Annotated in this window: 6 protein-coding genes and 1 pseudogene (2 of these 7 cut by a window edge); all 7 read right to left on the reverse strand. The window is 71.4% G+C overall.

From position 1 onward, the window contains the following. Positions 1–6,838, reverse strand: a pseudogene (locus Phou_RS51010) (condensation domain-containing protein); it reaches 3,197 nt to the left of the window's first position. Further along, positions 6,778–11,532, reverse strand: a complete 4,755-nt coding sequence (locus Phou_RS51015) for a non-ribosomal peptide synthetase (protein WP_218578923.1) — start codon at positions 11,530–11,532, stop codon at positions 6,778–6,780. The pseudogene Phou_RS51010 and the gene Phou_RS51015 overlap by 61 nt, the downstream one beginning before the upstream one ends. After that, positions 11,511–25,370 carry a non-ribosomal peptide synthetase gene (locus Phou_RS09745; RefSeq protein WP_173055478.1) on the reverse strand — a complete coding sequence of 4,620 codons (13,860 nt, stop codon included), beginning with the start codon at positions 25,368–25,370 and terminating at the stop codon, positions 11,511–11,513. Before Phou_RS09745 ends, Phou_RS51015 begins: the two co-directional genes overlap by 22 nt. Continuing rightward, positions 25,370–33,748 (reverse strand): non-ribosomal peptide synthetase, encoded by an 8,379-nt coding sequence (locus Phou_RS09750; protein WP_218578925.1) that lies wholly within the window; start codon positions 33,746–33,748, stop codon positions 25,370–25,372. Before Phou_RS09750 ends, Phou_RS09745 begins: the two co-directional genes overlap by 1 nt. Beyond that, the gene (locus Phou_RS09755; protein WP_173055480.1) at positions 33,664–45,162 is read right to left on the reverse strand and encodes a non-ribosomal peptide synthetase; all 11,499 of its coding nucleotides are present in this window, start codon (positions 45,160–45,162) and stop codon (positions 33,664–33,666) included. Before Phou_RS09755 ends, Phou_RS09750 begins: the two co-directional genes overlap by 85 nt. After that, the gene (locus Phou_RS09760) at positions 45,144–49,187 is read right to left on the reverse strand and encodes a non-ribosomal peptide synthetase (RefSeq protein WP_173055489.1); all 4,044 of its coding nucleotides are present in this window, start codon (positions 49,185–49,187) and stop codon (positions 45,144–45,146) included. Before Phou_RS09760 ends, Phou_RS09755 begins: the two co-directional genes overlap by 19 nt. Continuing rightward, a protein-coding gene (locus Phou_RS54380) for a non-ribosomal peptide synthetase (RefSeq protein WP_173055491.1) crosses the window boundary here: on the reverse strand, positions 49,184–57,671 show its 3' portion. 2,531 nt of this gene lie beyond the right edge of the window; the window shows 8,488 of its 11,019 coding nt (coding positions 2,532–11,019); its start codon lies off the right edge, out of view — the gene reads right to left on this strand; it ends in the stop codon at positions 49,184–49,186. The genes Phou_RS09760 and Phou_RS54380 overlap by 4 nt, the downstream gene beginning before the upstream one ends.

Raw genomic sequence — 57,671 nt, forward strand, 5'->3', positions numbered from 1 at the left:
ACTCGCTCCGGTCGCTGCCCGGCGCGCAGCACCGGCCGGACCCTGCCGGTCTCGGCCTCGGTCAGCCTGGCGGCAAGACCCGCGACCGTCGGGGTCTCGAACAGCACCCGCAGCGGCAGTTCGACGTCGAGCACTGCCCGGATCCGGGAGACGAGCCGCACCGCGAGCAGTGAGTGGCCGCCCAGCGCGAAGAAGCTGTCGTCCACGCCCACCGTGTCGATACCGAGCACCTGTGCGAACGCCGCACACAGCAGCTCTTCCCGCACAGTTGCCGGTCCACGACCGGCACCAGCGGTGTACTCCGGTGCGGGCAGTGCCTTGCGGTCCAGCTTGCCGTTGACGGTCAGCGGCAACTCAGCCAGGGCCACGATCGCAGCCGGCACCATGTACTCCGGCAGCCGCTGCCCGACGAACCCCTTCAACTCCTGCTCGTCAACGCCGCTGCCGACGACATAGGCGACCAGGCGCTTGTCACCGGGCACGTCTTCCCGAGCGATGACGGCGGCCTGGGCCACCCCGGGATGCGTGAGCAGGACGGCTTCGATCTCGCCGGGCTCGATCCGGAACCCGCGGACCTTGACCTGCTCATCCGCCCGGCCCAGGAACACCAGCTGGCCGTCTGGCGTCCACTTGACCCGGTCACCGGTGCGGTACATCCGCTCACCCGCGGCACCGAACGGGCACGCCACGAACCGCTGCCCCGACAGGCCCGCCCGGCCGACATAGCCGCGGGCCACACCCGCACCAGCCACGTACAGCTCACCCGGCACCCCAACCGGCACCGGCGACAGCGCGTCGTCCAGCACATACAGGCGGCCGTTGGCGATCGGCGCACCGATCAACGGGGCATCACCAACGTTGAGCGGCCGGGACATGGAGGCGCAGACCGACACCTCGGTCGGGCCGTAGGCGTTGACGAACCGCCTACCCTGCGCCCACCGGTCCACCAACGCCTGATCCAGCGCTTCACCGGCCGAGACCAGGCTGGTCACGGACGCGAGGTCGTCATCGGCTAGGACGCCTAGGACTGCCGGCGGCAGTGTCACGTGTGAGACGGCGAACTGCGTCAGCACGGTGGCCAGCTCCGAACGCAGCCGCTCGGCCGGGACCATCACCAGCACGGCGCCGGAGCACAGGGCCATCAACAGCTCAGAGACCGCCGCGTCGAAACCAACCGACGCGAACTGCAACACACGCGAGGTCGAGTCGACCTGGAAGTGGGCGATCTGCGCCACCGCCAAGTTGATCGCACCGCGGTGCGGGACGGCGACGCCCTTCGGCGTGCCGGTCGAACCGGACGTGTAGATCACGTAGGCCAGACCTGCCGGGTCCAACATGACGGCCGGGGCGGTCGACGGCTGCGCAGCGATCCGCTGATCGTCCAGGCGCAACACCGGCACGTCATCAGCCGGCACGTCACCGTCGGTCAGGAGCAGACGTGCACTGCTGTCGGCCAGCATGAACGCAACTCGGTCGGCGGGCAGCGACAGGTCCACTGGCAGGTAGGCGGCACCGGCCTTCCACACCGCCAACACCGCAACCACCAGGTCGACGCTGTGATCCAGCGCGACCGCCACCACCGACTCAGACGTGACACCCGACTCGACCAAGCGGTGGGCGAGCTGGTTGGCCCGACCATCCAACTGCCCATACGTCAGCTCGACACCACCGTCACCGACCACCGCGACCGCATCCGGAGCCGCCGCCACACGACCGGCGAACAACTCCAACACCGTCCCGGCCGGCACCGGCGAAGCCGTCTCATTCCAGCCGAACAGCAGCCGCTCACGCTCGGCGGGCTCCAGCACCTGCACGGTGTGAAGGCGGGCTTCCGGCGCGGCGGACACGATGTCGAGGAGCCTCGCCAGCCAGCCGGCGAACCGCTGGGCGGTGGCCGGCTCGAACAGGTCCGCCGCCACCACGACCGAGCCGCGCAGGCCGGCCGGGCGTCCCTGCTCGTCGAACACCTCGCCGATCGCGAAGTCCACATCGAACTTCGCCGCCGTCACGCCACCGTCCACGAAGGACTCGCTGGCGGTGGCGTCCACGACGCGCCGCTCGACGTTCTGCAGGGTGAGGCCGACCTGGAAGAGCGGGTGCCGCGACAGCGACCGGACCGGGGCAAGCTCCTCCACCAGCCGCTCGAACGGCACGTCCTGATGCGCGAACGCACCCAGACTCGCCTCACGCACCCGCGCCAACACCTGCCGGAACTCCGGATCACCCGACAGATCCGTCCGGATCACCAACGTATTGACGAAGAAACCAACCAAATCATCAAGAGCCTCATCGGTACGACCCGCAATCGCCGAACCGATCGAAATGTCATCACCGGCGCCGAGGCGGGACAGCAGCACCGCGATGGCGGCCTGCATCACCATGAACGGTGTCACGCCTTCGGCGCGGGCCAGTTCGGCCAGCCGCTCGTGCACGCCGGCCGGCACGTCCATCGGCGCGATGTACCCGCGGTGTGTGGCGACAGGCGGCCGCGGCCGGTCGAGCGGCAGCGCCAGCTCCTCCGGCGCTCCGGCCAGGGCCTGCCGCCAGAAGCCGACCTGCTTCGACAGCAGGCTCTCCGCGTCGGTCTCGTCGCCGAGCAGGTCACGCTGCCACAGCGCGTAGTCCGCGTACTGCACCGGCAACGGCTCCCACACCGGAGCGGCGCCGTTACGCCGAGCCGCGTACGCCTCCGAGACGTCCCGCCGCAGCGGCCCCATCGACCAGCCGTCGCTCGCGATGTGGTGCACGACAAGCATCAGCAGGTGGTCGTCGGGCCCGAGCGCGAAGAGCCAGCCCCGCACCGGTACCTCGACCGACAGGTCGAAGGCGTGCTCGCTCGCGCGTGCCACGGCGGCGTCGAGGTCGGCGGGCTCGACGCGTTCGACCTGCAGCTGCCAGTCGAGCTCGTCAAGCTCCAGGATCCGCTGGTACGGCTCGCCCTCCCGCGAGGGGAAGACGGTGCGCAGCGACTCGTGGCGGCCGATCACGTCGCGGAGTGCCGCGTCGAGGGCCGTGGTGTTCATCGCACCGCTGAGGCGGACGAGGATCGGGATGTTGTAGGTCGCGCTGGGGCCTTCGAGCTGGGCGAGGAACCACAGCCGCCGTTGCGCGAACGACAGCGGTACGAGCTCCGGCCGCTCTCCCGCCCGCAGCGCCGGACGCGCCTGGTCGGTGTCGGAGGCGGTCAGCAGCGCCGCCAGTCCGGCCGGAGTGGGCGTCTCGAAGAGGGTACGGATCTCGATCTCGACGCCGAGCACCGCCCGGATGCGGGAGGTGAGCCGCACGGCGAGCAGCGAGTGTCCACCGAGGTCGAAGAAGCTGTCGTCGACGCCGACCGAGTCGAGGTCGAGCACCTGCGCGAACGCGGCGCACAGCAGCTCCTCCTGCAGCGTCCCCGCGCGGCGCCCGCTGCCCGCGGTGGGCGCGTAGTCGGGGGCGGGTAGTGCCTTGCGGTCGAGCTTTCCGTTTGCGGTCAACGGAAGCTGCGGCAGGATGACGACCGCGGCCGGCCCCATGTACTCCGGCAGCCGCTGCCCGACAAACGCCTTCACATCGGCGTCGGTGAAGCCCGGCTCCTCCACATCCTCCGGCACCACATAAGCCACCAGCCGCCTGTCCCCGGCGGTGTCCTCCCGGGCGATCACCGCAGCCTGGACCACACCCGGCTGGGTACGCAACACCGACTCGATCTCACCCGGCTCGATCCGGTAACCCCGGACCTTGACCTGCTCATCGGCCCGGCCCAGGAACACGACGTTTCCGTCGCCGGTCCACTTGGCCCGGTCACCGGTCCGGTACATCCGCTCACCACTACCGAACGGACACGCCACAAACCGCGAACCCGTCAGCCCGGCCTGACGCACATAGCCACGGGCCACACCGGCACCGGCGACGTACAGCTCACCGGGCACACCGACCGGGACGGGAGCGAGGTTGTCGTCGAGGACGTACAGGCGGGTGTTACCGATCGGCGAACCGATCGGGGCCACCGCCCCGTCCAGCGCCTCGACGGTCAGCTGCGTGGTGGCGACACCGATCGTGGTCTCGGTCGGGCCGTAGTGGTTGAACACCTTCCGACCATCCGCCGCGGCAACCAGCTCCCGCAGCCAGCCGACCTGGGCCGCTTCACCACCCAACACCAGCGACCGGGCCGGCAGCACCCCTTCCATCCCGGCGCCGGCGGACAGCGCGGCCAGATGCGACGGCACCGCCTTGACAAAGTCGATCCGCTGGTCACTGAGGTAGCTCGCGACCGCCGCCGGATCCACCACGGCGTCCTCGTCGAGGATGTGCAGCTGCCCACCCGTGGCGAGGCTGATGAACACGACCGTGTTGCCGAGGTCGGTCACCTGTGCTTGCAGCAGGGCGTAGCGGCTCGCTTCGCCGGTCCACTCCAGACGGTCGGACACGCTCGACACGTAGTTGGTCAGCGAGCCGTGCGTGACCGCGACACCCTTCGGCGTCCCGGTCGAACCGGACGTGTAGATGACGTAGGCGAGGTTGCCCGCATTCGGCATCACGCCCACCGGGGTGTCCGGGCTCGCGTTGATCATCATCTCCACCAGCGGAGAGTCGATCGCCACCAACCGCACCCGACCCGCCGGCAGATCACCGATCACATCCTCGGTGCCCAGCAACATCGTCGCCTTGCTGTCCGACAACATGAACGCGATCCGGTCCACCGGCAACGTGGCATCCACCGGCAAATAGGCGGCGCCGGCCTTCCACACCGCCAAGATCGCCGTGATCATCTCCACGCCACGCGGCATGGACAAGCCGACCACCGACTCCGCGCCCACACCCTGCTGGCGCAGGTAATGACCGAGCCGGTTCGCCGCCGCGTCCAACTCGCGGTAGGTCAGCTCCGTACCGTCGGCGACCACCGCCACCGCATCCGGGCACGCCGCCACCCGCCGCTCGAACAGCGCCGTCACGGACTCGTCCGGCACCGCCACCACGGTGTCGTTCCAACCCGTCAGGACGTTGGCCCGCTCCACCTCACCCAGCACATCGATCGCGTGTACCCGCGTGTCGACGGAGGTGGTTACCACATCCAGGACGCGGCCGAACCAGCCGGCAAACCGCTCGGCCACCGGGGCCTCGAAGAGGTCCGCGGCGAGGGTGACCACGCCGTGCAGGCCGGATGGGACACCCTCGGGGTCGAACGACTCGTGGACCGAAACCCACACGTCGAACTTCGCCGGGGCCACTGCCTCGCTTTCGAGTGCGGCACCACCGCCGCCGGTGCGGACCTCCGCGAGCTCCACGGCCGCCTCGCCGGCGTTCTGCATGGTGAGCACGACCTGGACCAGCGGGTGACGGGCCAGCGACCGCGCCGGCGCAAGCTCCTCCACGAGCCGCTCGAACGGCACATCCGCATGCGCGAACGCCCCGAGGCTCGCCTCCCGCACCCGGCGCAACACCTGCCGGAACTCCGGGTCACCCGACAGGTCCGTGCGGATCACCAGCGTGTTGAGGAAGAACCCGACCAGGTTGTCCAACGCCTCATCGGTACGGCCGGCGATCGGCGAACCGATCGGGATGTCGGTACCGGCGCCGAGGCGTGAGAGCAGCACCGCCAGGGACGCTTGCAACGCCATGTACGGCGTGACGCCCTCCACCCGCGCCATCTCCACCAGCCGCTGGTGCACCTCGGCCGATACCCGCCACGGCACCGTGTGCCCCGGTGGCTGGCCACCTGCGGGCGCACCCGGTCGTGCGGCAGCGCCAGCTCCTCCGGCAGCCCGGCCAGCGCCTGCCGCCAGTAGCCGATCTGCTCGGCGAGCAGGCTGCTCGGGTCGCCTTCTTCGCCGAGCAGCTCCCGCTGCCACGCGGTGTAGTCGGCGTACTGCACGGGCAGCGGCTCCCACTCCGGGGCTTCACCGTTGCGCCGCGCCGCGTACGCCGTGGAGAGGTCGCGGCTCAGCGGACCCATCGACCAGCCGTCACCCGCGATGTGGTGCACCACGAAGACCAGTACCCGCTGCGGTTCCTCGCCCGGCTGGTCGGCCTCCGGCTGCAGCAGCCACGCCCGGACCGGGATCTGCACCGACAGGTCGAACGCGTACTCCGTCGCCTGCGCCACCACACCGGGGAGGCCGCCGGCGCCGACCCGCACGACCTCCAGGTGCCAGTCCAGCTCCGCCGGGTCCAGGATCCGCTGGTACGGCTCGCCTTCCACCGACGGGAAGACGGTACGCAGCGGCTCGTGCCGGGCGATTACGTCCCGCATGGCCGCGTCCAGTGCCGCCGGGTCCACCTCACCGGCCAGCCGCAGCACGGTCGGGATGTTGTACGTCGCGCTCGGCCCTTCGAGCTGGGCCAGGAACCACAGCCGCCGCTGGGCGAACGACAGCGGCACCCGCTCCGGCCGCTGCCCGGCCCGCAGCACCGGCCGGACCCTGCCGGTCTCGGCCTCGGTCAGCCTGGCGGCAAGACCCGCGACCGTCGGGGTCTCGAACAGCACCCGCAACGGCAGCTCCACATCGAGCACCGCCCGGATCCGCGAGACAAGCCGCACCGCCAGCAGCGAGTGCCCACCCAACGCGAAGAAGCTGTCGTCCACGCCCACCGAGTCGATCCCCAACACCTGCGCGAACGCCGCACACAAAAGCTCTTCCCGCACAGTCGCCGGTCCACGCCCGACACCAGCCGTGAACTCCGGCGCCGGCAACGCCTTGCGGTCCAGCTTCCCGTTGACCGTCAGCGGCAACTCAGCCAGGGCCACGATCGCCGCCGGCACCATGTACTCCGGCAGCCGCTGCCCGACGAACCCCTTCAACACCTGCTCGTCGACACCGCCCACAACATAGGCGACCAGCCGCTTGTCACCGGGCACGTCTTCCCGAGCGATGACAGCAGCCTGAGCGACCCCGGGTGCGTGAGCAGGACGGCCTCGATCTCGCCCGGCTCGATCCGGAAGCCGCGGACCTTGACCTGCTCATCCGCCCGACCCAGGAACACCAGCTGGCCGTCTGGCGTCCACTTGACCCGGTCACCGGTGCGGTACATCCGCTCACCCGCGGCACCGAACGGGCACGCCACGAACCGCTGTGCCGACAGACCAGCCCGGCCGACGTAGCCGCGGGCCACACCGGCACCGGCGACGTACAGCTCACCTGGCACCCCGACCGGGACCGGGGACAGCGCGTCGTCGAGCACGTAGAGGCGGCCGTTGGCGATTGGGGCACCGATCAACGGGGCATCACCAACGTTGAGCGGCCGGGACATGGAGGCGCAGACCGACACCTCGGTCGGGCCGTAGGCGTTGATGAACCGTCTACCGGACGCCCACCGGTCCACCAGCGCCTGATCCAGCGCTTCACCGGCCGAGACCAGGGTGGTCACGGACGCGAGGTCGTCATCGGCTAGGACGCCTAGGACTGCCGGCGGCAGTGTCACGTGTGAGACGGCGAACTGCGTCAGCACGGAGGCCAGCTCCGAACGCAGCCGCTCGGCCGGGACCATCACCAGCACGGCGCCGGAGCACAACGCCATCAACAGCTCCGAGACCGCCGCATCGAAACCAACCGACGCGAACTGCAACACACGCGAGGTCGACTCGACCTGGAAGTGAGCAATCTGCGCCACCGCCAAGTTGATCGCACCGCGGTGCGGGACGGCGACACCCTTCGGCGTGCCCGTCGAACCGGACGTGTAGATCACATACGCCAGACCAGCCGGGTTCAGCGTTACGGCCGGGGCGGTCGACGGCTGCGCGGCGATCCGCTGATCGTCCAGGCGCAACACCGGCACGTCATCAGCCGGCACGTCACCGTCGGTCAGGAGCAGACGTGCACTGCTGTCGGCCAGCATGAACGCAACTCGGTCGGCGGGCAGCGACAGGTCCACCGGCAGATAGGCGGCACCGGCTTTCCACACCGCCAACACCGCAACCACCAGGTCGACGCTGTGATCCAGCGCGACCGCCACCACCGACTCTGCAGTGACACCCGACTCGACCAAGCGGTGGCCGAGCTGGTTGGCCCGACCATCCAACTGCGCATACGTCAGCTCGACACCGCCGTCACCAACAACCGCGACCGCATCCGGAGCCACCGCCACCCGACCGGCGAACAACTCCAACACCGACCCAGCCGGCACCGGCGAACCCGTCTCATTCCAGCCGACCAGCAGCCGCTCACGCTCAGCGGCCTCGACGAGCTGCACCGCCTGCAGCCGGGCCGCGGGGTTGGTCAGCACCAGCTCGAGCACCCGCACGAGCCAGCCCGCGAACCGCCGCGCGGTGGCCGGCTCGAACAGGTCCGCCGCCACCACGACCGAGCCGCGCAGGCCGGCCGGGCGCCCCTCGCTGTCGAACACCTCTCCCACGGTGAAGTCCACATCGAACTTCGCCGCGGCCGCGCCACCATCCATGAGGGACTGCGACGTGGCGGGGTCCACGACACGCTGCTCGACGTTCTGCAGGGTGAGGCCGACCTGGAAGAGCGGGTGCCGCGACAGCGACCGGACCGGGGCAAGCTCCTCCACCAGCCGCTCGAACGGCACGTCCTGATGCGCGAACGCACCCAGACTCGCCTCACGCACCCGACCCAACACCTGCCGGAACTCCGGATCACCCGACAGATCCGTCCGGATCACCAACGTATTGACGAAGAAACCAACCAAATCATCAAGAGCCTCGTCAGTACGACCCGCAATCGCCGAACCGATCGAAATGTCATCACCGGCGCCGAGGCGGGAAAGCAGCACCGCCACCGCGGCCTGCAACACCATGAACGGTGTCGCACCCTCGGCGCGGGCCAGCCCCACCAGCCGCTCGTGCAGCTCGGCCGGCACATCGAGCGACGCGAGGTGGCCACGGTGGGTCGCCACCGCCGGTCGCGGCCGGTCGAGCGGCAGCGCCAGCTCCTCCGGCGCGCCCGCGAGCGCCTCCCGCCAGAAGCCGACCTGGCCGGCGAGCAGGCTCCCCGGGTCGGCCTCGTCGCCGAGCAGGTCACGCTGCCACAGCGCGTAGTCCGCGTACTGCACCGGCAACGGCTCCCACACCGGAGCGGCGCCGTTACGCCGAGCCGCGTACGCCTCCGACACATCGCGGCGCAGCGGACCCATCGACCAGCCGTCACCGGCGATGTGGTGCACCACAAGTACCAGGACGTGGTCATCCGGCGCCAGCGCGAACAGCCAGCCGCGCACCGGCGCTTCGGTCGCCAGGTCGAACGCGTACGCCTCGGCGCCCGCAACGGCGGCGGGCAGCTCGTCGGCGGTGACGGACGTGGCCTGCAGGCTCCACTCCAGCTCCGCCGGGTCGAGGATCCGCTGGTACGGCTCGCCGTCCACCGACGGGAACACGGTGCGCAGCGACTCGTGCCGCGCGATCACGTCGCGCAGCGCGGCGTCGAGGGCGGCGACGTTCAGGTTGCCGTCGAGGCGGACCATCATCGGGATGTTGTAGGTGGGGCTGGGTCCTTCGAGCTGGGCGAGGAACCACAGCCGCCGCTGGGCGTACGACAGCGGTACCCGCTCGGGACGCGCACCGGCCCGCAGCACCGGGCGCGGCTCGTCGCCCTCGGGCCCGGCGAGCCGGGCGGCGAGGCTCGCCACGGTCGGCGCCTCGAACAGCACCCGCAGCGGCACGTCGACGTCCAGCACCGCCCGGATCCGGGAGCTGAGCCGGACGGCCAGCAGCGAGTGTCCACCCAGGTCGAAGAAGCTGTCGTCGACGCCGACCGACTCCAGGCCGAGCACCTGGGCGAACGCCGCACAGAGGATCTCTTCCCGCGCGGTGGCGGGTCGCCGGCCGGTGCCGGCGTTGGCGGCGTAGTCGGGGGCGGGTAGTGCCTTGCGGTCCAGCTTCCCGTTCACCGTCAACGGGATCTTGTCCAGCGTCACCACCGCCGACGGGACCATGTACTCCGGCAGCCGCTGACCGGCGAACGCCTTCAACTCCGACTCACCCACACCACCCACGATGTAGGCGACCAGCCGCTTGTCCCCCGGGCTGTCTTCCCGAGCAACCACAGCCGCCTGAGCAACCTGCGGATGGGTCAGCAGCACCGCGGCGATCTCACCCGGCTCGATCCGGAACCCGCGAACCTTGACCTGCTCATCCGCCCGACCCAGAAACACCAACCGCCCATCCGGCGACCACCTCGCCAGATCACCCGACCGGTACATCCGCCCACCCGCACCCGCGAACGGGCAGGCCACAAACCGCGACGCCGTCAAACCAGCCCGACCCACATAACCCCGAGCCACACCATGACCAGCCACATAAATCTCACCCGGCACCCCAACCGGCACCGGCGTCAGCGACTCATCCAGCAGGAACACCGACCAACCAGGAATACCCCGACCGACCACACTGCCCCGATCCGCAGGCGTCACATCCCACGCCGTCGTGTGCACCGTGGTCTCGGTAATCCCGTACATGTTCACCAGACGCGGCCCACCACTACCGGCCCGCTCCCACCAGCCAGCCAACCGCACCGGGTCCAGCGCCTCACCACCGAACACCATCAGCCGCAGCGAACCCGGCCCGAAGCCGTCCACCGCCAACAGCTGGTACAGAGCCGACGGGGTTTGGCTCAACACCGTCACCCGCTCCCGAACGAGTAGTTCCACAAACTCCCGCGGTGACCGCGACACCGCATGGGAGACGACGACCACACGAGCGCCGTGCGCCAGGGCGCCCCACAACTCCCACACGGAGAAGTCGAACGCGAACGAGTGGAAACACGTCCACACATCATCCGCACCCAGCTCAAACAACTCATCCGTCGAAGCAAACAAACCCACCAGGCTGCGGTGACTAACCCCCACACCCTTCGGCCGACCCGTCGAACCCGACGTGTAGATCACATACGCCAACTGATCCGGCAACCCGACCGCGGGCAGACTCGTGGCGTCCAACACAGACAGCTCCGCTGTCACCGACGGGTCGTCCAGCACGACCAGCGGCAACCCCGCCGAAGCCACCACCGGCACATGCACCGACGTCGTGACAATCCCGGCCGCCGCCGCATCACCCAGCACGAACGCGACACGGTCGGCAGGCGTCGCGGGGTCGATCGGCAGATACGCGGCACCAGACTTCAACACCGCCAACAACGCCACCACCAGATCCGCGCCACGATCCATCACCACCGCAACACGCGACTCCACACCAACCCCGACACCCCGAAGGAGACGAGCCAAACGGTTCGCCCGCGCATCCAACTCGCCATACGACAGCCGCACGTCCTCGAAGACCACCGCCACCGCATCCGGAGCCGCCTCCACACGCTCAGCGAACAACTCCACGAACGTCACATCCGGAACCACCACCGAAACGTCATTCCAACCACGCACCACCCGATCCCGCTCACCAACCTCCAGCACACCCACCGCATGCAGGCGGGTGTCGGGAGCGGCGGTCACCGCGTCGAGGGTCGTGGTGAACCAGCGCGCGAACCGTTCCGCCGTGGTCGCCTCGAACAGGTCGGCCGCGGCGACCAGCGAGCCGCGCAGGCCGGCGGGGTTGCCCTCGGCGTCGAACAGCTCGCCGACCATCACGTCCAGGTCGCACCGCACCGCGGTCGTGACCGGGTCGGGGCGAGCCGGATCGATCCGGTGTCCGAGGGCTGTGCCTCGGCGCGGTCGATGTTCTGCAGGGTCAGGACGACCTGGAAGAGCGGGTGCCGCGCGAGGGAGCGGGCGGGTGCCAGCTCCTCGACGAGGCGTTCGAAGGGCACGTCCTGGTGCGCGAACGCGCCCAGGCTCGCCTCACGCACCCGACCCAACACCTGACGGAAGCCGGGATCACCCGACAGGTCCGTCCGCACCACCAACGTGTTGACAAAAAACCCAACAAGATCATCCAAAGCCTCATCGGTACGACCGGCAACCGCCGCACCAATCGGCACATCCACACCCGCACCAACCCGCGACAGCGTCACCGCCAAAGCCGCCTGCAACACCATGAACGGCGTCACGCCCTCGGCCCGCGCCACGTCCGCCAGGCGCTGGTGCACGGCGGCGGGCACCTGGAACTGCACCCGGTGGCCGCGGTAGGTGGCCACGGCCGGGCGGGGCGTGTCGTGCGGGAGCGGCAGCTCGTCGGGGATGCCGGCGAGCGCTTGGCGCCAGTAGCCCACCTGCGCGGCGAGCAGGCTGTCCGGGTCACTCTCGTCACCGAGCAGCTCACGCTGCCACAGCGCGTAGTCCGCGTACTGCACGGGCAGCGGCTCCCAGTCGGGTGCCTTGCCGGCGGCGCGGGCCGTGTACGCGGCGGAGAGGTCGCGGCTCAGCGGGCCGTCCGACCAGCCGTCCGTCGCGACGTGGTGCACGACGAGCACCAGCACGTGCTCGTTGTCGCCGGTCTGGAAGAGGCTGGCCCGGATCGGCACGTCCACCGCCAGGTCGAACGCGTGCCGTGTCGCCGCGCCGATGGCCTCGTCGAGCTCGCCCGCGCCGATCCGTACGACCTGAAGCCGCCAGTCCAGCTCGGCGGGGTCGAGGATCCGCTGGTACGGCTCGCCGTCCACGGACGGGAAGACGGTGCGCAGCGGCTCGTGGCGGGCGATGACGTCCCGCAGCGCCGCGTCGAGCGCCGTCGTGTCGAGGTTGCCGGCAAACCGCAGTACCGTCGGAAGGTTGTAGTTGGCACTGGGGCCTTCGAGCTGGGCCAGGAACCAGAGCCGGCGCTGGGCGAACGACAGCGGTACCCGCTCGGGCCGGTCCGCCGCGCGCAGCACCGGCCGCGCGCGGTCGGTGCCGTCACCGGCCAGCCGGGCGGCGAGGCCGGCGACGGTGGGTGCCTCGAAGAGCACCCGCAGCGGCACCTCCGTCCCGAGCACCGCCCGGATCCGGGAGATCAGCCGCATCGCCAGCAGCGAGTGCCCGCCGAGCGCGAAGAAGCTGTCGTCGACGCCGACCGTGTCGATGCCCAGCACCTGGGCGAACGCGGCGCACAGCAGCTCTTCCCGCACGGTGGCGGGTGCCCGGCCGGCGCCCGCGGTGTACTCCGGCGCGGGCAGCGCCCTGCGGTCCAGCTTGCCGTTCGCCGTCAGCGGCAGCTTGGGGAGCCGCACGATCGCGGACGGCACCATGTACTGCGGCAGCCGGTGACCGGCGAAGAGCTTCAGCTCCTGCTCGCCGGTGCCTTCGGCGGCTACGACGTACGCGACGAGCCGCTTGTCACCCGGGGTGTCCTCCCGCACGATCACGGCCGCCTGCGTGACGTCGCGGTGCCCGACCAGGACCGCTTCGACCTCACCGGGCTCGATCCGGAACCCGCGGATCTTGACCTGCTCGTCCACCCGGCCCAGGAACGACAGCTGCCCGTCGGCGGTCCACTTGACCAGGTCGCCGGTGCGGTACATCCGCTCGCCGGGTGAGCCGAAGGGGCATGCCACGAAGCGCTGCCCGGTCAGTGCCGCCCGGCCCACGTAGCCGCGGGACACGCCCGTGCCGGCCACGTACAGCTCGCCCGGCACACCGATCGGCACCGGGGACAGGGTGTCGTCCAGGACGAAGACGCGCGTGTTCCGCAACGGGCGCCCCACGAGCGGGGCGGTTCCGTCGATCCGCGCGGTGAGTGTGTCCACAGTGCACTCGGTGGGTCCGTAGAGGTTGAACCCGATCGTGTCCGCCGCGGTGGCCAGCTCCCGCCACAGCGGCTCCTCGATCGCCTCGCCGCCGATCACGATCAGGCGGGGGCGATGCCGCAGGTCGGTCAACAGGCCCTCGGGGAACAGCTGCTGCGCGTACGACGGCGTCACGTTCATGAAGTCGATCTGGTTTTCGACCACGTAGTCGGCGAACGCGCGCGGGTCCAACCGGACCGCGTCGTCAAGCACGTGCACCTCGTGGCCGTCGCCGAGCAGCAGCAGCGCTTCCAGCGACGTGTCGAACGAGAGCGAGGCGCTGAACGCCGCCCGCATGCGCGAACCCGCCGCCGCGGCCACGTACTCGCCGCGGTGGTGCAGGAACATGTTCAGCACGCCCTGGTGCTCCACCAGCACGCCCTTGGGCGCGCCGGTCGAGCCCGACGTGTAGAGCACGTATGCCGGGCACCGCCCGGTGAGCGGGGCCGCACGCTCCACATCGGACACGTCGGCCGGCGACTCGGTCGCCAGCATCGCCGCCGTCCGCGCCGTGTCGAGCAGCAGGCACTCGGTACCGCCGATGCTGTCCACCGCGGCGTGAACGTTGGCGCTCTCGGCCGTGGTCAGCACCATCACCGGAGCGGCGTCGCCCAGCAGGAACTCGATCCGGCCCTGCGGCAGCGCGGGGTCGACCGGCAGGTACGCGCCGCCGGCCTTCCACACGGCCAGCAGCGCGACCACCATGTCGGCCGAGCGCGGCAGCGCGAGCGCCACCACCGACTCCGGACCGACCCCACGACCGATGAGGTACCTGGCGAGCCGGTTCGCCGCCGCGTTGACCTCGGTGTAGGTGCCGCGGTAGGTGTTGCCGAACGCCAGGGCGGTCGCGCCGGGGGAACGCCGTACCTGCTCCTCGAACAGCACCGGGAACGTGGTGTCCGGCAGCGCGACCGACGTGTCGTTCCACATGTGCAGGAGGCGGACCCGGGTGGCGATGTCGAGCACGTCGAGCTTGGACAGCTTGACGTCGCTTCCGCGGTCGAGGCTGGCGCTCAGCGCCGCGACGACGCTTTCCACGGCGGTGCTCAGCAGCTGGCCGACCGCGTACGGGTCGACCGTCTTCGTCACCTCGATGCTGAGGCTCATCCCCGCGTCGCCAAGGTCGTTGACGGCGACGTTGAGGGGGTAGTTGGTCCGTTCCCGGGTCAGGGCCTTCCGCGCGTCCGGCTCGCCGTCGATCGGGCGTGCCGCGGCGCCGGTGATGTGGCGGTAGTTGAACAGCGACGTGAACAGCGGCGCGTTGTCGGCGATCCCGCTCGCCTGCTGCGCCACGACCAGCGGTGCGTGCTCGTGCTCCAGCAGTGCGGCGAGCTGCTCGCGCATCGCGTCGACGGCGGCGCGCACGCTGATCCCGCGGGTACGCATCCGCACCGGCAGCGTGTTGATGAAGGGGCCGAGCACCCGGTCGGCGCCGGCGCCGGCGTTCATCCGGCCGAACAGCACCGTGCCGAAGACCACGTCGTCCCGGCCGGACACGGTGGCCAGGACGCGTGCCCACGCCACGTGCATCAGCGTCGCCGGGGTCACGGCGAGGCGCCGCGCCACGGTACGCAGCGCGGTCACCAGCTCGGCGTCCAGCGGCACCATGCCGGACACCGCGTCGGCGCCGTCGCCGTGCACGTCGAGCAGCCCGAACGGCGCGGTCGGCTCGGTCACGTCGCCGAGCAGCTCGGTGAAGAAGCGGGTGTGCTCCTCGCGCGGGATCGCCCGGGCCTGCGCCACGAAGTTGCGGAACGGTAGCGCGGGCGCGAGGGCGGCTGTGTCGCCGGTCAGCACGGCACGCAGTTCCTTCAGCAGCTCGTCCATGCCGACGTGGTCCTGCACGAGGTGGTGCATGCGCAGCAGCCCGAGCCAGCGCCCGTCGCCGGTGGACGTCACGTGCAGGTCCATCAGCGGAGCCCGACCCAGGTCGAGCCGGGTACCGACCTCGGTCAGCAGCACCTCGGCGAGGTCCTTGCCGGCGACCCGGTCCAGCGCGTGCTCGACGACGGGGAGCGTGGCCCGCCGCCACACCACCTGTACCGGCTCGGCCAGCCCGTCCCACACCACCGAGGTCCGGTAGATGTCGTGCCGGTCCACGACCTGCTGCAGGGCACCCGCGAACTCGTCCAGCCGCTCCCGCGAGCTGAACTCCACAAGCCGCAGCAGCACGTAGGCGTCGTCGGACCCGCCGGCGAGTACGTGGTGGAAGAGCAGGCCTTCCTGCAGTGGTGCGAGCGGGTACACGTCGGCGACGTTCGCGGCGCCACCGTCCACTGTGGCGACGATCCGCTGTACCTCGGCGTCGGTCAGCTCGACAAGGGGGAGCATCGCGGCGGTGATTTCCCGCGCGCCGTCCGGGACCAGGTTGGGCGGCACGGACGCCGCCGCTCCCGTCGAGGCCGCTACCGCCAGACCGGCCGGCGTCGGCGCTTCGAACAGCGCCCGCACCGACACCCGGAAGCCCTTCGCGCGCAGGCGCTCCACAAGGGACACCGCGAGCAGGGAGTGGCCGCCGAGGGCGAAGAAGCTGTCGTCGACACCCACCGCGTCGACGCCCAGCACCTGCGCGAACGCGGCACACAACAACTCTTCCTGCACCGTCGCCGGCGCCCGACCCGCACCACCGGCGAACTCCGGTGCCGGCAGCGCCCCACGGTCCAGCTTCCCGTTCACCGTCAGCGGGATCTCGTCCAACGTGACCACCGCGGCCGGGACCATGTACTCCGGCAGCCGCGAACTCGCGAACGCCTTCAACTCCCGCTCGTCGACACCGTCACCCACCACATAGGCGACCAGCCGCTCCTCACGCACGATCACCGCCGCCTGAGCGACACTGCCGTGCCCGAGCAGGACAGCCTCAACCTCACCCGGCTCGATCCGGAAACCACGAATCTTGACCTGCTCATCCGCCCGGCCGACGAACACCAACTGCCCATCAGCCGCCCACTTGACCAGATCACCGGTCCGGTACATCCGCCCACCACTGCCGAACGGGCACGCCACAAACCGCTCCGCACTCAACCCCGGCCGGCCAACGTAGCCACGGGCCAGGCCAGCACCAGCCACATACAGCTCACCCGGCACACCCACCGGCACCGGCGACAAGCCGCCATCCAGCACGAACAGGCGGGTGTTCGCGATCGGCCGGCCAAACGGCACCACACCAGCCAGATCCGGGTCGACCTGCTCCGCCGCGACCATCACCGTCGCCTCGGTCGGACCGTAGGTGTTCACGAGCCGGCGGCCGGCGGCCCACGCCCGGGCCAACGGCTCACTGATCGCCTCGGCACCCACCAACACCGTCCCCAGCTCCGGGAACTGCGCCGGGTCCAACACCCCCAGCAGGGACGGCACCACACTGGCCGCCTGGATGGGCAGCTCCCGCAACAAGCCCGGCTCAGAACGCTGCCGATCCGACGCCACCACCAACGTCGCGCCACTGCACAACGCCACCGCAACGTCCAACACCGAGGCGTCGAAGCTGAACGACGCGAACTGCAACACACCCACACCAGGGGCGGCACCCATCACCGGGCCGAAGACGGAGACAAGGTTCGACAACGAACCATGCGCCACCGCAACACCCTTGGGCCGACCCGTCGAACCCGACGTGTAAATCACGTACGCCAAGCTGGCCCGATCAATCGCCACCGCCGGCGCGAGGTCCGGGCCGGCGGCCGGCAGATCGAGGTCATCGGCGGTCAGGACCAGGTGGGCGCCGCTGTCGGCGGTGATGAAGGCGATCCGGTCGGCGGGCAACTGCGGGTCGATCGGCACATAGGCCGCCCCCGCCTTCCACACGCCGACGATCGCCGCGACCATCTCCACGCCGCGCGGCAGGCGGAGCCCGACCACTGACTCCGCGCCCACACCCTGCCGCCGCAGAGACCAGGCCAACCGGTTCGCGCGGGCGTCCAGCTCCGCGTAGGTCAGCTCCACACCATCGGCCACCACCGCGACCGCATCCGGCGAGGACGCCACGCGCTGCGCGAACAGCTCCACCACCGAGACATCCGGTACCGGCATCGCGGTGTCATTCCAGGTACGCACCACAAGGTCGCGGGAGTCCGTGTCCAGCACGTCGATCGCGTGCAGCCGCGTCGCCGCGGACCCTGTCGCCACCGCGAGGACCCGCGCGAGCCAGCCGGCGAACCGCTGTGCGGCCGGCTCGTCGAACAGGTCGGCGGCGACCGTCACGGAGCCGCGCAGCCCGGCCGGGCGGCCCTGCTCGTCGAACACCTCGCCGACGAGCACATCCAGGTCCCACTTCGCCACGACGGCCGAAGCCGGGCCGCCGGTGGCGACGTCGGCGCCGGCCAGCTCCAGCGCGCCGCCGCGGGTGAGGTTCTGGAGGGTGAGCATCACCTGGAAGAGCGGGTGGCGGGACAGTGACCGGGTCGGTGCGAGCTCCTCCACCAGGCGCTCGAACGGCACGTCCTGGTGCGCCAGCGCGCCCAGGCTCGCCTCGCGGACGCGGCCCAGCACCTGCCGGAACTCGGGGTCGCCGGACAGGTCGGTGCGGATCACGAGCGTGTTGACGAAGAAGCCGACGAGGTCGTCCATGGCTTCGTCGGTACGGCCCGCGATGGCCGAGCCGATCGGGATGTCGGTACCGGCACCGAGCCGGGACAGCAGCACCGCGAGCGCGGCCTGCAGCACCATGAACGGCGTGACGCCCTCGGCCTGCGCCAGCTCCACGAGGCGCTGGTGAACGTCGGCCGGCACGTGCAGCGGCGCCCGGTGACCGGCGTGCCCGGCCACGGCTGGGCGCGGCCGATCCGTGGGCAGCGCCAGCTCCTCCGGCGCGCCGGCGAGCGCCTGCCGCCAGTAGCCGATCTGTGTCGAGAGCAGGCTGCGCCGGTCGTTTTCGGCGCCGAGCAGCTCCCGCTGCCACAGCGCGAAGTCGGCGTACTGGACGGGCAGCGGCTCCCATGCCGGCGCCTGGCCTTGGACGCGCGCGGCGTACGCGGCGGACAGATCCCGGGTGAACGGGGCCATCGACCAGCCGTCGCTGGCGATGTGGTGCACGACCACGACGAGCACGTGGCCGTCCGGGGTATCGAACAGCCAGGCCCGGATCGGCACCTCGACCGCCAGGTCGAACGCGTACCGGGTCGCCCGCTCCACGCTCTCGCGCAGCTCCGCGGCCGGGACGCTCGCGACCGAAAGGCCCCAGTCCAGCTCGGCCGGGTCGAGGATCCGCTGGTACGGCTCGCCGTCGGCGACGGCGAAGACGGTACGCAGTGTCTCGTGCCGGCCGATCACGTCGCGCAGTGCCGCGTCCAGGGCAGCGGCGTCGACGTCGCCGGCCATCCGCACGACGGTCGGCAGGTTGTACGTGGCGCTCGGCCCTTCGAGCTGCGCCAGGAACCACAGCCGCCGCTGGGCGAACGACAGCGGTACCCGCGTGGGCCGCTCGCCGGCGCGCAGGACCGGACGCCGCCGGTCCGCCTGCTCCCCCGCGGCGATCCGGGCCGCGAGGCCGGCGACCGTCGGCGTCTCGAAGAGCACCCGCAGTGGCAGCTCGACATCGAGCACCGCCCGTACGCGGGAGATCAGCCGCACGGCGAGCAGCGAGTGCCCGCCGAGTGCGAAGAAGTTGTCGTCCACACCGACCGACTCCAGCCCCAGCACCTGCGCGAACGCGGCACACAGCTGCTCTTCCCGGTCGGTGGCGGGTGCCCGGCCGGCGCCGGCGGTGTACTCCGGTGCGGGCAGCGCCTTGCGGTCCAGCTTCCCGTTCACCGTCAGCGGCAGGTCGGGCAGTGTCACGACGGCCGAGGGCACCATGTACCCGGGCAGCCGCTCCGCCGCGAACGCGAGCAGGTCGGGGGTGTCGACCCCGGCCGCGGCGGCCACGACGTACGCGACGAGCCGCTTGTCACCGGGCGTGTCCTCCCGGGCGACGACCGCGGCCTGCGCGACCTCGGGGTGGGCGAGCAGGACGGCCTCGACCTCGCCCGGCTCGATCCGGAACCCGCGGATCTTCACCTGCTCGTCGGCCCGGCCCAGGAACACCAGCCGGCCGTCGCCGGTCCAGCGGACCATGTCGCCGGTGCGGTACATGCGCTCGCCGGAGCCGAACGGGCAGGCCACGAACCGGGACCCGGTCAAGCCGGCACGTCCGGCATAGCCGCGCGCCACGCCGGATCCCGCGACGTACAGCTCGCCGGCGACCCCGACCGGCACGGGGGCGAGGCCACCGTCGAGGACGTACGCGCGGGTGTTGGCCAGCGGGCGGCCGACCGTCGGCTGGTCGAGCACGGACACCTGGCAGGAGAGCGTGTCGATCGTGGTCTCGGTGGGGCCGTAGAAGTTGTAGCTGGCGGTGTCCGTCGCGGCGGCCAGCTCCTGCCAGAGCGGCTCCCCCATCGCCTCGCCACCGAGCATGAGGACCTTCGGCCGGTGCCGCTGGTCGGTCAGCAGCCCGAGCGGGAGCAACTGCTGCACGTACGACGGCGTCAGGTCGAGGAAGTCCACCCGCTTGTCGGCGACGTACTCGACGAGCGCGCTCGGGTCGACGCGGGTCTCGTCGTCGAGCACGTGCAGCTCGTGACCGTCGGCCAGCAGCAGCACGCCTTCCAGCGACGTGTCGAAGGAGAACGCCGCGCTCAGGGCGACCCGCAGCTGCCCGCCGCCCGCGTCGGCGACGAAGCCGGCCCGGTGGTTGGACAGCAGGTTGACCATGTTGCGGTGTTCGACCAGGACGCCCTTCGGCGCGCCGGTCGAGCCCGACGTGTAGATCACGTAGGCGGCGTTGTCCGCGCGCAGCGCCCCGCTGCGGTCGGCGTCGCTGAGGTCGGCGCCGGATGCCTGTTCCAGCAGCTCAGCGGTGTCCGCGGCGTCGAGGACGAGGTGAGCGACGCCGTTGGGCAGCACGGCGTCCCGGGTGGTTACGACAAGTGCGGGCGCGGCGTCGTTGAGCAGAAACTCGACGCGCCCAGCGGGCAGGCTCGGGTCGACGGGCAGGTACACGCCACCCGCCTTCCACACCGCGAGGATCGCGACCACCATGTCGGCGGAGCGCGGCAACGCCAGCGCCACCACCGACTCCGGGCCCACCCCGCGGTCGATCAGGAGCCGCGCCAGCCGGTTGGCCGCCGCGTTGACCTCGGCGAAGCTGCCCCGGAACGAGTCGCCGAACACCAGCGCGGTCGCGTCCGGCGTGCGCCGCACCTGCTCTTCGAACAGGGCCGGGAACGCGGTGGCGGGCGCATCCAGGGCGGTGTCGTTCCAGCCGTGCAACACCCGGTCGCGGGCGGTGGCGTCGATCACGTCGATCGTGTCGAGGCTGGTGTCGCGTCCGCTGTCGAGCGAGTCGGTCAGCGCGGCGACGAGGTTTTCCACCGCCAGGTAGAGGAGCCGGCCGACCGCATCCGGGTTGAGCGGGGTGACCACGTCAACGGTCATGCTGAGCCCGTCCGGGCCCAGGTCGTTGATGGAGACGCTGAGGGGGTAGTTGTCCCGCTCCTGGGTCATGATGGCCCGGATGCCGCTCTGGGTCCGCTCACCGTCGCCCTGGCCCTTGCCCCGGTCGATGTGGCGGTAGTTGAACAGCGACGTGAACAGCGGCGCGTTCCCGGTGATCCCGCTCGCCTGCTGCGCCACCACCAGCGGTGCGTGCTCGTGTCCCAGCAGCGCGGCCAGCTGGTCGCGCATCGCGTCGACGGCGGCGCGCACACCGATCCCGCGGGTGCGCACCCGCACGGGCAGCGTGTTGATGAACGGGCCGAGCACCCGGTCGGCTCCCACGCCCGCGTTCATCCGGCCGAACAGCACCGTGCCGAAGACCACGTCGTCCCGGCCGGACACGGTGGCCAGCACCCGCGCCCACGCCACGTGCATCAGCGTCGCCGGGGTCACGGCGAGGCGCCGCGCCACGGTACGCAGCGCGGTCACCAGCTCCCCGTCGAGCGTCAGTCCGGCCACCGCGCCGGTGCCGTCGCCGTACACGTCGAGCAGCCCGAACGGTGCGGTCGGCTCGGTCACGTCGCCGAGCAGCTCGCCGAAGAAGCGGGCGTGCTCCTCCCGCGGGACGGCCCGCGCCTGCGCCACGAAGTTGCGGAACGGCAGCGCGGGTGCCAGCGCGGCCGCGTCGCCGGCCAGCACCGCGCGCAGCTCGCGCAGCAGCTCGTCCATGCCGACGTGGTCCTGCACGAGGTGGTGCATGCGCAGTAGCGCCAGCCAGCTCCCGTCCTGTACCGAGGTCACGTGCAGGTCCATCAGCGGGGCCTGTCCGAGGTCGAACGCGGTGCCGACCTCAGCGATCAGCGCCTCGGCCAGGTCCGTGCCGGCCACCGGCTCCAGCACGTGCTCGACGACGGGCAGCGTTGCCCGCCGCCACACCACCTGTACCGGCTCGGCAAGCCCGTCCCACACCACCGAGGTCCGGTAGATGTCGTGCCGGTCCACGACCTGCTGCATGGCGGCGGCGAAGCCGTCCAGCCGCGCCCGCGTGTCGAACTCCAGCACGCGCAGGGTCAGGTAAGCGTCCTCGGCCTGGCCGGCGAGCAGGTGGTGGAACAGCAGCCCTTCCTGCAGCGGGGCCAGCGGGTACACGTCGGCGACGTTGGCGGCGCCACCGTCCACTGTGGCGACGACCCGCCGTACCTCGTCTTCGGTCAGCTCGACCAGCGGCAGCATCTCCGCCGTGATCTCGTCGGCACCGTCGGGGATGAGGTTCGGCGGCACCTGCACCGCGGGCCCGGCCGCCGCCGCGACCGCCAACCCGGCCGGCGTCGACGACTCGAACAGCGCCCGCACCGACACCCGGAAGCCCTGGGCGCGCAGCCGCTCCACGAGCGTCACGGCCAGCAGCGAGTGCCCGCCGAGGGCGAAGAAGCTGTCGCCGACCCCGACCGACTCGAGCCCGAGCACCTGCGCGAACGCGGCGCACAGGATCTCTTCCTGCACGGTGGCCGGTCCACGGCCGGCGCCGGCGTGTGCCGCGTAGTCCGGTGCGGGCAGCGCCTTGCGGTCCAGCTTGCCGTTGACCGTCAGCGGCAGCTCAGCCAGGGCCACGATCGCCGCCGGCACCATGTACTCCGGCAGCCGCTGCCCGACGAACCCCTTCAACACCTGCTCATCGACACCGCTGCCGACGACGTAGGCGACCAGCCGCTTGTCACCCGGCACGTCCTCGCGCACCACGACCGCCGCACGCACCACGTCCGCGTGCCCGAGCAGGACGGCCTCGATCTCGCCCGGCTCGATCCGGAACCCGCGGACCTTGACCTGCTCATCCGCCCGACCCAGGAACACCAACTGGCCATCCGGCGTCCACTTCACCCGGTCACCGGTGCGGTACATCCGCTCACCCGCGACACCGAACGGACACGCCACAAACCGCTGCCCCGACAGACCAGCCCGGCCGACATAGCCGCGGGCCACACCCGCACCAGCCACGTACAGCTCACCCGGCACCCCGACCGGGACCGGCGACAGGGCGTCGTCGAGCACGTAGAGGCGGCCGTTGGCGATCGGCGCACCAATCAACGGGGCATCACCAACATTGAGCGGCTGGGACATGGAGGCGCAGACCGACACCTCCGTCGGACCGTAGGCGTTGATGAACCGCCTACCGGACGCCCACCGGTCCACCAACGCCTGATCCAGGGCCTCACCAGCCGAAACCAGAGTCGTCACCGACGCGAGATCATCGTCGGACAGCACACCCAGCACCGCCGGCGGCAACGTCACATGCGACACCCGGAACTGCCTCAACACCGTGGCCAACTCCGAACGCAGCCGCTCGGCCGGCACCATCACCAACGTCCCGCCGGAGCACAACGCCATCAACAGCTCAGAGACCGCCGCATCGAAACCAACCGACGCGAACTGCAACACACGCGAAGTCGACTCGACCTGGAAGTGAGCAATCTGCGCCACCGCCAAGTTGATCGCACCTGCATGCGGGACGGCGACACCCTTCGGCGTCCCGGTCGAACCGGACGTGTAGATCACATACGCCAGACCAGCCGGCACAACCTCGACCGCCGGCGGCGTGACCGGCTGCGCGGCAACCTGCGGATCGTCCAGGCGCAACACCGGCACGTCATCAGTCGGCACGTCACCGTCGGTCAGGAGCAGACGTGCACTGCTGTCGGCCAGCATGAACGCAACTCGGTCGGCGGGCAGCGACAGGTCCACTGGCAGGTAGGCGGCACCGGCTTTCCACACGGCCAACACCGCCACCACCAGGTCGACGCTGTGATCCAGCGCGACCGCCACCACCGACTCAGGCGTGACACCCGACTCGACCAAGCGGTGGCCGAGCTGGTTGGCCCGACCATCCAACTGCGCATACGTCAGCTCGACACCGCCGTCGCCGACCACCGCGACCGTGTCCGGAGCCGCCGCCACACGACCGGCGAACAACTCCAACACCGTCCCAGCCGGCACCGGCGAACCCGTCTCATTCCAGCCGACCAGCAGCCGCTCACGCTCAGCGGGCTCCAGCACCTCGACCGCGTGCAGCGGCACGTCGGGGGTGGCGGAGACGGTGTCGAGCACGCTGGTGAAGCGCCGCACGAGCGCCTCGACGGACTCGAAGTCGAACAGGTCCGCGGAGGCGACGAGCGACCCGCGGAGCCCGGCCGGGCGCCCCTCGCTGTCGAACACCTCGCGGACGGACAAGTCAAGATCAAACTTTGCCGGTACCGGTGTCCTGTCCCCCGCGGCGGGCGCGTCGGCGGCGTCGCGCACCGTGCGCCGGGTGTTCTGGACGGACAGCATGACCTGAAACAGCGGGTGCCGGGACAGCGAACGGGCCGGCGCGAGGTCCTCGACGAGGCGTTCGAAGGGAACGTCCTGGTGTTCGAGGGCACCGAGGCTGGCCTCGCGGACCCGGTCGAGGACCTGCCGAAACTCGGGGTCGCCGGACAGGTCGGTGCGGATCACCAGCGTGTTGACGAAGAACCCGATCAGGTCGTTCATGCCTTCGTCAGTACGGCCGGCGATCGGGAAGCCGATCGGGATGTCCGTGCCGGCGCCGAGGCGGGACAGCGTCACCGCGAGGGCGGCCTGCAGCACCATGAACGGGGTTACGCCCTCGGCCCGTGCCAGGTCGGCGAGGCGCTGGTGCACGTCGGCGGGCACGTCCAGCGGTACCCGATGGCCACGGTGGGTGGCCACCGGCGGCCGCGGGCGGTCGTGCGGCAGGGCCAGCTCTTCCGGCACGCCGGCGAGGGTCTGCCGCCAGTAGCCGACCTGCCGGGACAGCACGCTGTCCGGGTCCTTCTCGTCGCCGAGCAGCTCGCGCTGCCACAGCGTGTAGTCCGCGTACTGCACCTGCAGCGGGTCCCAGTTCGGCGCGGGGCCGTTCAGCCGGGCCGCGTACGCGGTCGACATGTCCCGCCGCAGCGGGGTCATCGACCAGCCGTCAGCCGCGATGTGGTGCACCAGCAGCACCAGGATGTGGTCGTCCGGCGTGATCTCAAACAGTGACGCCCGGATCGGCACGTCGACCGCGAGGTCGAACGTGGTCCACGCCACCTCCTGGATCGCCTGCTCCAGCTCGCCGGCGGTCACCCGCCGTACCGGCATGTCCCACTCGAGCTCGTGCGGCTTGAGGATGTGCTGGTACGGCTCGCCGTCCGCGACGCGGAAGACGGTGCGCAGCGACTCGTGGCGGGTGATGACGTCCCGCAGCGCCGCGCCCAGGGCGGGCACGTTGACCTCGCCCTTCAGCGGGATCACGAGCGGGATGTTGTACGTGGGACTGGGCCCCTCCAGCTGGGCCAGGAACCACAACCGGCGCTGCGCGAACGACAACGGGACCATCAGTCTGTCTCCTTACGCATCGGACGCAATGCCGGCCGGTTCGTCTTTTGGTTTCCGAGCTTTTCCGCAAGTTGTGCCACTGTGGGTGCTTCGAAGAGCATCCGGATCTTCACTTCGACGCCGAGCCGCGCGCGGATCCGGGACAGCAACCGGATCGCGAGCAGCGAGTGGCCACCCAGGTCGAAGAAGTTGTCGTCGACGCCGACCGAGTCCAGCCCCAGCACCTGCGCGAAGATCTCGCACAGCACCGTTTCCCGCTCGCTGGACGGCGCCCGCTTGGCGGCGGCCTGCTCCGGTGCGGGGAGGGCTTTGCGGTCGAGCTTTCCGTTTGCGGTCAGTGGGAGTGCGGGCAGGACGACGACGGCGGAGGGCACCATGTAGTCCGGTAGCCGCTGGCCGACGTAGGCCTTGAGCTCCTGCTCACCGGCGTCACCGACGACGTAGGCGACCAGCCGCTTGTCACCGGCCGCGTCTTCCCGGACGATGACCGCCGCCTGAACGACCTCGGGATGTGCGAGCAGGACCGCCTCGATCTCACCCGGCTCGATCCGGAACCCACGCACCTTGACCTGCTCATCCGCCCGGCCCAGGAACACCACATCCCCGTCCGGCGTCCACTTCGCACGGTCACCGGTCCGGTACATCCGCTCACCGTCACCGAACGGACTGGCCACAAACCGCGAACCCGTCAACCCGGACTGTCCGATGTAGCCGCGAGCCACACCCGCACCCGACACATACAACTCGCCCGTCACACCCACCGGCACCGGCCGAAGGCCGTCGTCGAGAACGAACAGGTGGGTGTTGCCGATCGGTGAGCCGATCGGGGCCGCTGTGCCGTCCAGCGCCTCAGCGGTCAGGCGAGTGGTGGCGACACCGATCGTGGTCTCGGTCGGGCCGTAGTGGTTGAACACCTTCCGCTCATCACCAGCCGTCGCGACCAGCTCCCGCAACCAACCAGCCGGCGCCGCCTCACCACCCAACACCAACGACTGGCGCGGCAGCACCGCCGCCAACGACGAACCCGCAGACAACGCCGCCAGGTGCGACGGCACCGCCTTGACAAAGTCGATCCGCTGCTCCGCCAGATAGTCGGCAACCGCCGCCGGATCCACCACCGCCTGCTCATCCAGGATGTGCAGCTGACCACCCGTCACCAAGCTGATGAACACCACCGTGTTACCCAGGTCCGTCACCTGCGCCTGCAACAGCGCGTAACGGGCGTCCTGACCGGTCCACCCCAGACGATCGGACACGCTCGACACATAATTCGTCAGCGACCCGTGCGTCACCGCGACACCCTTCGGCGTCCCAGTCGAACCCGACGTGTAGATCACGTAGGCCAGACCGGCCGCCTCCGGCACCACACCCAGCGGGGTGTCCGGGCAGCCCGCCAGCACCGCATCATCGAGCAGCACCACCGGCACACCAGTGGGCAAACCCGCCCGGCCGGCGGCCAACACCAACCGGGCACCACTGTCGGCCAGCATGAACCCAACCCGATCCACCGGCAACGCCGCATCCACCGGCAGATAGGCCGCACCCGCCTTCCACACCGCCAGAATCGCCGTGATCATCTCCACACCGCGAGGCAGGCACAGACCAACCACCGACTCCGCACCCACACCCTGCCGCCGCAGACCCCACGCCAACCGGTTCGCCGCCGCATCCAACTGCCGATACGTCACACCGACACCGTCCGCGACCACCGCCACCGCATCCGGCGTCAGCACCGCCTGCTGCTCAAACAAAACAGACACCGACACATCCGGCACCGCCACCACCGTGTCGTTCCACGAACGCACCACAAGCTCACGCGACACCGCATCGAGCACGTCGACCGCGCGGACCCGGGTGGTGGCCGAAGCCGTCACCACATCCAGGACGCGGGCAAACCAGTTCGCGAACCGCTCGGCCGCCGGCGCCTCGAACAGGTCCGCGTCGAGCGTGACCACACCGTGCAGGCCGGCCGGCCGCCCGTCCGCGTCGAAGGACTCGTTGATGGCGACAAAGAGGTCGTACCGTCCCGGCGTCACGTCCTGGCTGCCGAGCACCGACGCGCCACCGCTCGTACGAACGCCGGAGAACTCCACCGAGACCCGCTCCGCGTTGTGGAGCGTGAGCATGACCTGGAAGAGCGGGTGGCGGGCCAGCGACCGGCTCGGCGCCAGCTCCTCGACGAGCCGTTCGAACGGCACGTCCTGGTGGGCGAGGGCGCCCAACGTCGTCTCCCGCACCCGGGCCAGCACCTGCCGGAACTCCGGGTCGCCGGACAGATCGGTCCGGATGACGAGGGTGTTGAGGAAGAAGCCGACCAGGTTGTCGAGCGCCTCGTCGGTGCGGCCGGCGATCGGCGAGCCGATCGGGATGTCGTCGCCCCCGCCGAGCCGGGACAGCGTCACCGCCAGCGCCGCCTGCAGCACCATGAACGGCGTCACGCCCTCGGCCCGGGCCACGTCCACCAGCCGCTGGTGCACCTGCGCGGGCACCTCCATCGGTACCCGATGGGCGCGGTGGCTGGCCACGGCCGGTCGTGGCCGGTCGTACGGCAGCGCGAGTTCTTCGGGAACCCCGGCGAGCGCCTGCCGCCAGTACGCCATCTGCGCGGCGAGCAGGCTTTCCGGGTCGCTCTCGTCGCCGAGCAGCTGGCGCTGCCACAGCGCGAAGTCGGCGTACTGGACCGGCAGCGGCTCCCACACCGGCCGCGCGCCGCCGAGCCGTGCGGCGTACGCGGCGGACAGGTCGCGGCCCAGCGGGGCCATGGACCAGCCGTCGCTGGCGATGTGGTGGACGACCAGCACGAGTACCCGCTCGTCAGTCCCGCTGTCGAACAGCCACGCCCGGATGGGCACCTCGCTCGACAGGTCGAACGTGTAGCGGGTCGCCTGTGCCACCGCGTCCGGGAGCTGCTCCGGCGCGACGTGGACGACCTCCAACCGCCAGTCCAGCTCCGCGGGTTCCAGGACCCACTGGTACGGCTCGCCGTCCACCGCCGGGAACACGGTGCGCAGCGGCTCGTGGCGGTCGATCACGTCCCGCAGCGCGGCACCGAACGCCGCCACGTCCAGGTCGCCGCCGAGGCGGGCGACAGTCGGCAGGTTGTAGGTCGGGCTGGGCCCTTCCAGCTGGCCGAGGAACCACAGCCGCCGCTGGGCGAACGACAGCGGCACCCGCTCCGGCCGCGCCCCGGCACGCAGCAGCGGCCGCAGCGGGTCGGTCTCGGCCTCGGTGAGCCGTGCCGCGAGGCCGGCGACGGTCGGCGCCTCGAACAGCACCCGCAGCGGCACTTCGACGCCGAGGACGGCGCGGATGCGGGAGATCAGCCGCACCGCGAGCAGCGAGTGTCCACCCAGGACAAAGAAGCTGTCATCCACACCCACCCCGTCCACACCCAGCACCTGAGCAAACGCGGCACACAACAACTCTTCCCGCACGTTCGACGGGGCCCGCCCGGCGCCGACCGTGTACTCCGGAACCGGAAGGGCCTTACGGTCCAGCTTCCCGTTCGGCGTCAGCGGGAACTCCGGCAACACCATGACGGCGGCCGGGACCATGTAGTCCGGCAACCGCTGACCAGCGAACGCCTTCAACTCCTGCTCAACGAGCCCGTCACCGACGACGTAAGCGACCAGCCGCTTGTCACCCGGAGTGTCCTCACGAGCCAGCACCGCCGCCCGCACCACACCCGGGTGCGCCAGCAGCACCGTCTCGATCTCACCCAACTCGATCCGGAACCCACGGATCTTCACCTGGTGATCAATCCGACCCAGGAACACCAGCCGGCCGTCACCAGACCACTTGACCAGATCACCAGTGCGGTAAAGCCGCGCCCCACCACCAGCGAACGGGTCCGCGACAAACCTTTCCGCCGTCAACCCAGCCCGACCCCGGTAACCGCGGGCCACACCGTCACCACCGATGAACAACTCACCCGCCACACCCGCCGGGACCGGCTTCAAATGCGCATCCAGCACATACACCTGGGTGTTCGCGATCGGCGTGCCCAACAGGATCGGGCCGCCGTGTTCAAGCGGCTGGCAAGTGGACCAGATCGTCGTCTCGGTCGGCCCGTACATGTTCCACACACCGCCGCTACGGGCCAGCAACGCCTCCGCCAACGTCGCCGGTAGCGCTTCACCACCACACAACACGCGCAGGGCAGGCGCACCCGCCCAGCCGTCATCGACCAGCATCTGCCACGTCGCCGGGGTCGCCTGCATCACCGTCACCCCACGCCGGACGATCTCACCGGCCAGCACGTCAGGGGTGCGGGCGGTGTCCCGGTCGGCGACCACCACCCGGGCACCGACCAGCAGCGGCAGCAACAACTCCAAACCGGCGATGTCGAACGACAACGTGGTAACCGCGAGCAGAACATCCGAACTGGACAGTCCAGGGCGCTGGGCCATACCGACCAGGAAGTTGACCAGGTTCCGGTGGGTGATCTGCACACCCTTCGGCCGGCCGGTGGAGCCCGAGGTGTAAATGACGTAAGCCAACCCGTCACCCGACGACGGCACATCGAGGAGTGTGGACGGGCGGGACGCGATCCTGGCCCGCACCTGCGGATCGTCCAGGGTCACCGTCGCCACCGTGTCGCTGTCGAACACGTGACCGTGCCGCAACAACACCGACGCCCCACTGTCCGCGAGGGTGTAAGTCAGGCGATCGGTCGGATAGTCCGGGTCCAGCGGCAGATAGGCGGCACCGGCCTGCCACACCGCCAACATCGCCACCACCATGTCCACACCACGGTCCAGACACAGCGCGACAATCGACTCCGGCCCGACACCGAACTCCCGCAGCTCCCACGAAAGCCGGCCCGCCCGCTCCACAAGCTCGCGATACGTCAACGACTCCCCGCCACACACCACCGCCACCGCATCCGGCCGCGACACCGCACGCTCCACGATCAACTCACGCGTCGTAGCCAACACCGGCAACGGCATCGCCGTGTCGTTCCAGACACTGACCACACGCTCGCGCTCCGGCGCATCCAGCACATCGACCGCGTGCAGCGGCATGTCCGGTGCGGCCGTCACCGCGGTCAGCACCCGCTTCCAGCGGTCTGCCAGCACCTCGACCGAGGCGAGGTCGAACAGGTCGACGGCGGCGGTCACCGAGCCGCGCAGGCCGGCCGGGCGTCCCTGGTCGTCAAACTCCTCACCCATGATCACGTCGAGGTCGAAGCGGGCCGAGACCACCGCGGCCCGGTCGGCGGCCGAGGTTTCGCCGCTGGTCTGCGCCACCGGCATGTCGAGTGCGCCGCGCTCGTTGTTGCGCATGGTGAGCATGACCTGGAAGAGCGGGTGGCGGGCCAGCGACCGCGCCGGGGACAGCTCCTCGACAAGCCGCTCGAACGGCACGTCCTGGTGCGCGAGCGCGCCCAGGCCTGCCTCGCGCACCCGGGACAGCACCTGCCGAAACTCCGGGTCGCCCGAGAGGTCCGTGCGGATGACGAGGGTGTTGACGAAGAAGCCGACCAGGTGGTCGAGCGCTTCGTCGGTACGGCCGGCGATCGGCGAACCGATCGGGATGTCCTCACCCGCGCCGAGCCGGGACAGCAGCGCCGCCAAAGCCGCCTGTAGCACCATGAACGGTGTCACGCCCTCGGCCCGCGCCAGCGCCACAAGCCGCTCGTGCACCTCGGCCGGCACCTCCACCGGTACCCGATGACCGCGGTGGCTGGCCACCGCGGGCCGGGACCGGTCGTGCGGCAGCGCCAACTCCTCCGGCGCACCCGCCAGCGCCTGCCGCCAGTACGCCACCTGCTCAGCCAGCAGGCTCTCCGGGTCACTCTCGTCACCGAGCAACTGGCGCTGCCACAGCGCGTAGTCCGCGTACTGCACGGGCAGCGGGCGCCAGTCGACGGGGCGGCCTTCGACGCGCGCGGCGTACGCGGTGGAGAGGTCCCGTCCGAGCGGCGCCATTGACCAGCCGTCGCTCGCGATGTGGTGCATGACGAGCACCAGCACGTGCTCGCCCGACCCGCTGTCGAACAGCCACGCGCGGACCGGTGCCTCGACGGCGAGGTCGAACGCGTGCCCGGTCGCCCGAGCGACGGCCTGGTCCAGCTCACCGGCGCCGACCCGCACGACCTCCAGCTCCCAGCCGAGCTCGTCGGGGTCCAGGATCCGCTGGTACGGCTCGCCGTCCACCGACGGGAAGACGGTACGCAGCGCCTCGTGGCGGGCGATCACGTCCCGCAACGCCGCCGCGAACGCGGCCACGTCAAGGTCCGTGCCCAACCGGACCACCATGGGCAGGTTGTAGGTGGGGCTGGGGCCTTCGAGCTGGGCGAGGAACCACAGGCGGCGCTGGGCGAACGAGAGCGGTACCCGCTCCGGCCGCTCCACCGCCCGCAGCCCCGGGCGGGCGCGGCCGGATGTCGCGGCGGCCAGCCTCGCGGCGAGGCCCGCCACCGTGGGCGTCTCGAAGAGGGTCCGCAGCGGCACCTCGACGCCGAGCACCGCCCGGATGCGGGAGGTGAGCCGCACCGCGAGCAGGGAGTGGCCGCCGAGGTCGAAGAAGTTGTCGTCGACGCCGACGCTGTCCACACCGAGCACCTGGGCGAAGGCCGCGCACAGCAGCTCCTCGCGCAGGTCTGCCGGTCCCCGGCCGGCGCCCGACGCGTACTCCGGCGCCGGGAGGGCTTTGCGGTCGAGCTTTCCGTTTGCGGTCAGTGGAAGTGCGGGCAGGACGACGACGGCGGAGGGCACCATGTAGTCCGGTAGCCGCTGGCCGACGTACGCCTTGAGCTCCTGCTCACCGGCGTCACCGACGACGTAGGCGACCAGCCGCTTGTCACCGGCCGCGTCTTCCCGGACGATGACCGCCGCCTGAACGACCTCGGGATGTGCGAGCAGGACCGCCTCGATCTCACCCGGCTCGATCCGGAACCCACGCACCTTGACCTGCTCATCCGCCCGGCCCAGGAACACCACATCCCCGTCCGGCGTCCACTTCGCACGGTCACCGGTCCGGTACATCCGCTCACCGTCACCGAACGGACTGGCCACAAACCGCGAACCCGTCAACCCGGACTGTCCGATGTAGCCGCGAGCCACACCCGCACCCGACACATACAACTCGCCCGTCACACCCACCGGCACCGGCCGAAGGCCGTCGTCGAGAACGAACAGGTGGGTGTTGCCGATCGGTGAGCCGATCGGGGCCGCTGTGCCGTCCAGCGCCTCAGCGGTCAGGCGAGTGGTGGCGACACCGATCGTGGTCTCGGTCGGGCCGTAGTGGTTGAACACCTTCCGCTCATCACCAGCCGTCGCGACCAGCTCCCGCAACCAACCAGCCGGCGCCGCCTCACCACCCAACACCAACGACTGGCGCGGCAGCACCGCCGCCAACGACGAACCCGCAGACAACGCCGCCAGGTGCGACGGCACCGCCTTGACAAAGTCGATCCGCTGCTCCGCCAGATAGTCGGCAACCGCCGCCGGATCCACCACCGCCTGCTCATCCAGGATGTGCAGCTGACCACCCGTCACCAAGCTGATGAACACCACCGTGTTACCCAGGTCCGTCACCTGCGCCTGCAACAGCGCGTAACGGGCGTCCTGACCGGTCCACCCCAGACGATCGGACACGCTCGACACATAATTCGTCAGCGACCCGTGCGTCACCGCGACACCCTTCGGCGTCCCAGTCGAACCCGACGTGTAGATCACGTAGGCCAGACCGGCCGCCTCCGGCACCACACCCAGCGGGGTGTCCGGGCAGCCCGCCAGCACCGCATCATCGAGCAGCACCACCGGCACACCAGTGGGCAAACCCGCCCGGCCGGCGGCCAACACCAACCGGGCACCACTGTCGGCCAGCATGAACCCAACCCGATCCACCGGCAACGCCGCATCCACCGGCAGATAGGCCGCACCCGCCTTCCACACCGCCAGAATCGCCGTGATCATCTCCACACCGCGAGGCAGGCACAGACCAACCACCGACTCCGCACCCACACCCTGCCGCCGCAGACCCCACGCCAACCGGTTCGCCGCCGCATCCAACTGCCGATACGTCACACCGACACCGTCCGCGACCACCGCCACCGCATCCGGCGTCAGCACCGCCTGCTGCTCAAACAAAACAGACACCGACACATCCGGCACCGCCACCACCGTGTCGTTCCACGAACGCACCACAAGCTCACGCGACACCGCATCGAGCACGTCGACCGCGTGCACCGGCACGCTGGCAGAGGTGGTCACCACGTCCAGGACGTGCGCGAACCAGTTCGCGAACCGCTCGGCCGCCGGCGTGTCGAAGAGGTCGGCGGCGACGGTCAGAACACCGCGCAGGCCCGCCGGGCGTCCCTCGTCGTCGAACGCCTCGCCCAGGCTGAACTCGAGGTCGAACCGGGACGACACGGTGACCGAGTCGTCGGCCCCGGTGTCCTGGCGCCCGGCCGCACGTCGGAGAGGTTGAGCGAGGCGCGGCCGAGGTTTTGCAGGGTCAGCATGACCTGGAAGAGCGGGTGGCGGGCCAGCGACCGCACCGGCGCCAGCTCCTCCACCAGGCGCTCGAACGGCACGTCCTGGTGCGCCAGCGCGCCCAGCGTCGTCTCGCGGACCCGGGCCAGCACCTGCCGGAACTCGGGGTCGCCGGACAGATCGGTGCGGATCACGAGGGTGTTGACGAAGAAGCCGACCAGGTCGTCCAGGGCTTCGTCGGTACGGCCCGCGATGGCCGAACCGATCGGGATGTCGTCGCCCGCGCCGAGCCGGGACAGCGTCACCGCCAGCGCCGCCTGCAGCACCATGAACGGCGTCACGCCCTCGACCCGCGCCAGCTCCACGAGGCGCTGGTGCACGCCGGCCGGCACGTCCAGCGGCACCCGGTGTCCACTGTGGCCGGCGACCTGCGGCCGGGGCCGGTCGTACGGCAGCGACAGCTCTTCCGGCGCGCCGGAAAGCGCCTGCCGCCAGTAGGCGATCTGCGCCGACAGGCGGCTGTCCGGGTCGCTTTCGTCGCCGAGCAGCTCGCGCTGCCACAGCGCGTAGTCCGCGTACTGCACGGGCAGCGGCTCCCACGCCGGCGCCTGGCCCTGTGCCCGGGCCGCGTAGGCGTCGGACAGGTCCCGCGCGAACGGGGCCATCGACCAGCCGTCGCTGGCGATGTGGTGCATGACCAGCACGAGCACGTGCCCGCCGGAGTCGCTGTCGAACAGCGACGCCCGGACCGGCAGCTCGACCGCGAGGTCGAAGGCGTGGCGGGTGGCGCGTGCTATCGCGTCGGCCAGCCCGTCCTGCGCGACGGAGGCGGTCTCCAGCTGCCAGGCGACGTCGGCCGGATCGAGGACCCGCTGGTACGGCTCGCCGTCCGCGACGGCGAACACCGTCCGCAGCGACTCGTGCCGGGTGATCACGTCGCGCAGGGCGGCGTCGAGGGCGGCCACGTCCAGGCCCTCGCCGAGCCGTATGACGGTCGGGATGTTGTAGGTCGGGCTCGGGCCTTCGAGCTGGGCCAGGAACCACAGCCGGCGCTGGGCGAACGACAGCGGTACCCGCTGCGGACGCTCGCCGCCGCGCAGCACCGGGCGGGCGAGGTCCGTCTGTGCGCCGGCGAGCCGTGCCGCGAGGCTGGCGGGCGTGGGTGCCTCGAAGAGGACCCGCAGCGGCAGCTCGACGCCGAGCACGGCCCGGACGCGGGAGATCAGCCGCACCGCCATCAGGGAGTGGCCGCCGAGGGCGAAGAAGCTGTCGTCGACACCCACCGCGTCGACGCCCAGCACCTGCGCGAACGCGGCACACAACAACTCTTCCTGCACCGTCGCCGGCGCCCGACCCGCACCACCGGCGAACTCCGGTGCCGGCAGCGCCCCACGGTCCAGCTTCCCGTTCACCGTCAGCGGGATCTCGTCCAACGTGACCACCGCGGCCGGGACCATGTACTCCGGCAGCCGCGAACTCGCGAACGCCTTCAACTCCCGCTCGTCGACACCGTCACCCACCACATAGGCGACCAGCCGCTCCTCACGCACGATCACCGCCGCCTGAGCGACACTGCCGTGCCCGAGCAGGACAGCCTCAACCTCACCCGGCTCGATCCGGAAACCACGAATCTTGACCTGCTCATCCGCCCGGCCGACGAACACCAACTGCCCATCAGCCGCCCACTTGACCAGATCACCGGTCCGGTACATCCGCCCACCACTGCCGAACGGGCACGCCACAAACCGCTCCGCACTCAACCCCGGCCGGCCAACGTAGCCACGGGCCAGGCCAGCACCAGCCACATACAGCTCACCCGGCACACCCACCGGCACCGGCGACAAGCCGCCATCCAGCACGAACAGGCGGGTGTTCGCGATCGGCCGGCCAAACGGCACCACACCAGCCAGATCCGGGTCGACCTGCTCCGCCGCGACCATCACCGTCGCCTCGGTCGGACCGTAGGTGTTCACGAGCCGGCGGCCGGCGGCCCACGCCCGGGCCAACGGCTCACTGATCGCCTCGGCACCCACCAACACCGTCCCCAGCTCCGGGAACTGCGCCGGGTCCAACACCCCCAGCAGGGACGGCACCACACTGGCCGCCTGGATGGGCAGCTCCCGCAACAAGCCCGGCTCAGAACGCTGCCGATCCGACGCCACCACCAACGTCGCGCCACTGCACAACGCCACCGCAACGTCCAACACCGAGGCGTCGAAGCTGAACGACGCGAACTGCAACACACCCACACCAGGGGCGGCACCCATCACCGGGCCGAAGACGGAGACAAGGTTCGACAACGAACCATGCGCCACCGCAACACCCTTGGGCCGACCCGTCGAACCCGACGTGTAAATCACGTACGCCAAGCTGGCCCGATCAATCGCCACCGCCGGCGCGAGGTCCGGGCCGGCGGCCGGCAGATCGAGGTCATCGGCGGTCAGGACCAGGTGGGCGCCGCTGTCGGCGGTGATGAAGGCGATCCGGTCGGCGGGCAACTGCGGGTCGATCGGCACATAGGCCGCCCCCGCCTTCCACACGCCGACGATCGCCGCGACCATCTCCACGCCGCGCGGCAGGCGGAGCCCGACCACTGACTCCGCGCCCACACCCTGCCGCCGCAGAGACCAGGCCAACCGGTTCGCGCGGGCGTCCAGCTCCGCGTAGGTCAGCTCCACACCATCGGCCACCACCGCGACCGCATCCGGCGCCGCGGCGACCTGACGCTCAAACAGGGCCACCACCGACATATCCGGTACCGGCATCGCGGTGTCATTCCAGGTACGCACCACGAGGTCACGGGCGGCGGCGTCCAGCACCGCGAGCGTCGTCAGCTCGACGTCGGGTGCGCCGTCGAGGGTGCCGGCCAGCGCGGTGACCACCTGGTCGACCGTGGTGCGCAGCAGCCTGCCGACCGCTTCGGGGTCGATCGACTCGACGACCTGGACGGTGATGTCCAGCCAGTCGGGGCCCATGTCGTTGATGGAGACGCTGAGGGGGTAGTTGGTCCGCTCCTCGGCCTTGACGCCGCGGATCCCGCTTTCGGTCCGCTCCCCGTCGGCGCGTCCGGTACCGCGGTCGATGTGGCGGTAGTTGAACAGCGACGTGAACAGCGGCGCGTTGCCCGCGATCCCGCTCGCCTGCTGCGCCACCACCAGCGGTGCGTGCTCGTGCTCCAGCAGCGCGGCCAGCTGGTCGCGCATCGCGTCGACGGCCGCGCGGACGCCGATGCCCCGGGTGCGGACCCGCACGGGCAGCGTGTTGATGAACGGGCCGAGCACCCGGTCGGCGCCGGCACCGGCGTTCATCCGGCCGAACAGCACCGTGCCGAACACGACGTCGTCACGGCCGGACACCATCGCCAGCACCCGCGCCCACGCCACGTGCAGCACCGTCGCGGGTGTGACCGCCAGGCGGCGCGCGACGGTACGCAGTGCGGTGACGAGCTCGGCGTCGAGCGGCACTCCCCCGGTCACGGTGCCGGCGCCGTCGCCGTGCACGTCGAGCAGCCCGAACGGCGCCGTCGGCTCGGTCACGTCACCGAGCAGCTCGCCGAAGAAGCGGGCGTGCTCCTCCCGCGGGATCGCCCGCGCCTGCGCCACGAAGTTGCGGAACGGCAGCGCCGGTGCCAGCCCGGCCGCCTCGCCGGACACCACGGCACGCAGCTCGCGCAGGAGCTCGTCCATGCCGAAGTGGTCCTGCACGAGGTGGTGCATGCGCAGCAGGCCGAGCCAGCGGCCGCCGCCGGTGGAGGTCACGTGCAGGTCCATCAGCGGCGCGCGGCTGAGGTCCATGCCGGTACCGGCGGTGGCGAGCAGCGCCTCGGCAGCGTCGGCCGCGTCCAGGACATGCTCGGTCACGGGCAGGGTGGCCTGCCGCCACACGACCTGTACCGGCTCGCGCAGCCCGTCCCACACCACCGACGTGCGGTAGATGTCGTGCCGCTCGACGGCCTGCTGGAAGGCGGAGGCGAACTCGTCCAGCCGTTCGCGGGAGCTGAACTCGACCAACCGCAGCACGACGTAGGCGTCGTTGGCGCCGCCGGACATGACGTGGTGGAACAGCATGCCTTCCTGGAGCGGGGCGAGCGGGTAGACGTCGGCGACGTTTGCCGCGCCACCGTCCACTGTGGCGGTGACCCGCCGCACCTCGTCCTCGGTCAGCTCGACCAGCGGCAGCATCGCTGGCGTGATCTCCCGCGCGCCGTCCGGGATCAGGTTCGGCGGCACGGACGCCGCTTCCCCAGCGGCGGCGGCCACGGCAAGCCCGGCCGGCGTCGGCGCTTCGAACAGCGCGCGCACCGACAGCGTGAAGCCCTGCGACCGCAGTCGCTCCACAAGCGACACTGCCAGCAGCGAGTGCCCGCCGAGCGCGAAGAAGCTGTCGTCGACGCCGACCGAGTCGAGCCCGAGCACCTGGGCGAAGGTGGCGCACAGGATTTCCTCGCGCACCGTCGCCGGTCCGCGGCCGGCGCCGGCGTTGGCGGCGTAGTCCGGGGCGGGTAGTGCCTTACGGTCCAGCTTCCCGTTCACCGTCAACGGGATCTCGTCCAGCGTCACCACCGCCGACGGGACCATGTACTCCGGCAGCCGCTGACCAGCGAACGCCTTCAACTCCGACTCACCCACACCACCCACGATGTAGGCGACCAGCCGCTTGTCCCCCGGGCTGTCTTCCCGAGCAACCACAGCCGCCTGAGCAACCTGCGGATGGGTCAGCAGCACCGCGGCGATCTCACCCGGCTCGATCCGGAACCCGCGAACCTTGACCTGCTCATCCGCCCGACCCAGAAACACCAACCGCCCATCCGGCGACCACCTCGCCAGATCACCCGACCGGTACATCCGCCCACCCGCACCCGCGAACGGGCAGGCCACAAACCGCGACGCCGTCAAACCAGCCCGACCCACATAACCCCGAGCCACACCATGACCAGCCACATAAATCTCACCCGGCACCCCAACCGGCACCGGCGTCAGCGAACCGTCCAGCAGGAACACCGACCAACCAGGAATACCCCGACCGACCACACTGCCCCGATCCGCAGGCGTCACATCCCACGCCGTCGTGTGCACCGTGGTCTCGGTAATCCCGTACATGTTCACCAGACGCGGCCCACCACTACCGGCCCGCTCCCACCAGCCAGCCAACCGCACCGGATCCAGCGCCTCACCGCCGAAGACCATCAGCCGCAGCGACCCTGGGCCGAACGCGTCCACCGCCAGCAGCTGGTAGAGGGCGGACGGGGTTTGGCTCAACACCGTCACCCGCTCCCGAACCAGCAGCTCCACAAACTCCTGCGGGGACCGCGACACCGCATGGGAGACGACGACCACACGAGCGCCGTGGGCTAGGGCGCCCCACAACTCCCACACGGAGAAGTCGAACGCGAACGAGTGGAAACATGTCCACACATCATCCGGACCCAGCTCAAACAGCTCATCCGTCGAAGCAAACAAACCCACCAGGCTGCGGTGACTGACCCCGACACCCTTCGGCCGACCCGTCGAACCAGACGTGTAGATCACATACGCCAACTGATCCGGCAACCCAACCGAGGGCAGACTCGTCCCGTCCAACACAGACAGCTCCGCCACCACGGACGGGTCGTCCAGCACGACCAGCGGCAACCCCGCCGAAGCCACCACCGGCACATGCACCGACGTCGTCACGATCGCAGCAGCCGCCGCATCACCGAGGACGAACGCCACCCGGTCGGCAGGCGTGGCGGGGTCGATCGGCAGATAGGCGGCGCCGGACTTCAACACCGCCAGCAACGCCACCACCAAGTCGGCGCCACGGTCCATCACCACCGCGACACGCGACTCCACACCCACCCCGACACCCCGAAGGAGACGAGCCAAACGGTTCGCCCGCGCATCCAACTCGCCATACGACAGCCGCACGTCCTCGAAGACAACCGCCACCGCATCCGGAGCCGCCTCCACACGCTCGGCGAACAGCTCCACGAACGTCACATCCGGAACCACCACCGAAGCGTCATTCCAACCACACACCACCCGATCCCGCTCACCCACCTCCAGCACACCCACCGCATGCAGGCGGGTGTCGGGGGCGGCGGCGACGTTCTCCAGCACGCGGGTGAACCAGGCCGCGATCCGCTCGGCGGTCGCCGGGTCGAACAGGTCCGTGGCCACGCCGACCGAGCCGCGGATGCCGGCGGGACGGCCTTCGGCGTCGAACGTCTCCCCGACCGCGACGTCCAGGTCGAACTTGGCCGCCGTCACGCCGTCGAGAGCCGTCCCGGCCCCGCCGACCTGCGCGCCGGAGAAGTCGACGACGCGGCGCTCAAGGTTTTGGACGGTGAGCATGACCTGGAAGAGCGGGTGCCGTGCCAGCGAGCGGGACGGGGCCAGCTCCTCGACGAGGCGTTCGAACGGCACGTCCTGGTGTGCGAACGCACCAAGGCTCGCCTCACGCACCCGACCCAACACCTGACGGAACCCCGGATCACCCGACAGGTCCGTGCGCACCACCAACGTGTTGACAAAAAACCCAACAAGATCATCCAAAGCCTCATCGGTACGACCAGCGACCGCCGCACCAATCGGCACATCCACACCCGCACCAACCCGCGACAGCGTCACCGCCAAAGCCGCCTGCAACACCATGAACGGCGTCACGCCCTCGGCCTGTGCCAGCTCGACAAGCCGCTCGTGCACCTCGCCCGGCACGTCCAGCGACGCCCGGTGGCCGGCGTAGCTCGCCACGGCGGGGCGCGGCCGGTCGTACGGCAGGGTCAGCTCTTCGGGGATGCCGGCGAGCGCCTCGCGCCAGTAACCCACCTGCGCGGCGAGCAGGCTGTCCGGGTCGCTCTCGTCACCGAGCAGCTCACGCTGCCACAGCGCGTAGTCCGCGTACTGCACGGGCAGCGGCTCCCACTGCGGGGCCGCGCCGCCGCGCCGGGCCGCGTACGCCGCCGACAGGTCGCGGCCGAGCGGCCCCATCGACCAGCCGTCGCTGGCGATGTGGTGCACCATCAGGACGAGCACGCGGTCGTCCGGCCCGACCTCGAAGAGCCAGCCGCGGACCGGCATCTCGGCAGCCAGGTCGAAGGCGTACGTCGCCGCCCGCGCGATGGCCCCGGACAGCTCGGCGGCGTCGACCTGGACGACCTGCAGGTGCCAGTCCAGCTCGGCGGGGTCGATGATCTGCTGGTACGGCTCGCCACCCTCGATGGCGAAGACGGTGCGCAGCGACTCGTGCCGCGCGATCACGTCGCGCAGGGCCGCGTCCAGCGCCGCGACGTCGACAGCGCCGGCCAGCCGGGCCACCAGCGGGATGTTGTAGGTCGCGCTCGGCCCCTCCAGCTGCGCCAGGAACCACAGCCGGCGCTGGGCGAACGACAGCGGTACCCGCTCGGGCCGCTGCCCGGCCCGCAGCGGCGGCCGCGCCTGGTCGGTCCCGGTCTCGGCCAGCCGGGCCGCGAGAGCCGCGACGGTCGGCGCCTCGAACAGCACCCGCACGGCCAGCTCGACGCCGAGCACCGCCCGGATCCGCGAGATCAGTCGCACCGCCAGCAGGGAGTGCCCGCCGAGGTCGAAGAAGCTGTCCTCGACGCCGACCGTCTCGACGCCCAGCACCTGGGCGAACGCGGCGCACAGGATCTCCTCCTGCTCCGTCTCCGGGCCGCGGCTCGCGCCGGCCGCCGCCGCGTAGTCGGGTGCGGGCAGCGCCTTGCGGTCCACCTTGCCGTTCACCGTCAGCGGCAGTTCCGGCAGCGTGACGACCGCGGCCGGGACCATGTACTCCGGCAGCCGCTGACCGACGAACGCCAGCAGCTCGGCCGGGGTGAGTTCGGCTTCCTCGTCCGGCACGACGTACGCGACGAGCCGCTTGTCGCCGGCGGTGTCCTCGCGGGCGATCACGGCCGCCCGGACGACCTCGGAGTGGGCGAGCAGTACCGCTTCGATCTCGCCCGGCTCGATCCGGAACCCGCGGATCTTGACCTGCTCGTCCGCCCGGCCAAGGAACATCAGCTGGCCACCGGAGGTCCACTTGACCAGGTCGCCGGTCCGGTACATGCGCTCGCCGGAGCCGAAGGGGCAGGCCACGAAGCGCTGCCCGGTCAGCCCGGCCCGGCCGACATAACCGCGGGCCACGCCGGTACCGGCCACGTAAAGCTCGCCCGGCACACCGACCGGGACCGGAGCGAGGGCGTCGTCGAGCACGTAGAGGCGGCCGTTCGCGATCGGTGCGCCGATCGACGGCGCGTCACCGACCGCCAGGGGCGCCGACATCGACGCGCACACCGACACCTCGGTCGGTCCGTAGGCGTTGAAGAACTCGCGGCCCGGCGCCCACCGGTCGACCAGCACCTGGTCGAGCGCCTCACCGGCGGAGACCAGCGCCGACACCGACGCCAGGTCACCGTCGCCCAGCACGCCGAGCACCGCCGGCGGCAGCGTCACGTGCGACACCTCGAACCGGGCCAGCACCGCGGCCAGCTCGGTGCGCAGCTGCTGTCCGGGCGCGACCACCAGCGTGGCGCCGGCGCACAGCGCCATAAGCAGCTCCGACACCGCCGCGTCAAAGCCGACCGACGCGAACTGCAGCACCCGGGATCGCGGGTTCACTCCGAAGTGGGCGATCTGGGCGGCGGCGAGGTTCAGCGCGCCGGCGTGCGGCACGGCGACGCCCTTCGGCACGCCGGTCGAGCCGGACGTGTAGATGACGTACGCGAGGCCGGCCGGATCGGGTGTCACCGCCGGCGGGGTCGACGGCGCCATCGAGACCATGGCGGCGACCATCATGTCGTCGAGCGCCACGAGCCGTACCCGCCCCGCGGGCAGGTCGCCGATCACGTCCTCGGAGCCGAGCAGCAGCGCCGCCCGGCTGTCCCGCAGCATGAACGCGACCCGGTCCACCGGCAGCGTCACGTCGATCGGCAGGTACGCCGCTCCTGCCTTCCACACGCCCCAGAGCGCCACGACGAGGTCGACGCCTCGCTCCATGGCCACCGCGACGACGGACTCGGCGCCGATTCCCAGCCCGACCAGGTACTGGGCGAGCTGGTTCGCCCGCGCGTCCAACTGCGCGTACGACAGCTCCTCGCCGTCGGCCAGGACCGCGACCGCGTCCGGCGTCGCCGCCACCTGCCGCGCGAAGAGCTCCACCACCGTCGCGGCCGGCAGCGGTGCAGCGGTGTCGTTCCACCCGTGCAGCACCCGGTCCCGCTCGGCGGCTTCGAGCACCCGCACCGCGCGCAGCCGCGTCTGCGGCGCGGCGGTGAGCGTGTCCAGCGTCCCGCTGAACCACCGCACGAACCGCTCCGCCGTCGCCGGCTCGAACAGGTCCGCCGAGGCGGTCACCGTGCCGCGCAGCCCAGCCGGGCGCCCGTCGGCGTCGAACAGCTCCGCGATCATCACGTCCACGTCGCAGCGCACCGCCGCGGTCACCGGGCCCTCCGGTGCCGGCCTGCCGGACCCTTCGCGGCCGACCGTGGCACGGCCGGTGTTCTGCAGCGTCAGCACCACCTGGAACAGCGGGTGCCGGGACAGCGACCGGGCCGGAGCCAGCTCCTCGACGAGCCGTTCGAACGGCACGTCCTGGTGCGCGAACGCGCCAAGCGTCGTCTCCCGGACCCGGGACAGAATCTGCCGGAACTCGGGGTCGCCGGACAGGTCGGTGCGGATCACGAGCGTGTTGACGAAGAACCCGACCAGGTCGTCCAGGGCCTCGTCGGTACGGCCCGCGATGCCGGAGCCGATCGGGATGTCGGTACCGCCGCCCAGCCGGGACAGCAGCACCGCCAGCGCGGCCTGCAGCACCATGTAGGGCGTCACGCCCTCGTCCCGGGCGACGTCCACCAGGCGCTGGTGCACCTCGGCCGGGATCTGGAACGGCACCCGGTGGCCGCGGTAGCTGGCCACAGCCGGACGCGGCAGGTCGTGCGGCAGCGCAAGCTCTTCCGGCCCGCCGGCCAGTGCCCGCCGCCAGTACGCCACCTGCTCCAGCAGCAGGCTGTCCGGGTCTGCCTCGTCCCCCAGCAGGTCCCGCTGCCACAGCGCGTAGTCGGCGTACTGCACCGGCAGCGGCTCCCACGCCGGCGCCCGGCCGGCGGAACGCGCGGCGTACGCCGCCGACAGGTCCCGGCTCAGCGGCCCGTCCGACCAGCCGTCCGTGGCGGCGTGGTGCACCACCAGAACGAGGACCGGATCGGCGGACTCCGCCTGGAAGAGCCAGGCCCGGATCGGGACCTCCACCGACAGGTCGAACGCGTACCGCGTCGCGCCCGCCACCGCCTCTTCCAGCTCACCGGCGCCGACCTGGACGACCTCCAGCCGCCAGTCCAGCTCCGCGGTTTCCAGGATCCGCTGGTACGGCTCACCGTCGGCGACGGCGAACACGGTGCGCAGCGGCTCGTGGCGGTCGATCACGTCGCGCAGCGCCGCGTCCATCGCGGCCGCGTCGACGTCGGCCATCCGCAGCACCGTCGGCACGTTGTAGGTCGCGCTCGGCCCTTCGAGCTGGGTCAGGAACCACAGCCGGCGCTGCGCGAACGACAGCGGTACCCGCTGCGGCCGCTCGCCGGCACGCAGCACCGGGCGTACCCGGTCCGACTGCATCGCGGTCAGCTTGGCCGCCAGCGCGGCCACCGTCGGCGCCTCGAAGAGGGTCCGCAGCGGCAGCTCCACGCCGAGTACCGCCCGGATGCGGGAGATCAGCCGCACGGCCAGCAGCGAGTGGCCGCCGAGCGTGAAGAAGCTGTCCTCGACGCCGACCGTGTCGACGCCCAGCACCTGGGCGAACGCGGCGCACAGGATCTCCTCCTGCACCGTTGCCGGTCCCCGCCCCGCGCCGGCGGCCGTTGCGTAGTTCGGCGCCGGCAGCGCCTTGCGGTCCAGCTTTCCGTTCACCGTCACCGGCAGCTCGGGCAGCGTGACGACCGCGGCCGGGACCATGTACTCCGGCAGCCGCTGGCCCACGAACTCCAGCAGGTCGGCGGTGACGACCGCGGTGTCGCCGGCCGGCACCACGTAGGCGACGAGGCGCTTGTCGTCGACGGTGTCCTCGCGCACGATGACCGCCGCGCCGGCCACGCTCGGGTGGTCGCGCAGGACGGCCTCGATCTCGCCGAGCTCGATCCGGAAGCCGCGGATCTTCACCTGCTGGTCGACCCGGCCGAGGTACACCACTCGCCCGTCGTCGGTCCACTTGACGAGGTCGCCGGAGCGGTACATCCGCTCGCCCGTCCCGAACGGGCAGGCCACGAAGCGCTGCCCGGTCAGCCCGGCCCGTCCCACGTACCCGCGGGCCACGCCGCCGCCGGCGATGTAGAGCTCGCCCGGCACGCCGACCGGTACCGGCATCAGCCCGTCGTCGAGCACATAGAAGCGCGTGTTGCCGAGGGGCCGCCCAGCGGCACCAGCCCTGGCCGCTGCCCGTCCACGATGCCGCCGGTCACGATCGCCGTCGTCTCGGTCGGGCCGTACGCGTTGCGCATGACCCGCCCGGGCGACCAGATCCGCGCGATGGACTCGTCGATCGCCTCGCCGCCGACCAGCAGCGTGCGCAGCGGCGCGAGGTCCGCCGGCTGCAGCGCCTTGAGCATCGACGGCGTCACGAACGCGACCTCGGCCTCGGTGAGCTCGCGCAGCAGGCTCGGCTGCGCCCGGTGCTCCTCGCTGGCGATCACCAGCGAGGCTCCGGACGAGTACGCCAGGCCGATCTCCAGGACCGACGCGTCGAAGCTGTACGAGGCGAACTGCAGCACGCCCACGCCCGGCCGCACGCCGGCGACCGGCCCGGCCACCGCGCCGAGGTTGACCAGCGACTCGTGCGCGACCGCGACGCCCTTGGGGGTGCCGGTCGAACCGGACGTGTAGATGATGTACGCCAGCCCGGCCGGCTCGACCACGGCGGGCGGCGCCGTCCGCGGGTGCCGGGCAAGCGGCTCCGGGTCGTCCAGCCACACGACGGCCGGGTCGTCGAGGCCTTCCAGCGCCCCGCCCACCTCGCGGCGCGCGAGGACGACCTGCGCCGCGCTGTCGGTGAGGATGAACCTGACCCGGTCGGCGGGCAGGTGCGTGTCGATCGGCAGGTACGCGCCGCCCGCCTTCCACACGCCGACGATCGCCACGATCATCTCGACGCGGCGGGGCAGGCACAGCGCCACCACCGACTCCGGGCCGACACCCAGCTCGCGCAGGTACCAACCGAGCTGGTTGGCGCGCGCGTCAAGCTCGGCGTAGGTCAGCCGCTCGCCGCCGTCGGTGACGGCGGTCGCGTCCGGGGTGCGCCGGGCCTGTGCTTCGAAGACGCCGAGGAACGTCGCGGGGGCCACGTCCTGGGCGGTGTCGTTCCACCGGTGCAGCACCTGGTCCCGCTCGCGCGGGTCGAGCACGTCGACGGCGCGCAGCGGCAGCTCGGGCGCCGCGGTCACGATGTCCAGCACCCGCACCAGCCAGTTCGCGATGCGCTGCGCGCTGGCCGGCTCGAACAGGTCCGCCGCGACGGTGACCGAGCCATGCAGTCCGGCCGGCCGCCCCTTGTCGTCGACCTTCTCCTCGACGGCGAGGTCGAGGTCGAACCGCGCCGCCACCGTCACCGGGCTGTCGCCGGTGGCCGCCGTGCCGCTGGTGCGCACGTCGAGGTCCAGCGCGGCCCGCTCGTTGTTGTGCAGGGTCAGCACGACCTGGTACAGCGGGTGGGCGCTCAGCGACCGGGACGGCGCCAGCTCCTCGACGAGCCGCTCGAACGGCACGTCCTGGTGCGCCAGCGCGCCGAGGCTGGCCTCGCGGACCCGGGCCAGGACCTGGCGGAACTCCGGGTCGCCGGACAGGTCGGTGCGGATCACGAGGGTGTTGACGAAGAAGCCGACCAGGTTGTCGAGCGCCTCGTCGGTACGCCCGGCGATTCCTGCGCCGATCGGGATGTCGGTGCCGGCGCCGAGTCGGGACAGCGTCACGGCCAGCGCCGCCTGCAGCACCATGAACGGTGTCGCGCCTTCGGCCCGGGCCAGCGCGACAAGCCGCTGGTGCACGTCGGCCGGTACCCGCAGCGGCACCCGGTAGCCGAGGTGGCTCGCCGTGGCCGGGCGGGCGCGGTCGTGCGGCAGGATCAGCTCTTCGGGCGCGCCGGCCAGCGCCTGCCGCCAGTAGCCGACCTGCTTCGACAGCAGGCTGTCCGGGTCGTTCTCGTCGCCGAGCAGCTCCTGCTGCCACATGGCGTAGTCGGCGTACTGCACCGGCAGCGGCTCCCAGTCTGGTGCCGCGCCGTTGCGCCGGGCCGCGTACGCCACGGAGAGGTCGCGGCTCAGCGGGCCGCTGGACCAGCCGTCGCTGGCGATGTGGTGCGCGACGAGCATGAGCACGTGCTCGCCGGTCCCGTCGTCAAACAGCCACGCCCGCACCGGCACCTCGCTCGACAGGTCGAACGCGTACCGCGCCGCCTGTGCCTGCGCCTGTGCGAGGTCGTCGACCCGGACGACCTGCAGGTTCCAGTCGAGTTCGGCCGGTTCGAGGATCCGCTGGTACGGCTCGCCGTCCACCGCCGGGAACACGGTACGCAGCGGCTCGTGGCGGTCGATCACGTCACGGAGCGCGGCGGCGAGGGCGGCCACGTCGATGCCGTCGCCGAGGCGGATGGCCATCGGCAGGTTGTAGGTGGGGCTCGGTCCTTCCAGCTGGCCGAGGAACCACAGCCGCCGCTGGGCGAACGACAGCGGCACCCGCTCCGGCCGCGCCCCGGCACGCAGCAGCGGCCGCAGCGGGTCGGTCTCGGCCTCGGTGAGCCGTGCCGCGAGGCCGGCGACGGTCGGCGCCTCGAACAGCACCCGCAGCGGTAGCTCGACGCCGAGGACGGCGCGGATGCGGGAGATCAGCCGCACCGCGAGCAGCGAATGTCCACCCAGGACAAAGAAGCTGTCATCCACACCCACCCCGTCCACACCCAGCACCTGAGCAAACGCGGCACACAACAACTCTTCCCGCACGTTCGACGGCGCCCGCCCGGCGCCGACCGTGTACTCCGGAACCGGAAGGGCCTTACGGTCCAGCTTCCCGTTCGGCGTCAGCGGGAACTCCGGCAACACCATGACGGCGGCCGGGACCATGTAGTCCGGCAACCGCTGACCAGCGAACGCCTTCAACTCCTGCTCAACAAGCCCGTCACCGACGACGTAAGCCACCAGCCGCTTGTCACCCGGAGTGTCCTCCCGAGCCAGCACCGCCGCCCGCACCACACCCGGGTGGGCCAGCAGCACCGTCTCGATCTCACCCAACTCGATCCGGAACCCACGGATCTTCACCTGGTGATCGATCCGCCCCAGGAACACCAACTCCCCGCCGGTGGTCCACCTAACAAGGTCACCCGTCCGATAAAGCCGCGCCCCACCCCCAGCGAACGGGTCCGCGACAAACCTTTCCGCCGTCAACCCAGCCCGGCCCCGGTAACCGCGGGCCACACCGTCACCACCGATGAACAACTCACCCGCCACACCCGCCGGGACCGGCTTCAAATGCGCATCCAGCACATACACCTGGGTGTTCGCGATCGGCGTGCCCAACAGGATCGGGCCGCCGTGTTCAAGGGGCTGGCAGGTGGACCAGATCGTGGTCTCGGTCGGCCCGTACATGTTCCACACACCGCCGGTGCGGGCCAGCAACGCCTCCGCCAACGTCGCCGGCAGTGCTTCACCACCACACAACACCCGCAGGCCCGGAACGCCGGTCCAGCCGCCGTCAACGAGCATCTGCCACGTCGCTGGGGTCGCCTGCATCACCGTCACACCGCGGTGGACGATCTCACCGGCCAGCACGTCAGGGGTGCGGGCGGTGTCCCGGTCGGCGACCACCACCCGGGCACCGACCAGCAGCGGCAGCAACAGTTCCAGGCCGGCGATGTCGAACGACAACGTGGTAACCGCGAGCAGAACATCCGAACTGGACAGTCCAGGGCGCTGGGCCATACCGACCAGGAAGTTGACCAGGTTGCGGTGGGTGATCTGCACACCCTTCGGCCGGCCGGTGGAGCCCGAGGTGTAAATGACGTAAGCCAACCGGTCACCGGACGACGGCATGTCGAGGAGTGTGGCCGGGCGGGACGCGATCCGCGCCCGCACCTGCGGATCGTCCAACGTCACCGTCGCCACCGTGTCGCTGTCGAACACGTGAGCGTGCCGCAGCAACACCGACGCCCCACTGTCCGCGAGCGTGTAAGTCAGGCGATCGGTCGGATAGTCCGGGTCCAGCGGCAGATAGGCGGCGCCGGCCTGCCACACCGCCAACATCGCGACCACCATGTCCACACCACGGTCCAGACACAGCGCGACAATCGACTCCGGCCCGACCCCGAACTCCCGCAGCTCCCACGAAAGCCGGCTGGCCTGCTCCACCAGCTCGCGATACGTCAACGACTCCCGCCACACACCACCGCCACCGCGTCCGGCCGCGACACCGCACGCTCCACGATCAACTCACGCGTCGTGGCCAACACCGGCAACGGCATCGCCGTGTCGTTCCAGACACTGACCACACGCTCGCGCTCCGGCGCATCCAGCACATCGACCGCGCTCAACCGGGTGGCGGCCGAAGCCGTCACCACGTCCAGCACCCGCGCGAACCAGCCCGCAAACCGCTGTGCCGACGAGACGTCGAACAGGTCCGCCGCCACGGTCAGCACACCGCGCAGGCCGGCGGGGCGGCCGTTGTCGCCGAACGCCTCGCCCAGGCTGAAGTCCAGGTCGAACCGGGCCGCCGCGGTGGCCGAGTCGCCGGGTGCCACCCTCCGGGCGCCGACCACGCCCGGCAGTTCCAGCGAGGCCCGTTCGAGGTTTTGCAGCGTGAGCATGACCTGGAAGAGCGGGTGCCGGGCCAGCGAGCGGCTCGGTGCCAGCTCCTCGACAAGCCGTTCGAACGGCACGTCCTGATGGGCCAACCCGCTCAGCGTGGTCTCCCGGACCCGGGCCAGCACCTGCCGGAACTCCGGGTCGCCCGACAGGTCCGTGCGGATGACGAGGGTGTTGACGAAGAACCCCACCAGGTCGTCCAGGGCTTCGTCGGTGCGGCCCGCGATGGCCGAGCCGATCGGCACGTCGTCGCCGGCGCCCACGCGGGACAGCAGCACCGCGAGCGCGGCCTGCAGCACCATGAACGGCGTCACGCCCTCGGCCCGCGCCAGCGCCACAAGCCGCTCGTGCACCTCGGCCGGCACCTCCACCGGTACCCGATGACCGCGGTGGCTCGCCACCGCCGGCCGGGACCGGTCGTGCGGCAGCGCCAACTCCTCCGGCGCACCCGCCAGCGCCTGCCGCCAGTACGCCACCTGCTCAGCCAGCAGGCTCTCCGGGTCACTCTCGTCACCGAGCAACTGGCGCTGCCACAGCGCGAAGTCCGCGTACTGCACGGGCAGCGGCTCCCACGCCGGCTCCGCCCCGCCGACCCGAGCCGCGTACGCCGCGGACAGGTCCCGCGTCAGCGGCCGGCCCGACCAACCGTCACCCGCGATGTGGTGCACCACAAGCACCAGCACGTGCCCGCCCGACCCGCCGTCGAACAGCCACGCCCGGACCGGCACCTCCACCGACAGGTCGAAGGGGTGCCGCACACTGGCCGCGACCGCCTCGTCCAGCTCGCCGGCGCCGACCTGGACGGCCTCAAGCCGCCAGTCGACCTCGGCCGGGTCGAGGACCCGCTGGTACGGCTCGCCGTCCGCGACGGCGAACACCGTCCGCAGCGACTCGTGCCGGGAGATCACGTCGCGCAGGGCAGCGTCGAGGGCGGCCACGTCCAAGCCCTCGCCGAGCCGCACAACGGTCGGGATGTTGTACGTCGGGCTCGGACCCTCCAGCTGGGCCAGGAACCACAGGCGCTGCTGCGCGAACGACAGCGGTACCCGCTCCGGCCGCTCGCCGGCGCGCAGCACCGGGCGCACGCGGTCGCCTTGCATGGCGGCCAGCCGGGACGCGAGCCCCGCCACGGTCGGCGCCTCGAACAGCACCCGCAGCGGCAGCTCGACGCCGAGCACCGCCCGGATGCGGGAGATCAGCCGCACCGCGAGCAGCGAGTGTCCACCGAGGACGAAGAAGCTGTCGTCGACACCCACGGTGTCCACGCCCAGCACCTGGGCGAACGCCGCGCACAGGATCTCCTCCTGCACGGTGCTGGGGCCGCGGCCGGCGCCGGAGGTGTACTCGGGTGCGGGCAGCGCCTTGCGGTCCAGCTTTCCGCTCACCGTCGCCGGCAGCTCGGGCAGCACCATCACGGCGGCCGGCACCATGTACTCGGGCAGGCGCTGGCCGACGAACGCCTTCAGCGCGCTGTCCGTGACGCCCGTGGCCCCGGCGGCGGCGACCACGTACGCGACAAGGCGCAGGTCGCCGGGGTTGTCCTCGCGCACGACGACCGCAGCCTGCTCGACGCTGGCGTGTGCTTCGAGGACGCTCTCGATCTCGCCCGGTTCGATCCGGAAGCCGCGGATCTTCACCTGCTGGTCGACGCGGCCGAGGTAGATCAGCTGCCCGTCGTCGGTCCACTTGACCGAGTCGCCGGTGCGGTACATCCGCTCGCCGGTGCCGAACGGGCACGCCACGAACCGCTGCCCGGTCAGCGCGGCCCGGCCGACATAGCCGCGGCCGACGCCGGTACCCGCGATGTACAGCTCGCCCGCGACCCCGACCGGCACCGGCGCGAGGCCGTCGTCGAGGACGTACACGCGGCAGTTGCCGATCGGGCCGCCGAACGGCACCAACCCCTGCCGCTGCCCGTCCACGACACCGCCGGCGACCATGACCGTCGCCTCGGTGGGGCCGTAGATGTTCATCAGGCGGCGCCCGACCGACCAGGTACGGGCGATGGACTCGTCGACCGGCTCGGCGCCGACCATCAGCGTCTCGACGCCGGCCAGGTCTTCGGGCTGCAGGACCTTCAGCAGCGACGGCAGCGCGAACGCCACCCGGACGCCGGTCAGCTCCCGCAGCAGTCCCGGTTGCGCGCGCTGCTCCTCGCCGGCCATGACCAGCGACGCGCCCGACGACAGCGCCAGGCCCATCTCCAGCACGGAGGCGTCGAAGCTGAACGACGAGAACTGCAGCATGCCCACGCCCGGTGCCAGCCCGGCCACCGGCGCGAACACCGCCACGAGGTTGGCCAGGCCGCCGTGCGTGACGGCGACGCCCTTCGGGGTACCGGTCGAGCCGGAGGTGTAGATCACGTAGGCCAACCCGGCCGGGTGCGTCGCCACGACGGGAGCCGCCTGGGCAGGCTCCGCCCGCGGCTCGTCGAGCCAGAAGACGGGCAGCTGGCCGGTCCCGGCCGGCTCACCCGCGGCGTGGCTGGCGATGACGACCTGAGCGCCACTGTCGGCGAGCATGAACTCGACGCGCTCCGCGGGCAGCGCCACGTCGACGGGCAGGTACGCGGCGCCTGCCTTCCACACGGCCATGATCGCGGTGATCATCTCCGCGCCGCGGGGCAGGCAGATCGCGACGAGCGACTCGGCGCCGATGCCCCGCTCCCGCAGGTGCCACGCGAGCTTGCCGGCCCGCGCGTCAAGCTCGGCGTACGTCAGCTCCGCCCCGCCGGCGACCACGGCGACCGCGTCCGGCGTGGCCGCGACGTGGCGGCCGAACAGCCCCACGATCGAGCCGTCCGGCACCGCGGTCGCGGTGTCGTTCCAGCCGCGCAGCGTCCGGTCCCGCTCCTGGGCGTCAAGCACGTCCACCGCGTGCAGCCGCACGCCGGGGTTCGCGACGAGCACTCCGAGGACGCGGGCGAACCAGCGCGCGACGCGTTCCGCGGTGGCCAGGTCGAACAGGTCGGCGGCCGCGGTGAGCGAGCCCTGCAAGCCCGCCGGCCGGCCGTCCTCGTCGAACGTCTCGCCGGCCGCGACCTCCAGGTCGAACCGGGCTGTGGTGGTGTGTCCGTCGACGGTGGCCGGGTGCGCCTGTACGCCGGGGAAGTCCGCCGCGCCGCGGTCGGTGTTCCGCACGGTCAGCGTCACCTGGAACAGCGGGTGCCGGGCCAGCGACCGGATCGGTGCCAGGTCTTCGACGAGCCGCTCGAACGGCACGTCCTGGTTGGCCATCGCGCCGAGGCTAGCCTCGCGGACCCGGGCCAGCACCTGCTGGAACTCCGGGTCGCCGGACAGGTCGGTGCGGATCACCAGCGTGTTGACGAAGAACCCGATCAGGTCGTTCATGCCTTCGTCGGTACGGCCGGCGATCGGGAAGCCGATCGGGATGTCGGTACCACCGCCGAGGCGGGACAGCGTCACCGCGAGGGCGGCCTGCAGCACCATGAACGGCGTCGCGCCCTCGGCGCGGGCCAGGTCGACAAGCTGCTGGTGTGCCTGCGCCGGCACGTCGAAGCGCACCTGGTAGCCGCGGTGTCCGACGACGGGCGGGCGCGGCCGGTCGTGCGGCAGCGCCAGCTCCTCCGGTACCCCGGCGAGCGCCTGCCGCCAGTAGGCGACCTGCTTGGAGAGCAGGCTCTCCGGGTCGCTGTCGTCGCCGAGCAGCTCGCGCTGCCACAGCGCGTAGTCCGCGTACTGCACCGGCAGCGGGCCCCACACCGGCGCCTGTCCTTGCAGGCGGGCGGCGTACGCGGCGGACACGTCCCGCATCAGCGGGGCGCGCGACCAGCCGTCGCTGGCGATGTGGTGCAGGACCAGGGCGAGCACGTGCTCGTCCGGGCCGCACTGGAAGAGCCAGGCCCGGATGGGCGCCTCGGCCGTCAGGTCGAATGCGTACCGCGCCGCCCGCTCCAGCTCGCCGGGCACGTCCTCGGCGGCGACGCGGCTGACCTGCAGCTGCCAGTCGAGCGCGTCCGGGTCGAGGATGTGCTGGTACGGCTCGCCGTCCGCGGACGGGAAGACCGTGCGCAGCGGCTCGTGGCGGGCGATCACGTCCCGCAGCGCCGCCTCCAGCGCGGTGGCGTCGAGCGCGCCGGTCAGCCGCGCGGCCGCCGGGATGTTGTACGTGGGGCTCGGGCCTTCGAGCTGGGCCAGGAACCACAGGCGGCGCTGGGCGAACGACAGCGGTACCCGCTCGGGGCGCTTGCCGGCCCGCAGCGCCGGTCGGGCCCGCTCGACGACCCGCGGCTCGGCCAGCCGCTCCGCCAGGCCGGCCGGGGTCGGCGCCTGGAAGAGCATCCGGATCTTGACTTCGGCGCCGAGCTTGGCGCGGATGCGGGACAGCAGCCGGATCGCGAGCAGCGAGTGGCCGCCCAGGTCGAAGAAGTTGTCGTCGACGCCGACCTCGTCCACGCCGAGGACCTGCGCGAAGATCTCGCACAGCGCCGCTTCCCGCTCGTTGGACGGTGCCCGCTTGGCGGTGGCCTGCTCCGGTGCGGGCAGGGCCCTGCGGTCGAGCTTCCCGCTGGCGGTCAGGGGCAGCGCGGGCAGCGTCACGATCGCCGACGGCACCATGTACTCCGGCAGCCGCTGGCCCACGAACGCCTTCAGCTCCTGCTCACCGGCACTACCCACGACGTACGCGACAAGTCGCCGGTCGCCGGCGACGTCCTCGCGGACGATGACCGCCGCCTGGGTCACCTCGCTGTGGCCGAGCAGCACCGCCTCGATCTCGCCCGGCTCGATCCGGAAGCCGCGGATCTTCACCTGCTCGTCGGCGCGGCCCAGGAACACGAGCTGCCCGTCCGGTGTCCACTTCGCACGGTCGCCGGTGCGGTACATCCGCTCGCCGGTGCCGAACGGGCAGGCGACGAAGCGGGAGCCGGTCAGCGCGGAGCGGCCCACGTAGCCGCGAGCCACCCCCGCGCCGGCCGCGTAGAGCTCTCCGGCGACGCCGACCGGTACCGGCGCGAGTCCACTGTCGAGCACGAAGAGGCGGGTGTTGCCGATCGGCGAACCGATCGGCGCCGCTGTCCCGTCCAGTACCCCGGTGGTCAGCCGGGTGGTCGCGATGCCGACCGTCGTCTCGGTCGGTCCATAGTGGTTGAACACCGCCCGGCCGTCGCTGTCGGCGGCGGCGACAAGCTCGCGCAGCCAGCCGGTGGGCGCGGCCTCGCCGCCCAGGACAAGGGAACGGCGCGGCAGCACCGCGGTCATCGAGGAGCCGGCCGACAGCGCGGCCAGGTGCGACGGCACCGCCTTGACGTAGTCGATCCGCTGCTCGGCGAGGTAGCCGGCGACCGCGTTCGGGTCGACGACCGCCTGCTCGTCCAGGATGTGCAGCTGGCCGCCGGTGGCGAGGCAGACGAACACGACAGTGTTGCCGAGGTCGGTGACCTGGGCCTGCAGCAGCGCGTACCGGCTGTCCTGCCCGGTCCACTCCAGACGGTCGGAGACGCTCGACACGTAGTTGGCCAGGGAGCCGTGCGTGACGGCGACACCCTTGGGGGTGCCGGTCGAGCCGGAGGTGTAGATGACGTACGCCAGGTTGCCCGGCTCGGAGCGCACGCCGACCGGCGTCTCCGGGCCCTCGCCGCGCACGGCGTCGTCCAGCCGCACGACAGGTACCCCGGTGGGCAGGCCGGCCGGGTCGGCGGCGAGCACCAGCCGGGCGCCGCTGTCGGCGAGCATGAACCCGATCCGGTCCGCCGGCAGCGCACCGTCGACCGGCAGGTAGGCCGCGCCGGCCTTCCACACGCCGAGGATCGCGGTGATCATCTCGATGCCGCGGGGCAGACAGAGTCCGACCACCGACTCGGCGCCGACGCCTTCGCGGCGCAGGTACCAGGCCAGCCGGTTCGCCGCCGCGTCGAGCTGGCGGTAGGTGACCTCGGACCCGTCGGCGACCACGGCCGCCGCGTCCGGCGCGAGCGCGGCCTGGCGCTCGAAGAGGTCGGTGACGGTGACGTCGGGCACCCGGATCGCGGTGTCGTTCCAGCCGTGCACCAGCCGGTCGCGCTCGGCCGGGTCGATCACGTCGACGGTGTGCACCTTCACGGCCGCCGACGCGGTCACCACGTCGAGGACGCGCGCGAACCAGCCGGCGAACCGCTGCGCGGCCGACTCGTCGAACAGGTCCGCCGCGACGGTCACCGACCCGCGCAGCCCGGCGGGGCGGCCTTCGCCGTCGAAGACCTCACCCACCATCACATCCATGTCGAACCGCGCCGCGGGGCGGACCGTCGACATCGGCTCGGCGGCGACGCCGGTCAGGTCGAGCACCGCTTCGGCCGTGTTGTGCAGCGTGAGGAGCACCTGGAAGAGCGGGTGGCGGGCCAGCGACCGGCTCGGCGCCAGCTCCTCGACAAGCCGCTCGAACGGCACCTCCTGGTGCGCCAGCGCGCCCAGCGTCGTCTCCCGCACCCGGGCCAGCACCTGCCGGAACTCCGGGTCGCCCGACAGGTCCGTACGGATGACGAGCGTGTTGACGAAGAACCCGACCAGGTCGTCCAGGGCTTCGTCGGTACGGCCCGCGATGGCCGAACCGATCGGCACGTCGTCACCCGCGCCGAGGCGGGACAGCGTCACCGCCAAAGCCGCCTGCAGCACCATGAACGGCGTCACGCCCTCGGCGCGCGCCAGCTCTCCCAGCCGCTGGTGCACGTCGGCCGGCACCTGCAGCGGCACGCTGTACCCGCGGTAGCTGGCCACCTGCGGGCGGGGCCGGTCGTGCGGCAGCGGAAGCTCTTCCGGGATGCCGGCGAGGGCCTCCCGCCAGTACCCGACCTGCTCGGCCAGCAGGCTCTCCGGGTCGCCTTCCTCGCCCAGCAGCTCCCGCTGCCACATGGCGAAGTCCGCGTACTGCACGGGCAGCGGCTCCCAGACCGGCGCCTTCCCGCCGACCCGAGCCGCGTACGCCGCGGACAGGTCCCGCGTCAGCGGCCGACCCGACCAACCGTCACCCGCGATGTGGTGCACCACAAGCACCAGCACGTGCTCGCCCGACCCGCCGTCGAACAGCCACGCCCGGACCGGCACCTCCACCGACAGGTCGAACGCGTGCCGCGTCACCTGGCCGATCGCGGCCGGCAGCCCGTCCGCCGCGACCTTGACGACCTCGAGCCGCCAGTCGAGCTGGGCCGGGTCGAGGATGTGCTGGTACGGCTCGCCGTCCACGGAGGGGAAGACGGTGCGCAGCGGCTCGTGGCGGGCGATCACGTCGCGCAGCGCCGCGTCCAGCGCCGCCGCGTCGACGCCGCTGCCCAGCCGGGCCACCATCGACAGGTTGTAGGTCGCGCTGGGGCCTTCGAGCTGGCCGAGGAACCACAGCCGCCGCTGCGAGAACGACAGCGGTACCCGCTCGGGCCGCGCGGCGGCGCGCAGCACGGGTCGCACCCTGTCGCTGCCGGCGCCGACCAGCCTGGCGGCGAGGGCGGCGACGGTCGGCGCCTCGAACAGCATCCGCAGCGGCAGCTCCATGCCGAGCACCGCCCGGATGCGGGAGATCAGCCGCACCGCGAGCAGCGAGTGGCCGCCCAGGCCGAAGAAGCTGTCGTCGACGCCGACCGTGTCCAGCCCCAGCACCTGCGCGAACGCGTCGCACAGCAGCTCTTCCTGCACGGTGGCCGGCGCCCTGCCGGCACCCGTGGCGTACTCCGGCAGCGGCAGCGCCTTGCGGTCCAGCTTGCCGTTGGCGGTCAGCGGCAGCTCGGCCAGCGTGACGATCGCCGAGGGCACCATGTACTGCGGCAGCCGCTGCCCGGTCAGCGCCAGCAGCTCGCCGGTGGCGACCTCGCCGCCGGCCGGCACCACGTAGGCGACCAAGCGCTTGTCGCCGGGGGTGTCCTCGCGCACGATGACGGCCGCCTGCGCGACGTCGGCGTGGGTGAGCAGGACGGCTTCGACCTCGCCCGGCTCGATCCGGAACCCGCGGATCTTGACCTGCTCGTCCGCCCGGCCCAGGAAGACGAGCTGGCCGTCCACTGTCCACTTGACCAGGTCACCGGTGCGGTACATCCGCTCACCGGAGCCGAACGGGCAGGCGACG

The organism is Phytohabitans houttuyneae, from assembly GCF_011764425.1.
In the GTDB taxonomy this organism is placed as follows: Bacteria; Actinomycetota; Actinomycetes; order Mycobacteriales; family Micromonosporaceae; genus Phytohabitans; species Phytohabitans houttuyneae.

What these genes read in the sequence shown, in the direction of transcription:
- Phou_RS09745 (WP_173055478.1), bottom strand. Translation starts at nt 25,370, where the DNA reads ATGGTCCCGTTGTCGTTCGCGCAGCGCCGGTTGTGGTTCCTGGCCCAG.